The following is a 56355-nucleotide window of genomic DNA, read 5'->3' as shown; positions in this document are numbered from 1 at the left end:
AGGAGGCCCGATCGATCACGACCGCGACCGGGAGCCCGTACATCTCCTATGCCGAGGTCTACCTCGCCGCCCTGCGCGGCGTCGAGCCGACCTATGACCGGATTGCCGAGGAGATGCTCGAGGACGCGGAGGCTCGTGGTGAGGGGTATGCGATCACCACCATCGAGTACTCGACCGCGATCCTCCACAACGGCCTCGGGAAGTACGGCACCGCGCTGGCCGCCGCACAGCGCGCGTGTGCGCCCGGCACCATCAGCCGGGCGCTTCCCGAGCTGATCGAGGCGGCGGCGCGATGTGGCCGGCCCGAGCTCGCGGGTCCCTTCCTGGAGCAGCTGTCCGAGCTCGCTCACTGCACCGGGGCCGAGCTGGCACTGGGAGCGCTCGCCTGCTCGCGCGCGCTCGTGGCGGAGGGCCGGGACGCCGAGGACCTCTTCCACGAGGCGCTCGACCGGCTGAGCCGCACCCGCGTCAGGCTCCACCTCGCCCGCGCCCATCTCCTCTACGGCGAGTGGCTGCGAGGCGAACAGCGGCGGCTCGACGCCCGCGAGCAGCTGCGGACCGCGCACCGGATGCTCGTGCCGATGGGTGCGAAGGCTTTCTCGGACCGCGCCGCCCGCGAGCTGCTCGCCACCGGCGAGCGCGCGCCCAAGCCGAGGGCCGGGTCCGGCGGCCGCCTCACCGCTCAGGAGATGCAGATCGCGCGCCTCGCGAACGAGGGCCTCAGCAACCAGGAGATCGGCGCCCGACTCTTCCTGAGCCCGCGCACCGTCGAGTACCACCTGCACAAGGTCTTCACCAAGCTCGGCATCGGCTCGCGCACCGAGCTCGGGAACGTCCCTCCCGGCGTCGTGGGGAGCGTGGGGCAACCGCGCCGCGGAGACCGTGGCCGACGGGATTGAACCCCGTCCGTCGGGCCGATGGACACGGTACCGACGGACAGTCCGACCCCGACCGTCCCGCCGATAGTCTCGATCACAGTTCGGCGGTCGCGCCGGGCTCACGTGCCAGTTCGAGCGGACTGCTGCGACATCCCGTCTGATCGCGGCGCGCGCCGGAGGCCCCCGCCTCCGGTCCAGCAGTCGAGTAGGGAGGTCGAGCGATGCGCCGTCGATGGCTGGTTTCCGTGCTCGCGTTGTGCGTCGCCCCGGTGGCGATGTCGCTCTCTTCGGTGGCGGGAGACTCCGCCCCCGGGACCTCGCGGTACGTCGTCGTCCTCAAGAGCTCCGCCGTGGCCTCGGACGTGGCCAGCACCGCGACCGGGCTGGGCGCCACCGTCGACAGCCTCTTCGGGACGGTCGACACCCTCGTCGTGTCGCTCCCGCGGCTCGCCCTCGGCACCCTCCAGCATGACCCACGGGTCGCCTATGTCACGCCTGATCGGCCCGTCCAGCTCCTCGCCGGCACGACGCCGGCGACGCTCCCAGCGGTGCCCACCGGCGTTGCCCGGATCGGCGCCGCACCCGCGCTCAACCCCGACGGCACGGTCGCGGTCACGACCTCCCCGGCCAGGAAGGCGGCGGTCGCCCTCCTCGACACCGGGATCATGAACCGGCCCGACCTCAATGTTGTCGGCGGTCACGACTGCTCCTCCTCGTCCGGCGACCTCTCCGGCAGCACGGCCGACGACAACGGCCACGGCACCCACGTCGCCGGCATCGTGGCCGGCAGGGGGATCCCCGGCGTGATCGGCGTCTCGCCTGGCACCCCGCTCTACGCCGTCCGGGTCTTCGACGCCGACGGGTCGGGAAGCACCTCGGCCGTGATCTGCGGGCTCAACTGGGTGGCCAAGAACGCCGCCGCCGACAACATCAAGGTGGTCAACATGAGCCTCGGCGGCCAGGGGTCGGACGACGGCAACTGCGGCGCAACGGACCAGGACCCGTTGCACACCGCGGTCTGCCGGGTGACCGGTGCCGGCGTGACCGTCGTGGCCGCCGCCGGCAACGAGAGTGGGGACCTGGCCGGCTCGGCGCCGGCCGCCTATGGCGAGGTGCTTGCGGTCACCGCCATGGCCGACTTCGACGGCAAGCCGGGCGGCCTCGTGTCCACGAGCCCGTGCAGCGGCCGGCAGAAGGACGACACCGCCGCCACCTTCTCCGACTACGCCGTCCCCGGCTCGGCCGACGCCAACCACACCATCGCCGCTCCCGGCGTCTGCATCACCTCGACATGGAACGACGGCGGGACCAAGACGATCTCCGGCACCTCCATGGCCTCGCCCCACGTCGCAGGCCTTGTCGCCCGCTGCATCGACGCCGGCCCCTGCACCGGCATGACGCCGGCCCGGATCATCGCCAGGCTCCGGGCCGACGCCGCCGCCCGACCGGCGGACCAGGGCTTCCTGGGCGACACGAGCCACCCGATCGCCGGGAAGTACTACGGCAACCTGGCACACGACACCGGGTACTGACGTCGCCCTCTTCAGGATGTGCAGCGCCTGCCCGACCTGGGTTGCGGTTCAGGACGACTGGGGAAGGAACTCCTCGGAGGCCCTCCTGCTTTTGCACGTATCTCGGCTCAACCCGCGAATGCGACCATCGGGGTCCCCGCCCAGGTCGTGGGCGCCGCTGAGGAGAACCCCATGGTGCGCAGGGCCGTCATGTTCGCAGCCACGGTGACCCTCGGCCTTGGCGCCGTCGGCGCCGTCGGGGTCACCCACTCCCGAGCGGATTCGGGGACCCACTGCACGTTCCAGCACGTCCCCAACCTGAGCCCCGGCCTCTCCTTCCAGTCCAGCACCGGCACCTTCACCGACCCGGGCGGCGGCACCGCCATGTGCAGTGGCGGCATCAGCGGCTCCGGGGACTACACCGACAGCGGCACGGTGTCGGGGACCTGCCAGGGTGGCGGCGTCGCCGAGGGCGACCCCACCTTCACCATCGGCGGCAGGACCTTCACCGATCACATCAAGATCACCTTCGGCCAGCCGTCCACCAAGGGTGGGGTCGTCCATGCCGACTTCGAGGGCAGCCGGACGAAGGGCACCATCGAGCTCACCCCGACGAAGGGGGACTGCGTCCTCAACCCCGTCACCCAGGTCAAGGGTGTCGGTGAGTTCGCCCTGAAGTAGCGGTGCCGGCGCGACCGGGACGCCGTGTCGAAGCGGTCACCCGGCGAGTGGCCATCGTCCGAGTCGTGGAAGGCGCGACCGCACACCGCGGCCTCGAGCTCAGGGCTCCGGGACGCGCAGCGGTTCCGGGTGGTCGGCGAGGGCGATGACCGGGCGCGGCGTGATCCGGTGGCCGAGGAGGACGGGCCGGTTGGCCTGGCCGAGCAGCAGAGGGAGCAGCTCGTCGGCGCGGATGTGGCCGTACCAGCCTCGGTGGGCGGGCCTCTCCCCGAACTCGGTCACCTCGTCGGCCCGCACGGTGGGGCCGGCGACGACGAGCGGGGTCGGCTCACCGGCGTGCATCACCCCGTGGGTGGACGGGGTGGCGTGGTCGCCGGTGACCGCGACGATCGCGCCCGCCGCCAGCCCGGACAGGCCGGCGAGGCCCCGGTCGACCGCCGTCAGCACGTCCCGCTTGGCGTGGGGCTGCTTGCTGTGGCCGGCCTCGTCCGTCGCCTTGGTGTGCACGTGCACGAACCGTGCCCCGCCGGCGACCAGCTCGGTCGCGGCCTGCACCCGGGACGCGAGGTCCGACTCGAGGTCGTCGACGGCTGGGAGATGGATCGCGGACATGCCGAGCGCGGCGGCGAGGCCTCGGTAGAGGCGGGTGCCGGTGACCGCCGCGCCGGCGACTCCGACCTGCTCGACGAAGCTCGGGATCTCCCCGCGCGTCCCCGCCCACTTCGTGGTGAGCACATCCAGCGCGGGGAGCCCGCGCTGCCGCCGGGCCGCGTTGACCCCGCTGGCCACGAGGTGGGCGCGCGCGGCACCCAGGACCGCGGTCAGCGCCTCGGCGAAGGCCGCGCCGCGCGGGCTGGTGGGCAGGGGCCGCAGCCAGGGGTGGAGGGTCTCGAAGAACGGGTCGGAGTCGGTCACGTCCGCATTGGCGTGGGCGGGCGAGGTCAGCAGCGCCTCGCCACCGCCACCGAGCGGCTGCAGCCGCACCTCGAGGGGGGCGAGCACGGGCTCGAGCTCGGCCAGCAGCGCGGCCGCGTCGGACTCGTCCGCCCGGCCCGCCCGGCCGGTGATCCAGAGCAGGTCGCGCTCGCGGCAGGAGGTTCGCAGCGCGGCGTGGGCGACGGCGGTGTTGGGGACGACCGGCAGGCCGGCGCCGAGGGCCTCCAGCACCGCGCGGCCGGGGAACGGGACGCCGGCGAAGCCGAACATCGCCCAGTGCGCGAGCTCGGAGGTCGGGGCGCGGCCCCAGCCGAAGGGCAGGTGCCAGCCGCTGGCACCGGCCCGGGCGAGCGCGTCGAGGTTCGGGGTGTGCGCGGCCTCGGCCGGGGTGCGCCCGCCGAGCTCCGGGATCGGCCGGTCGCCCAGCCCGTCGAGCACGACCAGGACGATCGGCAGGCGGTCGTCTCGGTCGCTGGCCGGTCTCATCGCCGGTCGGCTGTCGTGACCGGGGTGAGCAGGGTCTTGAGCACCGGGACCACCGCGGCGGGCACCAGCTCCTCCCAGTCCGAGCCCTGCTCGATCCGGGCTCGGATGACGGTCCCGGACAGACGCCCGACCGGGTCACCCTCGATGACCTGGACGGCGTATCCGGCAGCGGCGAGCAGCCCCGCCTTCCGCCGTTCCCAGTCGCTGTAGGCGCGCACCAGGTGCCGGGCGTGCAGGGGCACGTAGCCGGGCCAGTGCTCGGGCCGGGTGAGGTCGAACGGCACCATCGTGGTCCGCTCGACGAGGCCGCGGTCGGCGAGCGCGGCCTCGAGCATCCGAACCCGCTCGTAGTAGCTGAAGGGGTTGGCCGAGGGCCGGTGCCGGTGCGCCGAGGTCGCCTCCTCGCGGAGCGCGCCGGGGTCGGGGTTGGTGATCGCCACCACCAGCCGGTCGGCGCCGCGCAGGGCGATCTCGAACAGCTCCAGGTGCTGGGCGTGCACCGGCTGGAAACGCCCGGTCACGCACGCCAGGGCAGCCGCCGGGGTGCTCACGACACCGGCTCCCGGTGGCGCAGCAGGCCGCGGGCGATGGCGTTGCGCTGGATCTCCACGGTCCCGGCCGGGATGCGCAGGTTCCGCGCCACCCGGAACAGCTTCTCCTCGGGGGAGCCGCGCAGCAGCCCCCGGGCGCCGCGGGCCTGCACCGCGTTGTCCGCGACCCGGAAGAAGGCCTCGTCGTTGATCAGCTTGACCAGGCTGATCAGCCGGGGGGCGTCGGGGTGCAGCGGGATGCGGAAGGGCCCCAGCTCGTCGAGCTCGGCCTGGGCGACCAGCGACGCGGCCCGGGCCTGGTAGATGTCGGCGTCCATGCTCGCCAGCAGGTGCTGCACCGCCTGCAGCGAGGCGATCGGCCGGCCTCCGGACCTCCGCTCCTGGGCGTAGGCGAGCGCGCGGTCGAGAAGCCACGCCCCCCAGCCCGCACACATCCCGCCCCGGCACAGCCGCCGCCAGTTGATCCACGACATCGCCAGCGCGAAGCCGTCGCCGATCTGCCCGACGACGTTCTCCGCCGGCACCCGGACGTCGGTGAGCTCGAGCTCGCCGGTCAGTCCGTCGTCGAGCATCGTGGGGATGTCGCGGCCGCGGCGGAACCCGGGGGCGTCGCCGTCGACCAGGAACATCGACAGCGACCTGGTGCCCGCACCGGGCTCCGTGACCGCCACCACCGCCACGACATCGGCGAAGTGCGCGTTGGTGATCCAGGACTTGCGCCCGCTGACGATCCAGTCGCCGCCGTCGGGTCGGGCCCGGGTCGACATCCGCAGCACGTCGGAGCCGACGTCCGGCTCGGTGTTGGCGAACGCCGCGGTGATCTCGCCGTCGATCAGCGGGGTCAGGTACCGCTCGCGCGCCGCCGCCGAGCAGTGCTCGAACGCCGGGCTGGGACCCTCGGTCCAGGCCAGCGCCGCCAGCCCGAGACCCAGACCGGAATGCCGGTAGACGAACTCCTCGACGTGGTGCATCTCCACCCGCGAGAAGCCGCCCCCACCCACCTCCGCGGCGGTGTGCGGCGCGTACAGACCGGCTCTGGCGGCACGGCGCTGCACCTCTCGGCGCGCCTCCCAGACCTCCGGGTGCATCCGCCCGGCCTCGTCCAGGTGCGGCTGCCCGGCGGTGCCGACGCCCCTGCCGGCGAGCTGCTGCTCCAGCGGTGCGACCTCATCGTCGAGGAGGCGGCGGAACCGCTCGGTGTGGTCGCGGACCCGGTCGCTGATGCCGACGCTGCCCTCACGCGTCATCGGGTGCACTCCTCACTGGTCCTGTGAACCCCTCTATGCTGCTGCGCCGGGATCCGCGGCTGATCGACCGCCCCGCATCGCCGGACTTCGGGACCGTGTCCGCCGCACCGACGGGCGGTCGCCCTGTTCCCCCGCCCGGCGTCGGGCAGCGGCGCGGTCAGGCGGGTCGCGCGTACATCAGCGACCCGGGGGTGGTGAGCAGCTCGCCGGTCTCGAGCAGCGTCTTCAGGCCGGAGAGGATCATCGGCCAGCCACCGTAGAGCTGGTCGTTGGCCCCCTCGCGCAGCTGATCGTGGGTGACCGTCAGCCGGCAGGAGTCGCCGACGGGTTCGATCTCCCAGGTCACCCTCGAGGTGCCCTCGCTGCGCACGTCCTCGCTCCAGAGGGCCACCATGCTCTGGATCAGCCGCCGCGGCGGGTCGGCCTCGAGGATCTCGCCCTCGCCGAGCAGCTCGGGGTGGGACGGGTGGCTCTGCTCGTAGCGAGAGCCCGGGGCCCAGTCCGAGGTGATGCGGCAGCCGAAGGTGTACTTGCTCCGCATCTCGCTGTCGGTGATCGCCTCCCAGAGGCGCTCCGGGCTGGTCTTGATGTAGATCTCGAAGACCTTCTGCATGGCGCTGTCCCCCAGGTGTTGTCGAGCTCGGAGCCCGCCGTGGGCCAACTATACGTGACCATATGGTCACATGTCAAGCCATTCGGCCTCGCTGCGGCGACGGTATTCGATGAGCGTATGGGCGCCGGGTCCTGGGGAGCCGCGCTCATGTGCCCGGCTCGAGCCCGGCGCGCCGGCCGCCTTGGTCGGCGCGCACCAGCGTCCCCCGGGGCTGGTGGTTCTGTCGACCGTCCGGTCATCGGGTTCCCACCGGCGTCCGGTGACGCCGCGCGGGCCGTCGCATACCTTCGGCGCATGCACGACACCGCATCACTTTCGGCCTCGCCCGAGCGAGGGCGAGGCCCCCGCTTCCTCGACGACCTCTTCGCGTCGGTCGTCGTCGTCCTCGTGGCCCTGCCGCTCTGCCTGGGGATCGCCCTGGCGTCGGGCGTCCCGCCCGCCCTCGGGCTCGTCACCGGTGTGGTCGGCGGCCTGGTCGTCGGGTTCCTGCAGGGCTCGCCGGTCTCGGTCAGCGGTCCCGCCGCCGGCCTGACCGTGCTCGTCGCCGAGATCGTCCGCGAGGGTGGCCTGGTGCTCCTCTCGGCGGTCGTTCTCGCCGCGGGCGTGCTCCAGTTCGCCGCGGGGCTGGCCCGCCGGGGCCGCTGGTCGCGAGCGGTGCCCCCGTCCCTGGTCCACGGGATGCTGGCCGGCATCGGCGTGCTGATCATCGCGGGGCAGGTGCACGTCATGGTCGGCGCCCATCCGCGGGAGAGCGGCCTCGGCAACCTCCTGGCCGTCCCCCGATCCCTGGCCATGGTGCTCCCCGTCGACGCGCCGCACACCGAGGCCGCCCTGGTGGGGCTGCTGACCATCGCCGTGCTCCTCGCCTGGAGGCGGTGGGCGTCGGGGCGGCTGGGGCTGGTCCCGGCCACGCTGGTGGGCGTCGTCGCCGCCACCGCGGTCGCCAACCTCGCCGGCCTCCCGGTCGCCCGCGTGGGCATCCCCGACCGGCTGCTCAGCGCCGCGCACCCACTGGGCCACGCGGCCCTGTCGCTCCTCGCCCGCGCCGACACCTGGGTCAGGGCCGCGGTCCTCGCCCTCGTCGCCAGCGCCGAGACGCTGCTCTGCGCGGGGGCGGTCGACCGCCTCCACGGGGGGGCACGGACCGACCACGACCGGGAGCTGCGCGCCCAGGGCATCGGCAACCTGATCTGCGGCGCCCTCGGCGCCCTCCCGATGACCGCAGTCATCGTCCGGTCCAGCGCGAACGTGCGAGCCGGCGGCCACACCCGGGCCTCGACCGTGCTCCATGCGCTGTGGCTCCTCGCCCTGGTCACCCTCGCCCCGGGCGTCCTCCGGCTGGTGCCGATCTCGAGCCTGGCCGCGGTGCTGGTCGTCACCGGGTGGACGCTCATCGACCGCGCGGCGGTCCGCCAGCTCGCCGGCCACGGGCGGGGCGAGCTCGCCGTCTACGCCGTCACCGTCGCCGGCATCGTCGCCATCGACCTGCTCACCGGGGTGCTGCTCGGCCTGCTCGCCGCCGCCGGGATGCTCCTGCTCCGTCTTTCCCACATCGACGTCGACCTCGCCCACGACCCGGCCTCGGCGAGGACCACCCTGCGCCTCCGCGGCTCGGCCACCTTCGTCCGCCTCCCGGCGCTCGCCGCCGCCCTCGAGCAGGTCGCGCCGGAGCGGGAGCTGCACCTCCATCTCGACGAGGTCGGCCACATCGACCACGCCGCCCTCGACCTGCTCACCGGCTGGGTCCGGGCGCATCGCGCCCGCGGCGGCCTCGTCACCCTGGTCCCGGCGCTGCCCGCCGCCACCGGCTCGCCCGGCGCCGCCGAGCCTCGGTGAGGCAGGCGCTCAGCTGCTGCGGTGGCGGAGCCCGGCTCGTCCTCGAACTATGTCGTCAAGAATCTCCAGATCAAGCTATTATGTGAGGGATGTCCAATGACGCGATCGACCGGATCGTCGAGCAGTGGAACCGTGAGCGCCCCGACCTCGACGTCTCTCCCACCCACGTCCTCCAGCGGATCACCCGGCTCTACCTCCTCCAGTCGGCGAGCTTCGCGGAGGTCTTCGCGCGGTTCGACCTCAGCTTCGGCGAGTACGAGGTCCTGGCCGCCCTGAAGCGGTTCGGCCCGCCCCACCGGCTGAAGCCCACCGAGCTGGTCGGCGCCCTGGTGCTCTCGTCGGGGGCGATGACCAACCGCATCGACCGGGTCGAGGCGGCGGGCCTGGTGGAACGGCTCCCCGATCCCGACGACCGCCGCGGCACCCTGGTCGCCCTCACCGAGAGGGGACACGCGGTCGTCGACGAGGCGGTGGTGGCGCACGTGGAGAACGAGGAGCGGCTCCTGGGCGCGCTCTCGTCCGGAGAGCGCCGCCAGCTCACCGACCTGCTCCGCACCCTGCTCGTCTCCGAGCCCTTCACGGCGCTGGATCCCCGCCGTCCCGCGGGGAGGAACGGCGTCGACGCCGAGCCTGCGGCGAGGACCCGGAGGCCGCGCCGCCGCTGAGCCCGGCCCGATGCCCCTGGGGGGGATGATGGCCGCATGACCGCGCTCCTCGACCACCTCGGCGGCGCCCTGCGGCTGTCCTTCGCGATGTTCTGGGAGGTGCTCTGGCCGCTGGCGCTCGGCTTCCTCCTCTCCGCGGTGGTGGAGACGCTGGTGTCGAGGCGGGCGATCTCGCGGGCGCTCGGCCGCGACTCGGTGCGGTCCGCGGCGCTGGCGACCGGCTTCGGCGCCGCCTCCTCCTCGTGCTCCTACGCCGCGGTGGCGGTGGCGCGCACCCTCTTCCGGAAGGGGGCGACCTTCACCAACGCGATCATCTTCGAGTTCGCCTCGACCAACCTCGTCTTCGAGCTCGGCCTGGTGCTGCTGATCCTGCTCGGCTGGCAGTTCCTCTCCGCCGAGCTGGTGGGCGGCCTGGTCATGGTGGTGCTGCTCGCGGTCATCCTCCGGCTGACCCTGCGACCCGCGATGGTCGAGCGCGCCCGCGCCCAGGCCGAGCGCGGCCTCCCCGGGAGGATGGAGGGGCACGGCGCCATGGACATGTCGGTCACCGACGGCCCCTTCCTGCGGCGCCTCCTCTCACCCCGGGCGCTGACCTCGATCAGCCACTACTTCTTCATGAACATCTACAGCCTGTGGTCCGACCTGCTGATCGGCTTCCTCGCCGCCGGGGCGCTCGGCGCCTGGGTGCCCGACGCGTTCTGGAGCAGGCTGTTCCTCGGCGGGAGCGGCCCCGGCGCCGAGGTGTGGGGGGCGCTGGTGGGGCCGCTGGTGGCGGTGATCAGCTTCGTCTGCTCGGTGGGCAACGTGCCCCTCGCGGCGATCCTCTGGTCGGGGGGGATGAGCTTCGGCGGGGTGATCTCGTTCATCTTCGCGGACCTGGTCATCATCCCGATCATCAGCATCCACCGCCGCTACTACACCGGCAGGGTGAGCGCCTACCTCCTCGCCGTCTCCTACGCGACGATGGCGCTCGCCGGGCTCTCCGTCGGCCTGCTCTTCCGCGCCCTCGGCCGCACCCCGACCGACCGCCACGTCACCGTGTTCGAGTCCACGGTCTCGTGGAGCTACAACACCGTGCTCGACATCGTCTTCCTCGCGCTGGCGGGGCTGCTCCTGGTCAGGTTCCTGCGCACCGGCGGGGTGGCGATGCTGCGGGCGATGGACCATCCCGCGGACGACCACGACCACGCCGCCATCGCCCACCAGCACTGATCAGGGCGGGCGACCGTCAGCCCGAGCGGTCCTCGATCTCCCAGGCGTGGTCGAGGACGTGCCAGGCGCCGCGCCGGATCAGGTAGCGGGGCGGCCAGCCGCGCTCGTCCGGCGGGCTGCCATCGGAGGGGCGGGCGAGCGCCTCGCGGAGCCGGGCGCGGAGCAGGGCGACGTGGCCCTCGCGCCACTCCGCGGCGGTGAGGCGGACGCCGGCCTTCCGCGCGTAGCTGCGCTCCGCCTCGACCACGTGCTCGACCACCGCGTCGCGGTCGCGGCCACCGCCGCGCGGTCCCTTCCGGAGCTGCGCCGGCGCCGCGGCGGCGACCGCGTCCAGCTCCTCCCAGCCGGCGGCGAGCAGGGCGACGAGGCGTCCGGCTCCGGCGGCGTCCAGGCCGAGACGGTCGGCGCCGGTGACCGCCTCGGGGGCGCCGAAGTCGGTGGTCATGCCGCCGGCGACGGTCTCGACCACGGTCAGGGCCCCGGCGGCGCCCGGCGGCAGGGTGATGCCGGCCCGCTCGGTGACCCGCGCGTAGCGCGGCGCGTGGGCGGCGAGCGCCTCGAGGGCGGCCTCCGGACCGCCACGGGCGACCCGGCACCAGCCCGGCCAGTCGACCGCGGACGCGAAGGTGCGGCGGGATCCGATCTCGATGGTGACCGCGGTCTCGGGGGTCGGCGTCACGGACGCAGAGCATCCCACCTCGGCGGTGGGGGTGGGGTGACCGGCCGGGCGGCGGGACGGCGGAGGGGTAGCCGCCGTCCCGCGCCCTGGGACCGAGCCTCTCGAGACAGGATGCTACACAGGCCGTGTTCTCCCCGCGTAAACAGATCGAGGGAAGCCGCGGGAGGGCTCGCCGGAGGCTCGGCCGGCGGGTGCGCCTGCTAGCCTGGGGCCATCCCCACCGCCAGCACCGCCGGCCGCGCCGAGGATCTGCTGTCCCAGGCGATCCCGGGCGCCACCCTGCACACCGACCAGGCACGGGCGATCGCCGCGCTCGTGGACGACGCCGCCCGGGTGCTGGTGGTGCAGCGCACCGGTTGGGGGAAGTCGGCGGTCTACATGATCGCCACCCGGCTGCTGCGCGAGCGCGGCTCCGGGCCGGTGCTGCTGGTCAGCCCGCTGCTGGCGCTGATGCGCGACCAGGTCGAGGCGGCCACCCGCCTCGGGGTGCGCGCCGCCACCCTGAACTCGAGCAACCAGGCCGACTGGCCGGAGATTCTCGCCGACCTCCGCGCCGGCGGCATCGACCTGCTGCTGGTGAGCCCCGAGCGGCTCAACAACCGCTCCTTCCGCGAGGAGGTGCTGCCCGGGCTCGCCGCCGGCACCGGGATGCTGGTGATCGACGAGGCCCACTGCATCTCCCAGTGGGGCCACGACTTCCGGCCCGACTACTTCCGGGTGCGCACCCTGCTGCCGCTGCTGGCCGAGGGCACCCCGGTGCTGGCCACCACCGCGACCGCCACCGCGAGCGTGGTCGAGGACGTCGCCACCCAGCTCGGGGTGGAGCCACTGGTGCTCCGGGGCGACCTCGACCGCGAGAGCCTCCACCTCGGCGTCGTCCACCTCGACACCGCGGCGGAGCGCTACGCGTGGATCGCCCACAACCTGCCCGGGTTCGCTGGCGCCGGCATCGTCTACACCCTGACCGTCGCCGAGGCGGAGCGGCTGGCCGGCTTCCTCCGCCTCCGCGGCATCGACGCCCGGGGATACACCAGCCAGACCGAGCCCGAGGAGCGGATCGCGATCGAGGAGGCGCTCCGCGCCAACCGGCTGCGGGTGGTGGTCGCGACCAGCGCGCTGGGGATGGGCTACGACAAGCCCGACCTCGCGTTCGTCGTCCACCTCGGCGCCCCCAGCTCGGCGGTCTCGTACTACCAGATGGTCGGACGCGCCGGTCGCGCCATCCCCCGCGCCGACGTGGTGCTGCTGCCGTCGCCGGACGACGTCGCGGTGTGGCGCTACTTCGAGAGCACCGCCTTCCCGCCCCGCGAGCAGGCCGAGGCCGTGGTCGCCGCGCTCGAGCACGCCGCCCGTCCCCTCGGCGAGGCGGCGATCGAGGCCAGGGTCGACATCCGGCGGTCGCGCCTCTCCACGATGCTGCGGGTGCTCGACGTCGAGGGGGCGGTGGAGCATGTCAAGGGCGGCTGGGTGCGCACCGGCAGCCCCTGGGAGTACGCCCAGGACCGCTATGCCCGGGTGCGGGCGGTGCGCGAGGCCGACGCCCGGGAGATGCTCGCCTACGCCCGCACCGACCGCTGCCGCATGGCCTTCCTCCGCGCCGCCCTCGACGACCCCCGGGTCGACGCCGAGACCCGCTGCGGCCGCTGCGACAACTGCACCGGCCGGCCGCTCTCCACCGACGTCCCGGTGGCCCTGGTGGCCGAGGCGGAGCGCAGCGCCCGCGATGGCGACCTCGTCATCGAGCCGCGGAAGATGTGGCCGTCGGGGCTGGAGGATCGCCGCGGAGCGATCGCGGCCGGCCTCCGCGCCGAGGCCGGGCGGGCGCTCTGCGACGCCCTCCAGCCCGGGTACGCCCGGCTGCTCCGCCCCCTCCTCGACGACCCGTCGTCACCACTGCCCGGCGAGGTCGTCGACGGCCTGGTCGGGGTGCTCGCGCGCTGGGGGTGGCCCCAGGGCCGTCCCGTCGGCATCGTGCCGGTGCCCTCCCGCCGGCACCGGGCGCTGATCGACGCGGTGGCCGCCGCCCTCGGCCGGATCGGCCGGTTACCCGTGTTCCCGCTGCTCGAGCGGTCCGGTGCGGAGGCTCCGTTCCAGGCCGACCTGGAGAACAGCGCCCACCTGTGCCGCAACGTGCTCGCCGGCTTCACCCTCGCCGGGCCGCCTCCCGAGGGCCCGCTGCTGCTCCTCGACGACCTCACCGGGTCGGGCTGGACGCTGACCGGGCTGAGCGCGCTGCTCCGGGAGGCGGGGGCGGGGCCCGTCTACCCGCTGGTGCTGCAGCGCGGTGGTGCCTGAGGCATGGTTTCCCACCCCCGTGGTAGTCTGTGAAGCAGTCGGCCCACAGAGGGCCGCCGGTCGCTCGTCGTCGTACCACCTTCTCGAATCGGACGCGCGCTCGTGAGTGGAAAGTTCTTCGGGAAGGTGTTGGAGACAGCCAGAAATGTTGACTGGTAGTGTCAAGAAGGTCGTGTCCGATCGTGGCTTCGGCTTCATTGCCGCAGACGACGGGCAGGAGTACTTCTTCCACCGCAGCGGGCTCGACAGCTCGCTCGAGTTCGACTCGCTCGGCGCCGGTGAGCGCGTGAGCTTCGAGATCGAGCGGAGCGACAAGGGCCCCCGCGCGCGTCAGGTCAAGTCGGCCTGATTCGTTGATCCGCGACGTCCGGTCACCGTCTCGACGGTGACCGGACTCGCGGGTCGTCGATCCCGCCGGCCGGTCGCGTGAGCGTGGGGCCCGCCCACTTCACTCCCGCGCTCTTCGAGTTTCTGCACGAACTGCGCGAGAACAATGAGCGCGACTGGTTTCAGCGCAACCGTGCGCGCTACGACTCCGACGTCCGCGATCCTGCATTGCGGTTCGTCGCCGCCGCCGGTCCCGCCCTCCACCGCATCAGCGAGCACATCGTCGCCGACCCGCGGCCGGTGGGCGGCTCGCTGTTCCGCATCAACCGCGACGTGAGGTTCTCCGCGGACAAGAGCCCGTACAAGACCGCGGTCGGCATGTCCTTCGGTCACGACCGCGGCCGGCAGGGCCCCGCGCCGGGGTTCTACCTGCACCTCGAGCCCGGCGAGTCGTTCGCGGGCGGCGGCGTGCACATGGCCGACGGGCCCACCCTGCGCCTGGTCCGCGACGCCATCGTCGGCCGCACCGACGAGTGGGCGGCGATCGTCGACGACCCCGCCTTCGCGCTCGGGTTCGTCAACATGGGTGACGCGCTGCGGCGTGCGCCGCAGGGGTACGACCCGGCGCACCCGCGCGTCGACGACCTCAGGCGGAAGAGCTACGGGTGGCACGCGCGCTTCAGCGAGGCCGAGGTGTGCGACCCCGCGTTCATGGATCACTTCGTGGGCGCCTGTCGCACCGCGTCGCCCTTCAGCCGCTTCCTCGCGGAGGCGCTGGGGGCACCCTGGTAGGATCCGCGGTCAGCGGCTCCCGCCGTTCCCGGGGGTGTAGTGGTTCTGGGCGTGCCTGTCAGCAACCACGGCGAGCACCGCGCCGGTGGCGCCGGCGAGGGCGAGAAGCAGCCTGCTCCTGGTCATGACATTCCTCCGCTGCGGTCGATGGGGGCATCTTCCCCCGGCGGCGTCAGCTCGCGGTGGCGGGGCGGCGCCGGGAGGGTGACGATTGCATCGCAAACATCCGCGCCTCCGCGATTGCCATGACGGCGCTGTGCCCCATATGGCGGGATTGCATCGGCAGTCGAGGCGCCGTCACCCGCGGGCGACGATGGGGTGCCTCGGGACGGGGCCGCGTCACCGGGTTCGTACAGTGACCCGGAATGCTGGAACTGATCGCCGACCTCAGCGTCGGGCTGGGTGGGCCGGACAACCCCTTCGAGCGAGAGGGCCTGCTGCGCCGCGTCGCACCCTTCATGGTGGCGGCGATGCTCGGCCTGCTCTGCGCCCTCGGCTCGGGGGTGTCGCTGCGCCAGCCGTGGCTGCTCCTCCTCGCCGTGTGCCTGATCGGCGTCATCCTCGCGGTGGCGCTCTGCACCCCCTGGAACCGCCTGCCCCGGCTCGCCCAGGCGGCGCCGCCGATGGCGTACTTCTGGGTGGTGCTCCTCGTCTACCAGTCAACCGGCGGCACCGTGAAGATCTACGAGCCGCTGGTGCTGCTCCCGCTCTTCTGGATGGCCATCCACCACACCCGGCCCGAGCTCTGGGCGGGGATCGTCTGCGCCGCCACCGTGCTGGTGGTGCCGACCGCGCTCCACGGGACCTGGGCGGAGCTCGCCGAGCTGGTCTTCTGGGCGGTGGTGGCGGGCATCGCCGGGCTCACCGTCCAGCGGCTGGTCGAGCAGATCCGCGAGCGGGCCCGGGCGCTGAGCGTCGCCGCCGGCGAGCAGCTCCGCCTCGAGCGCATCCGCACCCTGCAGTTCACCGTCACCCGCACCCTGGCCGAGGCGGCGAGCCCGGCCGAGGCGGCGCCGCTGATCCTCGCCGGCATCGGCGCCACCGTCGGCAGCATCGGCGGGGCGCTGCTCCTCGTCGACCCCGATGAGGGCGTGCTCCGCCGTGAGGCCGCCTGGCGCGAGCCCTCGTCGGAGTGGGCCGGCGTGGGCGACACCGTCGGCTACGGAGAGGGCGTTGCCGGGCGGGCCTGGGCCTCCGGCCGGATCGAGACCGGGGGATGGCTGGCCGCCTTCCCGCTGCTCAACGAGGGCCAGATCAACGGGGTGATGCTCCTCGGCTGCACCGCCGAACCCGCGCTCGACGCCGACGTCGCCGTGGTGCTCGCCGACATCGGCAGCCAGATCGGGCAGTTCATCGAGCGCCGGACCATCGAGGCGGCGCTGCGCGACACCGCCCAGCGGCTCGCCACCCTCGCCGGCACCGACCCGCTGACCGGCCTGGCCAACCGCCGCGAGTTCGAGCGGGTGCTGGCGCTTCCCCCGGCCGGTCGCTTCGCCATCCTCGCCATCGACGTCGACGGCCTCAAGGCGATCAACGACTCCTACGGGCACGACGCCGGCGACGCCGCGCTGCGCGCCGTGGGCATGGCCCTGCGCCTGGGGCTGCGCGACCGCGACACCGTGGCCCGCACCGGGGGCGACGAGTTCGCCGCGCTGCTGGTGGGCGCCGACGTCGAGGAGGCCGCCACCGTCGCCGAGCGGCTCCGCACCTCGATGTACGGCATCGCCCTGGCCCGCGGCCAGGCCCGTCTCAGCATCGGCTGCGCCAACGGCGCCGGCGACGCCGACCCGGGCACGGTCTGGATCCTCGCCGACGAGGCGCTCTACCGGGCCAAGGTCGGCGGCCGCGACCGCTCGGTGGTGTCGACGGCGGCGCAGAGCGGCCACACCGGCAGCCGGGCGCGCTGGGAGAGCTACCTTCCCGAGCTCATCGCCTCCCAGGGGATGCGGGCGGTCTACCAGCCGATCATCGAGCTCGAACACCGGCGCGCGGTCGGCTACGAGGGGCTCTCACGCCCCGTGGACGGGCCCCTGGACGCGGGGGTGGAGGGGCTGTTCGCCGCCGCCCACCAGCTCGGCCTGGGACGTGACCTCGACTGGGTCTGCCGCCGCGCCATCCTCCGCAACTGCCACGAGCTGCCCGCCGGCCACCCGGTCTTCATCAACGTCGGCGCCACCCCGCTGCTCGATCCCGTCCACGACGTCGACCAGATGCTGCTGCTGCTGCGCTCCGCGGGCCGGGTGCCCCAGGAGGTGGTGCTCGAGATCACCGAGCGGGAGGCGGTGCGCGACCTCGACCGGCTCCGCGAGGTGGTCGCCATCTACCGCGCCGAGGGCTTCCGCTTCGCCCTCGACGACGTCGGCGAGGGCTTCTCGACCTTCGACGCGCTGGCGACGGTGATCCCCGAGTTCATCAAGGTGGCGGGGAAGCTGACCCGTCAGAGCCACGCCCGCGGCCCCCGCGCCGCGGTCGAGGCGCTGGTCACCTTCGCGCGGTCGACCGGCGCCGAGGTGATCGCCGAGGGGCTGGAGTCCGAGGAGCAGGTCGCCACCGTGCTGCGGCTGGGGGTCACCCTCGGCCAGGGCTTCGTCCTCGCCCGGCCCGCGGAGCCCGCCCGCTGGCGCGAGCTCCACCCCGACGCGGTGGTCGCCGTGCCGCGCGGCTGACCCCAGCCCTCAGTAGCTCTTCAGCTCGTTGTCGACGGTTGCCATGTCCCGGCTCACCGTGGGGATCTGCGCGGTGATCTGCCGCTTGAACTGAGCGTACTGGCTGACCTCGGCGGCGAGCATGGCGCTGATCACCGACGACAGGCTCGCCAGGTCGGCGCTCAGCTGTCCCACGTCCTTCTGGGTCTGCGGCACCGGGAAGGCGGGCAGCTGGTCCAGGGTCGAATGCAGGCTGCTGAAGGTGGTGGCGTGGTCGCCCATGGTCTGGGCCGCCACGTCGAGGCTCCCGGCGCGCGCCAGGTCGTTGCCGGTGGCGGTCAGCTCGGCGCCGCCCTGGGTCGTGACCTTGCGCAGTGCCACGGCGAGATCGTGGGGAGGCACGGTCGCCGGGGTGGGCATGGCGGTGGCGACCGGCGGGCTCGTGGGCGCCGGGGTGGTGCCGGCCTGGCCGCCGCCTCCGCAGGACGCCATGCCGGCCGCGGCGATCACCCCCACCGCCGCACCGATTGCACTCCTCGCCATTTGCGCCTCTTCACACGTCGACAGCCGGATGATTGCTCGAGCCCATCGTACAGGAGGGTGCTCCGGCGCGGTGAATGGAGCCATCCGGCGCAGACGTCTGCAGTCGCGACAGCCGCGGCCCGCGGCCGCGGGCGCGCCCTACGCCGCGGTGGTGAGCCGGTACGCCGCCGATCCGGAGACCGGCTTGACCTTCACCTTGTAGACCGTCCCCGGGGTGGTGGCGATGCGCAGCGACTCCGGCGACGTGCCGGTGGTCACCTGCCCGAGCACGGTGCTGCCGCCGTGGTCGTAGACGATCAGGTCGAGCACCGCGGCCCCGCTCCAGGTGAGGGTGGCGCAGAGGCTGGCGCCGGTCGCGGTGACGAACACCGACTGGCTGCTGCCGCTGACCGTGCCCGTCGTGGTCTGGGTCGTCGCCGGGCAGGCGGCGCCGGTGCTGGACGAGGTGGTCGTCGCCGTGGTGGTCGTGGTGCTGGTGGTCGTGGTGGTCGTCCCCGTCGTTGTGCTGCTGGACGTGGTGGTGGTACCGCCCCCGGAGCCGTCGGCGAGCACCGACTGCACCGCCCCGACCACGATGCCGTCCGACTCGGTGGTGATCCAGTTCTCGGTCCGGTACTGGCTGAGGTCGCGGGCGCGCTCGTACAGGAAGCCGGCGTGGGGGCTGGTGACCAGGCGGGGCACCAGGTCGAGCAGCTCGCTCTCCTGCGCCGCGAAGTGGCCCGGCGCGAAGCGGTCGACCTCGTGGAACACGCGCAGCAGCAGGAATTGCCGTGCCGTCTTCACGTGACAGTCGAGCACGCCGGTGCCCATGTCGACGAGCGGGCACCAGCCGCCGTCGACGTCGTCGTGGAGGCCGGCTCGATTGCTGACGAGGGTGTCCAGAAGGGCGAGGCCGCCGGCGGCCAGCGCGCTGTCGCCGGCATAGCGGCCGGCGAGGATCGCGGTGCGCGCCTCGTCGGCGATCTCCTCGACCTTGGCCTGGCGGTCCCAGCGGGCGCCGCCGCAGATGATCCGGTCGTAGAGGCCGTAGCCGGGCTCGAGCGCGGCGGCGCGCACCGCGGCGCCGGCGCGCTGCCCCTGCTGCGTCCAGGTGGGGTTGGCGAAGCGGGTGCCCGCGTCGACGAGCATCGCGGCGAGCTCGAGCTGGCTGTCGACGCGATACCCGTCGGCGCAGGTCCTCGCCTTGGAGCCGGTCGACGACACCACCTTGCCGTGCTCCACGCCGGTCTTCGGGTCGATCGAGGCGGCGTAGTGGGTGGCCATCGAGGCGGCGTCCGCCGTCCATGCGGGGTCACCGGTCAGCCCGGCGATGTCGAGCAGCTCCCAGTAGACCCACCCCGAGGTGCTCGACGAGCGCGAGAACTCCTGGGCGGCGACCGGCGACATCCGCGCGATCCCGGCGTCCTGCGAGGTGTCGCCGGGGTGCTGCTGGCGGTAGCGCAGCATGTCCTCGAGGTCGCGCAGGTCGGTCTGGGCGTCGTGGCGGGCGGGGTTGTGGTCGGTGAAGTTCACCTGGGTGGGGTCGACGCTGCTCCAGTTGATGTAGAGCCCGTTGGTGGACGGGTTCCAGCCGTTCAGCGTCTCCTCGTCGAGGGTCGCCCGCACGATGCCGTCGAGCGACGTGGCGGAGACGCTCGCCCGCGCCGGGTGTGAGAGGAGGGCGGTGCTGCCGGCCCACCCCAGGCCGCCCGCGAGGACGAGGCCGAGCGCGACCGCGCTGCGGAGTGCACGCATGGCGACGCTCCCTTCCTGACCGTTCCCGCCCGTCTACGGTCACAACGCGGGATCGCGGGACGTCTTGCGCCCCGGGCCGGCTACCCCGGGGGAGCGGGAGCGGCCTTCGCCGCGGCCGCGGCGGAGCGCGCGCCGAGCCCGCAGCGGGCCCGCGCGGCGGTCACGATCAGCTTCACGCAGGCGTCGAGGGAGAGCACGGTGCTGTCCAGCACCAGGTGATAGTTGGCGGGATCCTCCCACCGCCCCTGGTCGCGGTAGAAGTGCCGGACGTAGGCGGCACGGGCCCGGTCGGTCGCCACCTGCTGCCGCGCCGCGGTCTCGGCGTCGAGGCCCTCGTGCGCCATCGCCTGGCGCCGGCGCGCCTCGGGCGGCCCGTCGAGGCGGACGTGCAGGGTGTCCGGCCAGCCGCGGAGCACGAACATCCCCGCCCGTCCCAGCACCACCGCCCCGCAGCGCCGGGCGGCGCAGCGGATCACCTCCTCGGTGCGGGAGACGAGGTCGCTGTCGCCGAGGGGGATGGTGAGCGGCGCGCCCTGGTAGTAACCGCTGACGGTGACCGCGCGGCTGAACAGCCGCCCCACCAGGCCGCCCTCGTGACGCTCGTCGTCGGCGAGCGCCGCCAGCAGCGGCCCGGCGAGCTCGGTGGCGACCGAGGCGGGGATGGCCCGGTCGAGCAGGGGCAGTCCGAGACGCTCGGCGACCGCGGGGGCGACCACGCTGCCCCCGGATCCGTAGCTCGCGGCGATGGTGACCGTGCCCAACGATCCGATCCCTCCACGCCGAATCGTAGTACGCGCGCGGGCAACGTGGAAGTCCGAATCAGGACTTGGCGGTGCCGCGACCGCCAGGGCTCAGCGAGCCAGGCGTTCCTCGATGCCGGCACGGGCCACCACCGCGCGCTGGTGCTCGATCCGGGCGACGAGCAGGTCGCCATCGTGCACCGCGACCGCGAAGTGGCGGCGGCGACCCTCGGCCCGGAGCAGGCTCGCGCTGAACACCAGGGTGGCTCCGACCGGGCTGGGGGCGAGATGGTCGATGACGGCGCGGACGCCGACGCTGATCTCCTCGGGCCCGAGGTCGTCGAGCAGCATCCGGTGGCAGGCCATCTCGGCCCACCCGAGGATGAACGGGGTGGCCGCGGCCGGGGGAAGGCCGGGGCCGTACACCGCGGCGGTGTCGGCCTCGGTGACCAGCCGCTCGAGCCGCTCGCTGCGCAGGGGCGCGCCGTTCTCCGCCATGGGCAGGTTCTAGCACAGCGGGCACCGCCTCCCGGGCGGCCGAGGGGACCGCGGCGACCGCGTAGGATGCCGGGGATGACCGCCCTGCGCGTCCTCGCGCTGATCCTGACCGCCGGGCTCACCGCCTGCGGAGCCGGCGCGGCGCCGGCCGCTCCCGGCGCGGTCGCGACCGCTGGTGACACGGCCTCCGCGGCCGCCACCACCGCCGCCCCGGCGGTGACACCGGGGCAGGTCAATCCCTGCGCCCTCGGGCCCCAGGCGCCGCCGGCGGGCACGATCACCGCCGCGTACCCGACGGCGCTCGCCTTCGCCCCCGACGGCCGGCTGTTCTGGGCGGAGCGCTCGGGGACGGTGCGGGTATGGCAGAACGGCGCCGCGAAGGTGTTCGCCACGGTGGCGACGGTCACCACCGAGGCGGCCGGCGGCTACAGCGAGCGCGGGCTGCTCGGGCTCGCCATCTCCCCGGGCTTCGCCCACGACCACCTCGTCTACGCGTTCTTCTCGAACGCCGACCGCGCCCACCAGACGGTGATCCGCTGGGCCGACTGTGCGGGCACGGGCACCAACCCCACCACCATCATCACCCTCCCCGCCGGCGGCGACTGCTGCCACAAGGGGGGCCGCCTCGCCCTCGCCCCCGACGGCCACCTCTTCGTCACCCTCGGCGAGGAGCACACCTCCGCCGCCGCCCAGAACACCGCCGACGTGCGCGGCAAGCTGCTCCGCTACAACGCCGACGGCAGCGTCCCCGGCGACAACCCCTTCGGCAACCCGGTGTGGGCCTACGGGCTCCGCAACCCCTTCGGCATCGCCGTCTCGGCGAGCGGGCAGGTGGCGATCACCAACAACGGCCCGTCGGGGGACGCGGGCAGCCCGCCCACCGGCTACGACACCGTGATCGCATCGATCGCCCGGGGCAGCGGTCACCAGTGGGCGCTCTGCTACGGCTACAGCCATCCGATCGCCCCGGCGACGAGCTGCGGCGGCCAGCCCGGCCCGGACTGGAGCAGCGAGGGGTCGACGGTGGTGCCCACCGGGGCGACCTTCGTCGACGCCGCCGGACCGGCCGGCTACGCCGGGCACCTGGTGTTCTGCACCTTCAACTCCGGGGCGCGCATCCTCACCCCGGGGAGCCCCGCGACCGTCGCGGCCGGGGCTCCCCAGTGCAGGCTGGACATCAGGCAGGGTCCGAACCATGCCCTCTACTACTCGGACACCGGGGCGATCTACCGGCTCGGCTGATCGGGCTCCGGGGCGTCCTCGGCGAGCAGCTGGTAGAGGCGGCGCCGGCTCTCGCGGAGGATCTCGGCGGCGGCGGCCTGCTGCCGGGCCGACCCCGCCTGGGCGACCTGCCAGGTCGCCGCGGCCACCTGGAAGAGGAGGTCGCGCATCCCCCCGGCCTCGCCGGCGCGGTTCTCGGCGGCATCCTCCCACGGAGCGCTCTCCCGGTTGGAGGCGGCCGCCTCGGCGCGTCCCGCCTCGGTGAGCTCGTGGACCCGCCTCCCCGCCTCGGTCTGGACCGCCCGGACCAGGCCCTCGTCCTCGAGCTGCTGGAGAGTGGGGTAGACCGAGCCCGGGCTCGGCCGCCAGGCGCCGCCGCTGCGCTCGCTCAGCTCCTGGATGATCTGGTAGCCGTGCATCGGCTGCTCGGCGAGCAGGGCGAGGATGGCGGCGCGGATGTCGCCCCTGCCGGCGCGCCGGCCGCCGCCGGGGAAGTGCGGTCCGAAGGGGAAGCCGCGGCCGAAGCCGCCGGGTCCGAACGGCGGCCGGCCGGGGCCGCGGTGGTGGCGGGCGTGGTGGATGCGGTCACGAAGGTGCTCGGCACCCTGACGCCACTGCGTCCACGGGTCGAACGGGGGAACCTGGGTCGACATCTCCACCTCCAACGATCACTTACGTTGGATCACGATATATCGTAATGAGGTGCCCGTCAAGGCTTCAGCGCATTCCCGCCCGCGCCCTCGCACTCGTCATCTCCTCGCGCGGCTGCCAGTCGGCCCGCGGCTGCCAGTCGCGGCCGTCGCGGGAGTCGGCGCCCCACAGCAGGCTGGCCACCACCAGCGCCAGGACCATCACCATCAGCACGATCTCCATGTCCCGAAGGCTACGGCGTGCCTGGTCGCAGGGACAGTGGCCGAAAGGACCCTGACCGTCAGCTTTCTGCCAACCTCGACGGGAGCCTCTACGAGGCGCGCCGGCCCCACCACGCCGGCGCCACCGGCACTGCCAGGGTGGTCACCGAGGCGTTGTCCACCGGCAGCCGCCGCACCGCCGCCAGGCTCGCGGCGGTGGCCACCCGGACCGGCCCGCCGTGGGTGACGACGATCAGCCCCCGGGGCATGCCGCCGGCGAGCCGGGCGAGGGCGGTGTGGACGCGGAGGTGGAGGTCGGCGATGCTCTCGCCCCCCCGGGGCCGCCGCCAGGGCTCGCGCCAGAGCGCCTCGACGGCGGCGGCGACGGTGCCGTCCCCGTCGGGCTCGTCGAGCCCGCGGCCCTCCAGCTCGCCGAGCCGCTGCTCGCGCAGGGCGGGGTCGCAGCGCAGCGGCAGCCCCAGCGCGGCGGCGACGAGGAGGGCGGTCTCACGGGCGCGAGGGAGGTCGCTCGACACCACCAGCGCGGCGTGGGGCGCCAGCTCGGCGAGCAGGGTGGCGGCGGTGCGGGCCTGGGCGCGTCCCAGCGGGGTGAGCGACGGCGCCGCGGCGGACTGCCCCTGCACCCGGCGCTCGGCGTTCCAGCCGCTCTCGCCGTGGCGCACCAGGTGGAGCGCGGCGGTGGTGCTCACCACGCCTGCCCGCTCACGAACTGCCAGATCACCGGCCCCGCCCCCGGGGTGGTGGCGTCGCCGGCGGGCCAGCTGTGGGTGCCGCCGTGGTACGTGGCGAAGGCGAGGCGGGCGCCGCTGCCGCAGCCGCTCCAGCGGTCGAGGGTGAGGTTCCCGGTGGTCGCCGTCGCCGGCGTCGCCGGGCAGCCGTCGAGCACCCGCAGCCGCTCGACCTGGGTGGTCGCGTCGGGCTGCTCGCCCCCGGGGTCGCCGGGGCGGTAGGGAATGGCGGGGTCGGCGGTGCCGTCGACCTGGAGGATGGTGACCGGCCGGCTGACGGTGCAGCCGAGCGGCATCGCGTCGACGATCGCGAAGCCGTCCACCAGCGTGGGGTCGCCGCAGGCGGCCGCGTAGGCGAGCCGGCCGCCGTTGCTGAACCCGACCAGGAAGATGGGTCGGGCCCGCCCGGGGTCGACCTGGGCGGTCAGGGCGCGCAGGAAGCCGAGGTCGTCGATCCCCTGGCTCGAGGCGGGCCCGCAGCAGCCGCCGGCGTTCCATGAGCTGCCGATCCCCTGGGGGTAGACCAGCTCGGCTCTGCCCGCGGTCACCAGGGGGGTGAGACCGTCGCGCGCCACCTCCAGGGTGAGCGTGGCCTTCTGGCCGTGGAGCACCACCAGGATCGGGGTGGCTGGTCCGGCTCCGCCGCCGGGGGTCAGCTGCTCCCACTGCCGCGCCACCCCGCCGACCAGCAGGGTGTGGACGCTGACCGCCGGCGCCGCCGGCACCGCCGGCGGCGCCGGGGTGGGCCGGGGCGTCGCGGTCGGTTGGGGGGCGCGGGCCACGGCTCGGGTGACCGGGACGCCGTGCGACGGTCGCGGCGGGCCGGCCGGGCGGGTGGCCAGCAGACCGGCGGCGGCGAGTGCCGCCAGCGGCAGGGCGAGCAGGAGCGGGCGTCGCACCGGTCAGGCCGCCACCGCGTCCGCGGTGGTGTGGCCCCGGGCGGCCGTCCGCCCTCGCCGCCGGGGCCGGCCGCCGGCGGCGAGGCTGAGCGGCGTGCTCCGCAGCAGCAGCGCGGGCAGGGCGGCGACGGCGTACACCAGCGGCACCACCACCCCGACGGCGACGAACAGGACCAGGGCGGCCGGCAGGCGTTGCGACCCCACCCAGAGCCCGGTCGCGGCGGTCGCCCAGTAGATGCCCATCAGCACCAGCGGATGGGCGAGGTAGACGCCGAAGGTGGCGTCGGACACGGCGTGGACCGTCCGCCGTGCCGGCGACCCGCGCTCCGCCCAGACGCTCCCCGCCAGGAAGAACGTCCATGCCACCGCGAGGCTCTCGAGCACCACCACGGGCTGGAAGACGCCGCTGGCCGCCACCGTGGTCTGGCCGAGCGCGAGCCGCTCCAGCAGGAAGACGACCACCCCCGCCGCCGCCGTCAGCGCGGCGCCGCCGAGGACGTGGCGGCGGTGGGCCAGCGTCCACGCGGTGAATGCCTCGAGGTGCCAGGCGGCGACGCCGCCGGCGATGACGTAGAGCAGGTAGCTGGGGAGCACCGCGTCGGGTCCGTGCACCCAGGCGGTGATCACGCCGCCGGGCGACCACTGCAGGCGTACGGCGAGCGCGAAGCCGAGCTGGAAGATGGCGCAGGCGCCGACCAGCAGGCGGTGGTGGCCGGCGGTGGCCCGGATCACCCAGCGGATCACCGGGAAGCAGAGGTAGATCTGCATCGACACCAGCAGGAAGTACATCTGGTACTTGGCGCCGCCGAAGAGCAGGTCCGTTCCCAGCCGGGCCAGCAGGGAGCCGAGCGGGTCGGCGGCGTGGCCGTCGGCGACGATGTAGATCACCGTCCACGCCAGGTAGGGCACGGCGACGCAGAGGTAGCGGCGGCGCCAGAAGCCCAGCCAGCGCACCCGGCGGCGGCCGTAGCCGTGCATCAGCACCAGGGCGGTGAGGACGAAGAAGACCTCGCGGCTGGTGTGGAGCACGATCGTCAAGGCCCCCGCGGCCAGGCTGTCGGAGACCGCCGAGTGGGTGACGGTGTGCACCCCCACCACCAGCGCGACGGTCAGCACCCGCATCAGGTCGACGGCGTGCAGGTGGGTGCGGGCCCGCGGGGTCACGGCCATGCTCAGGCGGCCAGGCCGGCGCGGAGCTGGCGGCGGCGCACCTTGCCGGTGGGCCCCACCGGCAGCGCGGCGGCGACGCGGATCTCGACCGGGCACTTGTAGCGGGCCAGCCGCGCCGCGCAGGTCCGGGCGAGCTGGTCGGTGAGCCCCGCCGGGGCGCCGGGCCGGAGGGTGACGAAGGCGACCGCGACCTGGCCCAGCCGCGGGTGCGGAGCGCCCACCACCACCGCCGAGGCCACCCCGTCGTGGTCGAGCAGCACGCTCTCCACCTCGAGGGGGTGGAACTTCTCGCCGCCGCGGTTGATGACGTCGTCCTCGCGGCCGAGGAGGCGGACGAACCCGGCCTCGTCGCAGACCCCGAGGTCGCCGGTGGGCAGCCAGCCGGCGGGGTCGCGCGCCGGGCGCACCCGCTCGGGGCCCTCCTCGGTGAGCTCGAGGTAATCGGTGACCACCGCCCGGCCGCGCAGCCGCACCGTGCCGGGCTCGCCCGGGGCGGCGCGGCTGCCGTCGGGGGTGACCACCCACAGCCCCACCCCGGTGGGCCGGCCCACCGAGCCGGGGCGCCGCGACCCCGGCTCGACCGGGTTCGCGGTGATCTGCCCGGCGGTCTCGGTCATCCCGTAGGTCTCGAGCACGGTCACGCCGGTGTGCGCCTCGAAGCGCTCCAGCACCGCCAGCGGCAGCGGCGCCGAGGCGGAGCGGGCGAAGCGCAGCCCCGCCGCCAGCGCCTCGGGCGGGGCGGGGAGCTCGGCGAGCGCGGCGAGCACCGCGGGCACGGTGTTCAGCCAGGTGGGAGCCGCCGCCGCCACCCGCTCCCAGTACCCGTCGCGGTCGAAGCGGGCCTCGACCGCGAGCGAGCCACCGCTCAGCAGGGTGGCGAGCAGCCCCACCACCTGGGCGTTGACGTGGAAGAGGGGGAGCGGGGTGTGCCCCCGGTCCCCGGGGCCGAGGCGGTGGTGACGGACCACCCGGGCGGCGCCGAGGAGCAGCTGGCGCTCGGAGAGGGGCACGCCCTTGGGGGCGCCGGTGGTGCCGGAGCTGGCCAGCAGGGCGGCGGGCCGCAGCGCCGCGGCGTCGCTGGGACGGGGCCCGGCCGGCGCCGGGCGCACCCGGCGGGGGCCGTCGAGGTCGGCGTTCCAGGCCTCCACGGCCGCGGCCGCGGGCGCGTCGGCGGGGCCGGTGACGAGCACGTCGACGCGCAGCCGGGCGACCGCGGCGTCCAGCTCCGCGGGGGTGCCGCGGGGGTCGAGGGGCACCACCGTCAGCCCGGCGGCGAGGCAGCCGAGGTAGGCGGCGCCGAAGCTCAGCGGGTCGGCGAGGGAGAGGCCGACGCGGCGTCGCGGTGCCAGGCCGCTCTCACCGGCGCGCTCCTCCCACCGCGCCGCGTGGGCGGCGAGGTCGCGCCAGCGCAGCCGGCGCCCGTCGACGCCGTCGAGGAGGGCGACGGCGTCGGGGCGCTCGCCCGCGCGGGCGCCGAGCAGGCGGCCCACCCTGGTCATGACGCGGCACCGGACAGCATGGGCGCATCGTGGGGCCCGGCACCTTTCGGATCGGTGACGCCGGCGCCGCGGTCAGCCGGTGGCGGCCTCGCGAGGGACGTCGTGGATCAGCTCCTCGAGGGAGCGCACGTGCGCCGTGTACCGGGTGCGGAGCTCGTCCCCCGGCCACCCCGGCGGCAGCAGCCCGGCGGGGAGCAGGGGATCGGTGCGCAGGTGCCGGAGCAGCGCGGCGGCGGCGGTGAAGACGGTCATCGGCCCGTCGGGGTCGCCGGCGAGCAGGTCGCCGGGCTCGGCCCCGCTGGCGGCGAGCAGCTCGCGCCCGCGGGTGACCCAGCCGCCGAGGTCCCAGAGCCGGCCGGCGAGCTCGGCGGGGTCGTCGTCCGGCCGGGCGAGGAGCCAGCGGCAGACCTCGGCGCCGCCGAGCCCGGGATCGGGCCGGGGCAGATTCGCCGGGCGCAGCCAGACTCCCTCCCGCCACTCGGCGAAGCGGGCGCCGGAGAGGCCCCGCCGCAGCTCCGCACGCTCGGTGGCGATCCGGCCGCCACCGACGACGACCGCCACCCGCCAGTCGCCGTCCCAGGGCCGGTCCGGCGGGGTGCGGGCCTCGTCCTGGGCCCGCTGACGGGCGAGCAGCGCCGGCCCGGCGAGCCGGTAGCCGCCCTCGACGGGAGAGAGCTCGCCCGCGGCCACCATCCGCGAGAGGGCGACGCGGGTGGTTCCGGGGGCGATCCGGAAGCGATCGCAGAGCCGCACCAGCAGCGCCGCGGGCAGCTCCGGCGGATGGTTCGCCATCAGCACCGACGCCACCACCGAGCGCGCCGAGAGGGGGCGCAGGCCCAGCCCCGAGAGGACCGTATTACGTTCTTGACTCATCTGTTTGGTAAGTGTAATATGCGGACCATGGCGCTGACCATGCTGCCCGCCCCGGAGATCCTGCCCGATGTCCTGCCCACCGAGCGGCTCAACGCCCGGGGGATGGCCCGCCCTCCGGTTCGTGACGAGTACCGCCGCATCCCCGACGCGCGCAATGCGCTCACCGTCGCCGGGGCGCTTCTCCAGACCGTGGGGGTGGTGGCGGCGGCGGGGTGGATCGGCACCTGGTGGTCCTACCTCCTGGCGTTCCTGGTCATGGGCCGCGGGCACTGCCAGCTGAACATCCTCGGTCACGAGGCCGCCCACAAGCTGCTCTTCTCGCACCGGCGGATGAACGACCTCTGCGGCCGCTGGCTGCTCGCCTACCCCGGGGTCCAGGGGATGCTGAGCTACCGGCGGGCGCACATGGCCCACCACCGCGACGAGATGGGCCCCGACGAGCCCGACGCCGGGCTCTACGCCGGCTACCCGGTCGCCCCCGACTCGCTGCGCCGCAAGCTCACCCGCGACCTCCTCCTCGTCTCCGCGGTCAAGAACCTGCGGGCGCTGCTCCACGCCGCCCGCCGCTCCATCGGGGGTGGCCGCGAGGCCCGGCAGCTGCTGGCGGTGCAGCTCGCGATGTTCGCCGCCGCCTGCGCCTGGGGGCGGCCGCTGCTCTACCCGGTGTGCTGGCTGCTCCCCTGGATGAGCCTCTGGAAGGTCTCGAACCGGCTGCGGGCGATCGCCGAGCACGGTGGCATGGGCCGCTCCTCCGACCGCCGCCTGACCACCCACGTGGTCCGGCAGACCCGGCTCGCCCGGCTCCTGTTCGTGCCCTACAACACCGGCTGGCACCTCGCCCACCACGTCGACATCGGGGTGCCCTTCCGCCACCTGCCCGCCTTCCACGCCGAGCTGGTGGGTTCCGGCTGGGTGGTCCCCGAGCTCGAGTACCCGAGCTACCGGGCGCTGTGGCGGCGGCTCGCCTCCGGTGTCCCCCGCCAGCGCACCCCCCGCGGCGACCGTCTGGAGGCGGGGAGCAGCTTCCTCCCCGGCTGAGCGCCCCCGGTCAGCCGCTCAGCAGCCCGGCGTACAGCCGCTCGTGGGCGGCGGCGGTGGCGGCGATGTCGAGGTGGCGCTCGGCGTGGCGGCGGCAGTCCGCCCGGTCGATCGTGGATCCCACCCGGCGCAGCGCCGCGCTGGCGCCCTCGACGTCGCCGGGGTCGAGGAGGTGGCCCGACCGGCCCTCGGCGACCACCTCGCCGAGGCCCCCGCTGCGGTAGGCGACCACCGGCGTCCCGGCGGCCTGGGCCTCGGCCGCGGCCAGCCCGAAGGGTTCGTCCCAGCGCGAGGGGGCGATCAGCGCCCGCGCCTGGGCCAGCCGCTCCCACAGCAGCCGGCGCGGCACCGCGCCGTGGAAGCGCACCTCGGGGTGACCGCTCCAGCGGGCCCGGCAGCGGGCCGCGAAGGCGGGGTCGTAGGCGGCGCCGTAGACCTCGAGGGGCAGCCCCGCGCCGAGCGCGATCCGCGCCGCGTCGTCGACCCCCTTCTCCGGGCTCAGCCTCCCGGCGAAGACGGCGGTGTCGCCTGCCTCCGCCGCCCAGCCGATCGCCTCCACCGGCACGCCGTTGGCGAGGAGCACCGCCTCGATCCCGCCGAGCGCGCGCCACGCCCGCGCCTGGGCGGCGGAGACACAGGCGACGGTGGGCGGTCGCGGCCAGCCGAGGGCCTCGCCCAGCGCGGCGGCCATGCCGGGGTCGGGGGGGAGGTGGAGGGTGTGGACCACCACCGCCCCGGCCCCGTCCGCGCCGCGGACGGCGGCGATGTCGAAGGCGTGGTTGTGGAGCACGGCGTAGCCCCGGGCGCGGGCGACCCCGAGCGCCCGCCGGTAGGCGAGGTCGCTGCCGGCGCTGTCGCGGCTGCCCTCGTCCCAGCGGTACGCGGATCCGGCCAGCTCGGCGGCGTCGACGCCGCTGTCGACCACCGTGATCCCGGGCACGCTCGAGCCGGAGGCGGCGATCACCTCGACCTCGTGGCCGCGGGCGGCGAGGGCCGCGGCGAGGTCGCAGACCAGCGCCTGGGCGCCGCCGATCTGGGGCTCGCGCAGCGCCGCGACGAGCGGGGCGAGCAGCCCGACCCTCACCCCGGCAGCCGGCGCCAGGCAAGGTCGCGGGGGGCGTTCCTGCCCACCACCGCGTAGGGCACCCGGTGCGACCCGCGGCGGCGGATCTCGTCGACCGCCTCGGGGTGGAAGATCGCGCTCAGCTCGAGCGCCTCCTCCAGGCTGGTGAACTCCAGGGCCATCTCTCCGGGGAAGCTGAGGTGGCGGTAGCCGCGCTCGCGCAGCCAGTCCAGGTGGTTGGGCCAGACGATCACGACCAGCCCGCCGGGGGCGGCGACCCGCTCGAGCTCGGCGAGGCCGGCGTCCCCGCCGTGGGCTCGCTCCGGGGTGAAGGCCGAGGCGGTCACCACCAGGTCGGCCGACGCCGAGGGCGCGGGGATGGCGTCGACGAACCCCGAGCGTACGCCGACGTGGTCGAGGCCGCGACCGGCGAGGCGGCGGCGCAGCAGCCGGCGCAGCCCCGCCGCGGGCTCGACGGCGAGCAGGGAGGCGCAGCGCCGCGCCAGCGCGACGGTCAGACGCCCGCTGCCCGCACCCACCTCGATCGCACGGGCGACCCGGCCGGGCAGCCAGCCGACCACCCCCGGGTGCAGCCGCTCGGCGCGGGCGAGGCGGTCGTAGAGCTCGGGCTCGAGCCGGTAGAGGAGCTGCCACTGCAGGCCGGGAGGGAGGCGGTCCCCGCCGCCCTCCTCCCAGGCGCCCGGCGCGAGGAAGCGGGCCCGCTCGGCGGCGGTGAGCACCCCGCAGTCGGCGGCGTCGTAGCGGTCCGCGAGGGGCACCGCCCGGCGCCCGGTCCCGACTACCGACATGACACCGAGATTATGCGCTTCGATGAGTGCGCGACTGTGGGTGCAGGGCGGGAACGCCCGGGCTGTCGCCCGGCCGGCTACGCGCCGCCGCCGGCGGGCAGCCGCAGCAGCCAGCGGGCGCCGGTGTGGGTGTCGTCGAGCTCCAGGCTGCCGCCGTGGAGCTCGGCGATGGCGGCGCAGAGCGAGAGCCCCAGCCCGGCCCCGCCGGTGTCGCGCCCCCGCGCGGAGTCGGCCCGGGTGAAGCGCTCGAAGACCCGGGGACGGAGCGCCGGGTCGATGCCCGGCCCGCTGTCGGCCACGGAGATCACCCATCCGCCGGCGACCGCCTCGCCGCTGAGCCGGATGAGCCCGCCCGCGGGGGTGTAGCGGGCGGCGTTGTCGAGGAGGTTGTCGAGCAGCCGCCGCAGCATGCCGCCGTCGGCGACCACGGTGCCCCCGGCCTGGGGGATGGAGGTGCGCAGCTCGATGCCGCCGACCCCCAGGGTGGGCTGCCAGCGGGCCGCCGTCTCCTCGATCAGGTCGGTGACGTCCACCTCCTCGTGGAGCGGCTCGAGCACGCCGGCGTCGGCGCGGGCGAGCAGCAGCAGCTGGTCGGCGGTGCGGCTGAGGCGGCGCACCTCGGCGCCCACCGTCTCCAGCACCCGGCGGGCGTCGTCCGACTCGACCCCGGCGCGCAGCGCCACCTCGACCTCGGTGCGCATCAGCGCCAGCGGCGCCCGGAGCTCGTGGGCGGCGTCGGCGGTGAAGCGCTGGAGGCTGCTGAAGGCGGCCTCGAGGCGGCCGAGCATGCCGTTCAGGGTGGAGGCGAGGTCGCCGAGCTCGTCGGCGGGGAGGTCGAGCTCGATGCGGCGGTGGAGGTCGTGCTCGCTGAGGTCCTGGGCGGTCTCCGCCATGAACCGGACCGGGCGCAGCACCCGCCCCGCCAGCCAGTACCCGGAGATCGAGGCGCCGCCGACCAGGGTCACCACCGTGATCACCAGGAAGAGGACGGTGCGCGCCATGGTGTCCTGGTACTCGACCAGCGAGCGCACCAGGATGAGGGTGGCGGTGCGGCCGCGGTCGATCGGGGTCCGGGTGGCGAGGATCCGCTGCCGCTCGCCGTCCACGGTGCGGCTGTCCAGCAGCTGCCCGGAGCGGCGCACCTCGGCGACGATGGGCGCGAGCGGGCCCGCCGGCGGCGCCTGGCCGGAGTCGTCGAGAAGCCGCCCGCTGTCGTCGAGGAGCACCGCGCTGATGCCGATGCCGACCGGGTTCTGGTTGGGCAGGAGGTCGCGGTCGGCGAACGTCTCGGAGGGGTTCCGGGGGATCGCCGCGGCGATGTACCGCTGCTGGGCCTGGAGGCTGGCGTCGATCGTGCCCAGCTCGGCGCGCGAGAAGGCCACCCAGAAGACGACCGCGCCGGCGCAGGCGACGAGCGCGAAGACCCCCGCGTAGACCGCGGTCAGCCGGACCCGGGTCCGGCGGAGGAAACGGCGGACAGCCGCTGCGGCTCGAAGCGGTACCCCCCGCCCCCGCCGCGGACGGTCGCGAAGGGGTTGGGCACGCCGGCCACCCCCAGCTTGCGGCGGATCCTCCCGATGTACACCTCCACCAGGTTCGACCCGCTCACGTAGTCGTAGTTCCACACGTGCTCCTCGATCTGCTCGGTGGTGATGAGCTGATCAGGGTGGTGCATCAGGTATTCGAGGATGCCCAGCTCCTTCATTGTGAGCGCGACCGGGACTCCTCGAACCGTCGCGCGCCGCGCCGACATGTCGACCTCGAGGTCGCCGGCGCGCAGGATGGCGCTGCGGTCGTCGAGGTGGCGGCGGGTGAGCGCCCGGAGGCGGGCGAGCAGCTCGCTGAAGGCGAAGGGCTTGACCAGGTAGTCGTCGGCGCCGGCGTTCAGCCCCTGCACCCGGTCGCTGACCGCGTCGAGGGCGGTGAGCATCAGCACCGGGGTGCGGATCCGGCGGTTGCGGAGCTCGGTGCAGACGGTGAACCCGTCGCCCTCGCCGGGGAGCATGACGTCGAGCACGATGACGTCGAAGGGGGTGGCGGCGGCCGCGCCGATCGCCTCCTGGCCCTCCTCGACGAGGTCGACGACGAAGCCCTCGCGGAGCAGGCCACGCCGCAGCGCGGCGGCGAGGCGGCGGTCGTCTTCGACGAGGAGCACGCGCATGCGAGCAGTCTCGCCGGTCTCGATGAACTTGTGCTGAACGGCCGCCGGTGTCAGCGAGAGTTCATCGTGCTGTCGCAGCATCGACGGCGGCAGCCATGCCCGGCGTCGCAGCTCGCAGTCGGACTGCAATCGTGTGCGCACGCCCACTGGGATTCTCCCAGGATTCATCCCGATTTCATCTGCACGCCGCGATTGCCACCGCGCGCAAGATCGGCGGCGGCGCGGAGATGTACAGAGCAAAGGGCCAAGCCCTCCCTCACTGCCTGCCGCGGGCAGGCTCTGAACAGGAAGGACCGGTATGACGCGAACCCCATCTCGAATGATCGTGACCGTGGTCACCCTGCTGGTCGGCATCGCCATGGTGCTGCTCGCCCTGGGCGGCGACGGTGCGCCCGCGAGCGCGGCGGTGTCGCCGACGTCGATCGGCGACGCGCCCTTCCAGGTGGTGGTCCAGACCATGGACTCCTGCAAGAGCGGTCTCTCCGGCGCGGTCTACACCCTCAGCAACGGCCAGGGGTTCTCCGCCACGGTGGGCACCCAGGGCGCCTCGTCGCCCGGCGGCATCGGCCCGTCGGCGACCTGCCCGCTGCAGCAGGGGAACTGCGCCAGCACCACCAAGGGCTGCCTGGTCTTCACCAACGTGCCCCCCGGCGACTACCGGCTGAAGCAGATCGCGACCCCCGCCGGGAACACCGCCAACCCCGCCGGCTACGCCCCCTGCGAGGGCGGCAGCGCCTGCCGCTGGCAGCAGGCGGACGTCACCGTCACCTGGGACGGCAGCGTCGGCGCGATGGTGTCCAACATGTACCCGAACGGGAAGCTGCAGACCTGGCCGAGCATCCCCGGCCATCCGCACTACTACGCGGCCACCGCGGCCGACCCGATCGTCTTCCACGACTTCGGCCTGGCGCCGCCGGTCGCGGTGCCGGCGCCGCCCGCCACCCCCGCTCCCGGCACCCGCCAGTGTGACGGCGACTCCGACGCCGACGACTGGTCGACCGGCACCCCGAGCAGCTCCTGCGGGTACACCCCCGAGGGGAGCGAGGCGAGCGTCTGCCCGGGCTCGCCGGCGCCCCACTTCCCCTGGCGCTGCGAGACCGGCCCGGCCGCGATCCAGCACCTGACCGTGCTCTCCCGCAATGACGCCTTCGTCGCCGACCTCTACCACGACGTGCTCGGCCGCACCCGGGTGCCCGCCGACTCGGAGATCGCCTACTGGGTGGGACGGCTGCTGGGGGGCATGAGCCGGGCCGACATCGCCGCGGCGTTCGTCGCCTCGACCGAGGCCCACGGCCACATCGTGGACGCCGACTACGAGCTGATGCTGCTCCGCGCCCCCGATCCCGGCGGCCGCGCCTACTGGGTCGCCCAGCTCGACCACGGCGTCTTCAACGAGGCGATCCTCGGTCTCTTCGGCGGCTCGCCCGAGTACTACGCGACCTCGCGGAAGGGCGCCGGCAACGACACCACCTTCGTTCGCTCGCTCTACCGCGACCTGCTCGGCCGCACCCCGGCGCAGTCCGAGGTCGACTACTGGACCGGGCGGCTGGCCGCGGGCGCCCCGCGCTCGAGCATGGGGAACAACTTCTCCTTCTCGCACGAGTACCACCTGCGCCTGGTGAACAGCTGGTACCCGAAGTACCTCGGACGCGGCTCCGACGCCGGCGGCGCCGAGTACTGGGCCAACTACCTCGATGCCGGCAACCGCGACGACATCGGGATCATCAGCATCCTCGCCCTCGACGAGTACTTCCAGAAGAATCCCGCGTTCTGACCCAGGTGGCGGCGGGGGCCGGGCCCCCGCCGCCACGCGCGGCTACCCCCGGACCACCCCCACGAAGCCGCCGGGGAACCCCATGTCCACCGCCCGGCCGGGGGCGGTCAGGTCGACGTAGGCGAGCTCGTCGCCCCGGGTGTTGCCGATCAGCAGGTCGGGGGCGAGCCACCCCGACGGGGTGAACCCGGGGGCGAGGTCGACGGTGGACCCGTCCCACGACTGCACCGCGCTGCGGCCGCCGCCGAGGCGGTAGGCGAGCCGGCGGCCGTCGGGGGAGAGGCGGGGGCCGCCGCCGGTGTGGGTGAAGCGGTGAACCAGTGAGCCGTCGGGGCGGCGGAGCGTGGTGGTCGCGCCGATCGCGTCGTGGCAGAGGAGGGTTCCGTCCGGCGCCTCGGAGGAGGCTCCGCAGGCCGGTCCTCCCAGCGGCGGCCCGGCGAGCCCGTGGCCGTCGAGGTGGGCGGGATGGCCCTGCCAGAGCCCGCCGCCGTCGTCCTGGGCCTGGGCGGCGAGGCCGTCGGCGAGCGCCACCGGGCCGATCGCGTCCCAGCCGGCGACCTGGAGCAGGCGCGGCGCCGTGCCCGGCTCGCTGGCGGGCACGTCGATGCTCCGCACCGTGACCGTGGGCCCGCCCGCGGAGGCGGCCTCGACGTCCACGTGCCAGGGCTCGACGGTGAGCACCGTGGCCATCAGCCGCGCGCCGTCGGGGCTGACCACGACCGCGACCGCCTGCTGGTCGGAGCTGATCGGGAAGGTCGCCACCGTGGCCGGGTCGCCGCCCCCGGGCGTGAGCCGGCGCACCACCCCGAGCCCGTCGGTGTAGTAGACGGCGCCGCCGGCCACCCGGGCCTCGGGCTGGAGCACCGTGGTGAGGCCTCCGGGGGTGGGCACCGCCCGCTCGGTGAAGCCGGCCCTGGCCCGGGCCCGGCCGTCGAGCCCGACGATCGCGACCAGGTTGGGCGTGCTCGCCCCGCCGCGCCGCTCGAGCACGGCGACCAGCATCTCGGAGCGGGGCCCGGGGGAGGCGGCGGGCTGCGGCGGCGCCGGGCTGCGGGTGGCCACCACCAGCGTGGCCGGGGGGCCGGCGCCGCAGCCGGCGAGGGTCAGCAGTGCGCCGAGCACGGCGCCGGCCCTCACCGCCGGCCGCCGGGGATCCGCGCCGTGGGCTCGGTGATCCACCCCGCGACGATATCGCGGCCACCCGGCGGCCCGTCTCGGCGCCCGGCCGTGGTCATTGACGGTTTCCAACGGAGGGGTGAGAACCGCCTGCACGCCTCGATCGGGGCTATCGGGACGATCGTGGGGTGTTGACTGTCGGCCCGCCGCGTCGTACGTTCGCCCCTGTCTCGAGGAGGGCCCGCGGCGTTGACGTGCCCGGCGGGCGGCGGTGAGCCGCCGCGCGTGCCCGACGCCTCCTCGAGCCGGCATGCCAGCAGACGGCGAGACCGTCGACCCGAGGATGGGACTGAGACCCCGAGGTGACCCTCTACAGCTCCGACGACCGGCCCCTCCGGGCACCCGCGACCAGGCAGCAGCAGGACGTGGTCGGCCGCGCCGCCAACGGCCGTCGCCCGGTGGTGGTGCCGGTGGCTCCCGAGGTCGACGTCGACGCCGCCGCCGTCGAGGACGAGGCGCTGCCGCTCCGAGCCGCGGCGCCCAGCGCTCCTCGGCGCGCGCCGGCGCCGGCACCCACCCCGCCCCCGCCCCCGGTCGCGATCGAGGAGCCGCCCCCGCCCGTGCTCGAGCCCGCCCCGGCGCCGGTCGGGCCGCCTCCGCCGGTGCGGCCGCGGGAGCCGGAGACGGTCCGGGTCGATCCCGGGGGCATCGTCGACGCCTTCGCGGCGCGCTCGACGCCCCCGTCCGCACCCGCCGCGGCGCCCGCCCGCGAGCTCCCGCAGGCTCCTCGCGCCGCCGTCGACTTCGCCGCCGAGAGCTTCCTCAAGCCGGCGGCGATGCCTCCCGCCGCGGGCTGGCGGAGGGCGGTCTGGCAGGCCAGCGGCCACCGCTACATCCCGCCGCTCTCGCGCAACGAGCAGCGGCGCCAGGCGGTGACGCTGCGGGCGCGGGCGTCGGTGAGCACCCCGACGGTGATCGCCAGCGCCGCCGGCAAGGGCGGGGTGGGCAAGACCACCGTCGCCCTCGGCGCCTCGGTGGCGGCCGCGCTGGTGCGCGCCGACCGGCTCGCGGTCATCGACGCCAACCCCGACGCCGGCTCGCTGGCGGGGCGCGTCTCCCCCCAACCGCCGCCGGCGACGATCACCGACCTGCTCGCCAACGCCGGCTCGATCACCCGGGCGGCGGAGGCATGGCGCTACCTGATCCAGCACCCGTCCCGCCTCGACGTGCTCGCCGCCCCCCTCGACCCGGCGGTGACCCGCCAGCTCGGCGAGGCCGAGTACAGCCGCGCCCTCGAGGTGCTCACCCGCTTCTACAGCATCATCTACGCCGACCTCGGCACCGCCCTGCTCGGCCCGGCGACCTCGTACTTCCTGCGCCGCCGCGCCGACCAGGTGATCCTGGTCAGCGCCCCCAGCCTCGACGCCGGCCGCATCGCCGGCTTCACCCTCGACCACCTGGTGGTGGCCCGCGGCGCCGACTGGTGCCGCCGCCACGTGATCGTGGTGGTCAACGCGGTCCGCAACGACACCCTGGTCGACGTGCGCCGGCTCGAGGAGTTCTTCGCCCCCCACGTGCGCGCCACCCACCGGGTGGCCTGGGACCGCCACCTCGCCGCCGGCGGCACCCTCCAGTGGGACCTGCTCGAGCACCGCACCCGCGACTGCTACCTGGAACTCGCAGCCCTCATCGCGGACGGCTTCACCGAGGGCCGTGCCGCATCGACTCCAGAGGAACACCCATGATCCTCGGCGACGTGACCAAGGTCGACGTCAACCCCAGCTGGGACGGCTTCCCCGAACCGGTGCGCAACGCCATCAACCACGTCGGGGGGAACCTTGCGGCGCTGGTCATCCTCGCCGCCGGGGTGGCCCTCGCCGCCGGGGTGCTGATGACCCTGGTGGGCTCGGCCAGCCACAACGTGATGGTCGCGCAGCGGGGCAAGGCGACCACCTTCATGGCGGTGGTGTCGGGAGCCCTGCTCTACGCCGCGGCGGCGATCGCGAACTCGCTCACCGGGTTGTTCGGCCACTGATGAGGCCGGTCCCGGCCACGCGCCGTCACCTCGCGGCCGTGGTCCTCGCCGCCCTGCTCGCCACCGTGGCGGCGCTGTGCACCGGCCCTGCGCAGGCGGTGCGTGCGGACGACATCAGCTGCACCTGGGGCTGGCCGACGACGCACTGCACCGTCACCCAGACCGACGGCTCGTCCGCGCCGCCCCCCGCGAGCCCCGGAGCCGCCGCGCCGAAGCGTCCCGGGGTGCTCCACCGGATGCTCCATCCCGCCCCGGTCGGGGGACCCGCGCTCGCCCCCGGGCCGGTCCAGCCGCCCCCGGTGGCGGCGCCCGACATGGCCCCGGCGGCCGCGCCCCAGCCGCTGCCGGCGATGGCGCCGCCGCCGCCCGCGTCCTCGCCCAGCCTGGCCCGCCGCACCGCCGGCTACGTCGCCCACGGCGCCCTCGACCACGTCCAGAGCTTCCTCGTCGACGGGGTGGTCACCACCCTCGGCTGGCTCAAGCAGTCGCTGCTCTCGCCCAGCCTCGAGCCCAACTGGCACGTGGTCAACCCCGCCTACAGCGAGATGACCGCGCTCGCCCTCGGCCTGGTGGTGGCGTTCGTCGCGCTCGCCCTGCTCGAGCACATGGCGGGAGGCATCCGTGGCGCCGGACCGGCGGTGCTGAGCCGGCTGATCGCCGCGGTGATGGTCGCGCTCGCCGGCCTGCCCCTGGTCGCCTGGTTCGTCCAGGGCGTCGACGCCATCGCCGGCCTCTGGGCGACGAGCATGGGCTCGGCGAGCACCCAGGTGATCGACCGGCTCACCCAGATGCTCGAGAGCCACTCCAGCGGCGGCGTGCCCGAGGCGGCGGCGATCGCCGTGCTCGCGCTCTTCGCGCTGATCACCACCCTGCTGGTGGTGGCCTGGCTGGTGCTCCGGCTGGTGCTCGTCCAGGCGCTCGTGGTCTTCCTGCCGCTGGTCGCGGTGATGGCGATCTACCCGCGCACCGCGGGGGCGGCGAAGCGCATGGGCGAGTACCTCGCCTCGCTGATCCTCACCAAGCTGGCGATGGTGATCTTCCTCTCGGTGGGCTTCCAGATCCTCGCCTTCGGCCTCCAGGGAGTGCCCGACTGGCTGGCGATCACCTCGGCGACCGTGCTTCTCGGCATGGTCGCCTTCACCCCGTGGGCGCTGCTCCGCGGCATCCACCTCGCCGAGATGGAGACGATGGGCCTGGTGCGCCGCCGGGCGGCCACCCACGGGCCGGCGAGCGCCATGGGCGGGGCCGGGGACGCCGCCGCCGGCAGTGTCGCCTGGGGCATCGGCCAGATGCACCGCCGCGATGCCGAGGAGGGCAGCCGCCCCCGGGCCCCGCGGCTGACCGCGCCCGCGGTCTACCGTCCCCAGCCGGAGCGCAGCCGTCCCCCCGAGCCCGCCGGGGTGACCCCGCAGGAGTCGGGGGCGGCGGCGGCGGGACACCGGCCGCCGGTTCCGGTCGGCGGCGCCGTGCCCACCCCCACCCGGGTGGCCGCGCCGGCGATGGCGCCGCTCGAGCACCCCCCGGCGACCGACGGGCCGCGCAACCCGGCGCCGCCGCCGCTGCGCCCGCGCGTCCAGCCGGGCTCGTGAAGGGAGTGCGGAGATGAGCGTCGAGACCGCCGAGGGGAGCGGGACCGAGACCTCCGCCCCGCGCTTCGTCTTCCCCGCCCACCACTCCCCGGGGGTCTTCCTCGGCATCCGGTTCCCCCAGCTCGCGGTGATGATCGGCGGGCTGGTGCTCGGGCTGCTCAGCCTGCACTTCGTGCCCCGCGCGCTGGGGGCGGTGGTGGTCTGCGGCTGGTGCGTCGGCGCGGCGGTGCTCGCCCTGGTGCCGATCAACGGTCACCACGTCGACGACTGGGCGCTGATCCTCGCCGGCTACGCCACCCGCACCCGGACGACCCGGCGGCGTGGCGACCCCCGGACCATCGGCCACGTCCTCCCCGAGGTGGCGCTGCTCACCCTCGAACGCGGCGGCCGCCGCTACGGCATCCTCCGCGAGCAGCAGGCCGCGGGCGAGGTCACCTACTGCGCGCTGATGCAGCTCGGGGCGATGCCCTTCGTGCTGCGCTCGGTCGAGGAGCGGGTGAACCAGCTCAACCGCTGGGGCCTGGTGCTCGGCAGCCTGGTCCGCGAGCACTCGGCGCTCTCGCGCATCCAGCTCCTCCACCGCACCGCGCCGGGCGCCGCCCGCGACAACCGCAGCTGGTTCGCCCGCCACGCCGACCCCGGGTCGCCCTTCTTCGACGAGGCGCTGGCCGAGCAGATCGACCGCCGGCCGCCGACCGAGCACGAGAACTTCGTGGTCGTGCAGGTCTCGCTCACCCGCATCGGCCGCCGGCAGGCGGCCCGCCGCGGCGGGGGTGACGTCGACATGGGCGCGATGAGCATCCTCGCCGCCGAGGTGGAGCGGTTGAAGGCCGAGCTCCACGAGATCCTCCCCGGGGCGGCGGTGCTCAGCCCGGGCGGCGTGGCCGCGGTGGTGCGCAACGCCTACGACCCCGAGGCGCGGCGCTTCCACGACGGCCACGAGGTCAGCTGGGACTCGGTGAGCCCCTCCTACGAGCGCGAGACCGCGACCCACTACGAGGCGCAGCAGTACTGCCACGTCAGCTTCGCGGTGCGCCACTTCCCCCGGCTGCCGGTCGACTGCGGCTTCCAGATCCCCCTCATCCTCGAGGCCCGGGCGGCGCACTGCTACAGCATCGTGCTCCAGCCCGTGCCCCCCAGCAAGGCGCTCCGCGCCGCCGAGTCGGCGCGCACCGCCGACCTCGGCGACGCCCAGATGCGGGCGTCCCGCGGCTTCATCGAGACCGCCACCCGGCGCAACCAGCGGATGGGCATCGAGCGCCGCGAGCAGGAGCTCGCCGAGGGGCACCGCGAGTTCGTCTACGCCGGGTACATCACCGTCTCCGCCGAGGGCCCGGAGGCGCTCGAGGCGGCGATCGCCGACGTCGAGGACTGCGCGCTGCGCTCCCACCTCGACCTCCAGCGGCTGGTGGGCGAGCAGGGTCCCGCCTTCACCTTCACCCTGCCGCTCTGCCGGGGCCTCTGATGGACGCGCTCTCCACCCGCGTACCACCGCCGCGGCGGGTGGCGCACCGCGCCACCACCGCCAGCCTGCAGGCGCTGCTGCCGTTCATCGCCGAGTCGAGCCTGGGCTCGGCCGGGGTGTACATCGGCACCGACGCCTTCAGCCGCTCCCCCTTCTACTACGACCCCATCCGCATGTACCTCGACGGGGTGATCGGCGACCCGAACATCCTGGTCATCGGCCGGCTCGGCTACGGCAAGTCGGCGCTGATGAAGGCGCTCTCGCGGCGGCTCAACGTGGTCGGCTACTCGACCATCTACCTCGACCCCAAGGGCGAGACCACCCCGCTGGCCCGCGCCTTCGGGGTCGAGCCGCTGCGGCTCGCCACCGGCGGGGCGCTGCGCCTCAACCCGCTCGACGAGAAGCTGACCTCGGCCACCGGCCTCGACCCCACCCGCGAGCGCGAGCTGCTGATGCGCGCGGTGCTCCCGGTGATGCTGGAGCGGCCGCTCAAGCCCGCCGAGCTGCGCATCGTCAGCGAGGTGGTGCGCGAGGTGGTCGAGAGCTGCCCGAACCCGACCCTGCGTGACGTGCACACCGGGCTCGCCGCTCGCGGCGCGGTGACCTGCGACCCCGCCGACGCGCTCTGGGACTACATCCACGGCCCGGCCGGCGCCCTCTTCGACGCGCCCACCTCGGCGGGTGTCGACCTCAACGCCCCGCTCCTCGCCCTCAACCTGCGCCGGCTGACCCAGACCCTCACCGCCGAGAAGCAGCGGCTGGTCACCCTCGCGCTCGCGGCGGCCTGGCTCTTCGCGATCGTCTCCCGGCGCCCCGGCTACAAGCTCTTCGTCGCCGACGAGGCGTGGTTCATGCTCCGCCACCGAGCTGCGGCGGAGTGGTTCCAGGCGCAGTGGAAGCTGTGCCGGGCCACCTCGACCGCCAACGTCGCCGTGCTCCACCGCCTCAGCGACCTCGAGGCCGCCGACGGCACCATGGCGAGCGTCCGGGGCCTGCTCTCCGACTGCGCCACCAAGGTGATCTTCAACCAGGAGCCGGGTGAGATCCCGCTCCTCCAGAAGCACCTCGGCCTCAGCTCGACCGAGGTCGAGTATGTCCGCAGCCTGGGCCGCGCCTGGGCGCTGTGGCGGGTCGGCGAGCGCTCCTTCGTGGTCAAGCTCGACGTGCAGCCGGCGGAGTGGGCGATCGTCGACACCGACGGGGCGATGCGCGGCGAGGTGCTCGACGGCCCGGAGGACTGATGCGCCGGAAGAAGAAGAACGGCGTCCGCCGGGCGGTGATGCTGCTGATGCTCGTCTCCGGCCTGGGGGTGACGGGCATCGCCCTGATGGCCGCCTACGACGATGCCCACAGCACCGCCGCGAGCGCCCCCCTCAGCGGCGGTCCGCCCCACAACCCGCTGCCGCCGCCGCTGATGCTCGCCCACTTCCAGCGCGCCGCCGACGCCCATCACGTCCCCCTCAGCCTGCTCCTCGCCGTCGGCGCCACCGAGAGCGGCTACAACGCCGACGCCCGCAGCTCGGCGGGGGCGCTGGGGGTGATGCAGATGATGCCCGCCACCTTCGCCGCCTACGCCCCCGCGGGCGCCCAGGCGGCGGACATCTGGAAGCCCGAGGTCGAGATCGACGCCGCCGCCGCGATGCTCGCCGCCGACGGGGTGAGCGCCGGCGACCCCGGCCGGGCGCTGCTCGCCTACAACCACGACCCCGCCTACGTCGCCCAGGTGGAGGCCCGGCAGGCCGCCTACCAGGAGTGGATCGACGACGGCCGCCCCGGACCCGACGCGGCCCTGCCCTGGCCGGTGATCGCCGGCATGACCCAGCCCTTCGGCTGCACCGGCGTCGGCCTCGAGCCCTCCCGCGGCGGCTGCCCCCACTTCCACACCGGCATCGACCTGGGCGCCCCCGGCGGCACCGCCGTCGGCGCCGCCTGCCCCGGCACGGTCACCCAGGCGGTCGACGACTCCACCGGCTTCGGCATCCACGTCGTGATCTCCTGCGACCTCCCCGGCGTCGACTACAGCACCCTCTACGGGCACCTCTCCAGCCGCGTCGTCGAGGCCGGCGACCGGGTGACGCTCGGGCAGGTCATCGGCTACTCCGGCTCGACCGGCAACTCCTCCGGCCCCCACCTCCACTTCGAGGTCGACACCCCCACCGGTCCCGCGGATCCGATGAACTATCTGGAGCCTCTCAGCTTCCCCGGTTGAGCGACTACAGGCTCTCGACCTTCTCCACCAGCCAGTTGCCGCCGGTGTGGGTCAGGGTGAGGCGGAGGCGGGTGCGGTCGATGTGGGGGGTGGTGCTGTTGCTGCTGCGGCCGGTCTGGTCGGCGAAGACGACGACGGTGGCCCTGTCGGCGGTGGCGTCGGCGACGCCGGTCGCGTCGACCTTGCCCGTGGAGACCACCTGGTACTTCGTGATCAGCGCCTTGAGGTCCTTGCTCGTCTTGGTGAAGTTGGCCCTGAAGGTGCCGGTGGCATGGTCGACGACCACGCCGAAGTCCCTGTCGACGTGGTGGTAGTCGTAGGTGAGCAGCTCGCTCGCGAAGCTGCTGGCGGCGGCGGAGGCTCCGGCGCGCGCCTCGCTCACCGCGTCCGCGTTGTGGAGGCGGATCATGGTGGCGAGCAGGGCGGCGAGGAGCAGCACCACCCCGACGCCGCTGACGATCAGGCCGTACTTCAGCCCCCCGCTGAGAAGCTTCGGGGAGGGGGCGGGGGCGGCGCTGGAGGACGGGGCGGCCCCGGGGGCCGGCGGCGTCCAGCCGGGTGGGGTGACCGGCTCCGCGGTCTCCGCGTCGGTGTCGAAGCTCATGGGGCGGTGACCTCCTCGGGAGGGGATGGCGGTGTCGTGGCCGACCAGCCTACACATCGCGCAGAAGTCCCGGCGGGGGAGGTCGCGTGCGGGCGGATCGGGCCGCGAGCGCGATCGCGCCTACATGAGCTCCGCCATGAGGCGGTCGAAGTCGTCCCGGCCGATGCGCAGCTCGGCCTCGCCGAGGTCGCGCAGGGGGCGCTCGGCGAGCCGCTCCCGGGTGGCGAAGTCCCGGGCGTGCTCGTCGACGTAGAGCAGGCCGGTGACCAGCTGCCCGCGGGCGCGGCTCTCCTCGAGCAGCCGGATGGCGCCGACCCGGTCGGTGGCGTCGTGGTCCTCGGAGAGCTTGCTGAGCACCAGGGTGGACCCGTCGTACAGCTCGACCTCCTGCACCTGGTCGGGCTCGTAGTCGACCCGGATCTCCTCGTAGTAGGGGATGAAGGAGAGGTCGTGGAGGCCGGCGTCGTTGTCCTTGATCCAGCTGTAGCTCCGGGTCGAGCCCACGTGGTCGTTGAAGGTCACGCAGGGCGAGATGATGTCGATGAGGGCGGTGCCGCGGTGGGCCACCGCCGCCTTGATCAGCGGCACCAGCTGGCGGCCGTCGCCGGAGAACGAGCGGGCCACGAAGGTGGTGCCCACGGCGAGTGCGACGGCGCAGGGGTCGATCGGCTGGTAGTGGTTGACGGTGCCCCGCTTGTGCACCGACTCGATGTCGGCGGTGGCCGAGAACTGTCCCTTGGTCAGGCCGTAGGTGCCGTTGTCCTCGATGAGGTAGGTGCAGTCGAGGTTGCGGCGCATCAGGTGCATGAACTGCCCCAGCCCGATGCTGGCGCTGTCGCCGTCGCCTGACACCCCGAGCAGCACCAGCTCGCGGTCGGCGAGCCCGGCGCCGGTGGCGATCGCGGGCATGCGCCCGTGGAGGCCGTTGAAGCCGTGGGCCTGGTCGACGAAGTAGGCCGGGGTCTTCGAGGAGCAGCCGATGCCGCTGAGCTTGGCGAGGCGGTGGGGCTCGACTCCCAGGTCGTGGAGCGCCTTGACGATGTGGTTGGTGATCGAGTTGTGGCCGCAGCCCGCGCACAGCGTCGAGGCGGCGCCCTTGTAGGCCTCGCGGGCGAGGCCGATCCGGTTGAGGGCGAGAGCTGACATCTAGACGGCGACTGCCTCCAGCTCGAGCAGGGGTTCGGTGATCGCGCCGGCGGCCAGGGGCTGGCCGTCGTAGTGGCGGATGGAGCGGAGCCGGCCGGCCAGCTCGGCGGGCAGGCCGTCGCGGAGGATGCCGAGCAGCTGGCCGTCGCGGTTCTGCTCGACGACGTAGACCCGCTCGTGGGCGGCGACGAACTCGGCGACCTGCGGTGCCAGGGGGAGCGCCCGCAGCCGCAGGTAGTCGAGCCGCAGGCCGCGGGCGGCGAGCAGGTCACGCGCCTCGACCACGGCGTGGTGGCTGCTGCCGTAGGCGATCACTCCCAGCGGCGCGCCGCCGGACACGACCACCGGGGCGGGCACCAGGGCGTGGGCGCCGTCGTGCTTGCGCGCGAGCCGGTCGATGGTCTGCAGGTACGCCTCCGGGCTCTCGGTGTACCGGGCCTCGTCGTCATGGCCCGAGCCGCGGGTGAGGTAGCCGGCGCTGGCGTGCCGGGTGCCCGGCAGGGTGCGGTAGGGGATGCCGTCGCCGTCGACGTCGCGGTAGCGCGCCCACCTCCCCTCCAGCTCCTCGAGGTCGTCGGCGGTCAGCACCTTGCCGCGGTCGAAGGGCCTCTCGGGGTAGGCGAACGGCCGCGACATCCACAGATTCATGCCGAGGTCGAGGTCGCTGAGCACGAACACCGGGGTCTGGAGACGGTCGGCGAGGTCGAAGGCCTGCTGGGCCATCTCGTAGCACTCCTCCACGGTGCCGGGGAGCAGCACCGGGTGGCGGGTGTCGCCGTGCCCGAGCCGGTGGACGAAGGCGAGGTCGCCCTGCGAGGTGCGGGTGGGCAGCCCGGTCGAGGGCCCCAGCCGCTGGATGTCGAAGATCACCACCGGCACCTCGGCATAGAACGCCAGCCCGGTGAACTCGGCCATCAGCGAGATCCCCGGCCCGCTGGTGGCGGTCATCGCCCGCGCCCCCGCCCAGCCCGCCCCGATCGCCATGCCCACCGCGGCGAGCTCGTCCTCGGCCTGCACCACGGCGATGCGGCGCTCGCCCGTCACCGGGTCGGTGCGGAAGCGCTCGGCGTAGGTGATCAGGCTCTCGCACAGGCTGGAGGAGGGGGTGATCGGGTACCAGGCGGTGACCGTGCAGCCGCCCATCACGCAGCCCAGCGCGGCCGCCTGGTTGCCGTCGACGAGCACCATCCCGTCGGTGCCACCCTCGACCGTCCGCAGCGCATGGCCGATCCGGCGGCCGGCGAAGTGCTCCTCCCAGTACTCGTGACCCACCCGGGCGGCGGCGATGTTCGGCGCCCAGGCCCGCGGCTTCGACTGCAGGGTGCGCTCGATCCCCGCGACCACGTTGTCGAGGGGAATGCCGAGCAGGCCCGCCACCACCCCGACGTAGATCATGTTGGTGAGCTGCTTGCGCAGCGCGTCGCTGACGATCCGCGCCCTCGCCAGCCGCGCGAAGGGCACCGGGAAGTACTCGACGTCGTCGCGCTGGCCGGCGCTGGGGAGGACCTCGTCGTGGACCACCGCGCCCCCGGGCCGGACCGCGGCGAGGTCGCGCAGCCAGGTCTGCGGGTTGCGCGCCACCAGCAGGTCGGGACCGCCGCCCCGTGCCTGGTAGCCGCGGGCGCTGACCCGGAGGTCGTACCAGGTGGGCAGTCCCTCGATGTTCGAGGGGAAGACGTTCTTCGGCGCCACCGGCACGCCCATCGAGAAGATCGCCCGGGTGAGCACCAGGTTGGCCGACTGGCTGCCCGATCCGTTGACGGTGGCGGCGAGGATGGTGAGGTCGTTGACGGTCTGGTCCACGGGCATCCGGAGTCGGGGTGGTGGGGGACGGTGCCTCCCCCGTGTGGGGGATCAGTCTACCCCCACACCGCGCAATCGCGTAGTCCCGGGATCGGGCCACGGGCCGTCAGTGGTGGCTGGCCAGGTACTGCCCGAACCCGGTCAGGGTGGTGCCGTAGCGGCCGGTGTCGGCGGCGCGGATGGCGAGCCCGTTGGTGTCGTTCATCGGCGCCGGGGAGGTCCAGCAGAGGCCGCTCGCCTCGTCGCGGCTGCGCGCCTCCTCGAAGGCGGCGTCGAGCGCGGCGGGCGGGTGCTTGACCCCGAGGAACTCCTGCAGCTCGGTGCCGGTGTACTGCCAGAGCATGTCGACGGTGCCGTCGCGCAGCGCCCGGTCGATGGCGGGGTCGGCGGCGTGCACGCTGTCGTCGACGGTGTAGCCGTGGCGGGCCAGCACCAGCCGGGTCATGGCGGCGAGCAGCTCCTCCTCGGCGAAGGGCTTGCTGCCGATCTTCAGCTGGGCGCCGCCGCCGTCGACCGCCAGCGCGCTCACCGGGCAGGCCGCGCTGCCCGCCCCCGCGGCCGCCGGCGCGGCGTCGAGGAGGCCGTTCTGCTGCAGCCACTGCTGGGCAACCTCGTTCACCGCCCGCTTGTCGAGCTCCACCGCGCGGTTCAGCCTGGTGATCTCGTCGGTGGTGATCCGGGCGGCGACCGGCGCCATGATCGCGGCGATGCCGGGGTGCTTCTGCAGGACCGCGGAGCGGACGATCAGCCCCACGTTGTCGGGGGGGAAGAGGCCCCTGTCGTCCCTGAGCACCACCAGGTTGTCGGCGGCGATCGCCGAGTCGGTGGTGAACACCTCGCCGGCGGCGCACTGGCCGCTGGCGATGCCCGCCTCGGCGGTGCTGCCGATGTCCTTGTAGGTGGCGGTGGCGAAGGCGGGGTTGTAGGTGCGGGCCAGGCCGGGCACGCCGTCGGCCCGGGTGCGGAACTCGGACATGATGCAGATCACCGGCGCTCCGGCGGCGGCGCCGCTGCTGCTGCTCGCGCCGCTCCCCCCGCAGCCGGGGACGAGCACCGAGGCCGTGGTCAGCGCGGCGAGCGCGAGGGGGCGTCTCATCTCATCCGTCCTCCCAGGTGGGGACCACGGCGCGCTCGACCAGGCTCAGCAGCCAGTCGGCGAGCAGCGCCAGCGCCGCCACCAGGACGGCGCCGACCACGACGATACGCGAGGCGGGCTCCAGGCCGGCGGCGGTCAGCCCCGACTCGATCACGTCGCCGAGCCCGCCGCCGCCGACGAAGTTGCCGAGGGTGGCGGTGCCGACCACCAGGACGAGGGCGGTCCGCAGCCCGGCGAAGACCACCGGTGAGGCCAGCGGCAGCTCGACCCGGAGCAGCACCTGGGCGGGGCTCATCCCCATGCCTCGGGCCGCCTCGACGGCGTCGGGGTCGACCCCCTGGAGGCCGGCCATGGTGTTGCGCAGGATCGGCAGCACCGCATAGACCACGAGGGCGATCACCGTGGTGCGGAAGGTGAACCCGGTCACCGTGAACACCAGGGCGAGCAGGGCGATGCTGGGGATCGCCTGGCCGAGGTTGGCGGCGAGCAGCACCGGCAGCCGCACTCCCCGTCCGGCGCGCGCCGCCACCACGCCGAGGGGCAGGGCGATGGCGACGGCGATCAGGAAGGAGACGACGGTGAGCTCGACGTGCTGGGTCAGCCGGGTGCCGATGAAGTCGGGGGAGAGCACCGCCGACTCCTCCGGGGGCACGTCGGCGGTGTGCACCCAGAGGTAGAGCAGCAGCAGCGCCGCCCCGACCAGCACCGGGGGGAGCGCGAGCCGCAGCCCGCCCGGCCGCCGGGCCCTCATCGCGCCGCCGCCGCGCGGCGGATCACCTCGGCGTCGACCATGCCGACCACCCGGTCGCCGCTGTCGACCACCGCGGCCCGGCCGTCGGCGGAGCGCAGCACCACCTCGAGGGCGTCGCGGAGGCTGCCCCCGGCTTCCACCCGCTCCGCCGGCACGGTGCCGCCGGCGGAGCGCAGCTCGGCGGCGGCGAGCGGGATCAGCGCCAGCCGGCGCAGGGTGCGGTCGCCGCCGAGGAACCCGGCGACGAACTCCGAGGCGGGGTGGGCGAGGAGCTCGGCGGGGGTCGCCACCTGGGCGAGGCGGCCGCCGGTCTGGAGCAGGATCACCCGGTCGCCGAGCCGCAGCGCCTCGTCGATGTCGTGGGTGACCACGACGATGGTCTTGCGGACCAGCGACTGCACCCGCAGCAGCTCGCCCTGGAGACGCAGCCGGGTGACCGGGTCGAGGGCGCTGAAGGGCTCGTCCATCAGCAGCACCGGGGGGTCGGCACCGAGGGCGCGGGCCACCCCCACCCGCTGCCGCTCGCCGCCGGAGAGCGCTCGCGGCAGCCGCCCGGCGTAGCCGGCGGGGGGCAGCCCCACGAGCTCGAGCAGCTCCTCGACCCGGGCCCGGATGCGCCGCCGGTCCCAGCCGAGCAGGCGGGGCACGGTGGCGATGTTCTCGGCGACGGTGAGGTGGGGGAAGAGCCCCGCCTGCTGGATCACGTAGCCGATCGACCGGCGCAGCTCCTCGACGCCGCGCTCGCGGGTGTCGCGCCCGTCCACCCGGATGGTCCCCGAGGTGGGCTCGACGAGGCGGTTGATCATCCGCAGCGTGGTGGTCTTGCCGCATCCGGAGGGGCCGACCAGCACCGCCATCTCGCCGGCGCCGATCTCCACCGAGAGGTCGTCGACGGCGACCCGGTCGCCGTAGCGCTTGACCACGTGCTCGAGGCTGATCACGCGGTGCGCCCCCGGGAGAGGCCGCGCTCGAGGGCGGCGAGGAGGGCGTCGGCGCTCACCCCGAGGGCGCCCACCAGCAGCGCGCCGGCGAAGATGGCGTCGCGGTCGTTGCCGCGGATGCCCTCGAGCAGCGGCTGGCCGAGGTCGTTGGCGCCCACGGTGGCCCCGACGGTGGCGATCGCCACGACCATCACCGTCGCCTGGCGCAGCCCGGCGACGATCACCGGCAGGGCCAGGGGCAGCTCGACCCGGAGCAGCACCTGTGCCGGGCTCATCCCCATCCCCCGCGCCGCCTCGACCACCGCGGGGTCGACCGCCCCCAGGCCGGTCCGGGTGTTGCGGATGATCGGCAGCAGCGCGTAGAGGGCGAGCCCGAGCTCGACCGCCGGGTTGCCGATCCCCAGCAGGATGGTGAGCATCCCGAAGAGGGCGAAGCTGGGAATGGTGAGGATCACCCCGGCGACGCCGAGGGCCGCCGCCTCGAGCCGGGGCCGGCGCGCCGCCAGCACCCCGGTCGCCAGTCCGGCGACCGATGCCGCCGCCATCGCCACGGCGACGATCTGGAGGTGGGTGAGCAGCTGGGGACGGAGCGTGTCCCAGTGGCTGCCGAGGTAGCGCAGGGTGCTCAGCGCGGGCTCAGCGGGAGAACCACAGGCCGAAGCCCGAGGTGTAGTAGAGGAGCACCACCAGGACCACGGCGCCCCCGGAGAGGCCGATGAACAGCCAGATCAGCACCTGCGAGCGGCGGGAGGGCTCGCTGAGCCGGATCGAGCTGGTGAATCGGCGGGGCGGCGGCGGCTGCTCCCGCTGCGCTCGCTCGTCCTGCTCGCTGTCCATGGCACGCTCGAATGTAGCGCGCCCGTCCGCAGGAGAGTGAGGGTCAGGCGCCGCTGGCGCGCTGCAGCTTGCGGTCCTGAGAGGTGCGGATCGAGGCCACCGGCACGTCGGCGTCCTCGAGCCCCTCGTCGCTGCCGGTGGCGAGGCTGCGGATCAGCCGGCGGACGTCGGTCCAGGCCCGCACCGCGAGCCGGTGCTGCGCCGTGCCCGGCTCCAGCTGGTCGAGGATGTCCACGGCGACGTCGAGGTCCCGGCGGGCGGCGCGCAGGGAGCGCAGCGCCGGGTGCGCCGTGTCGAGCCGGGTCGGCTCCGGGCTGCTCATCGCGGGTCCTCCGGGGGGCCCCGCCGGGCCCTCGGCTGCTGCGCCTCCCCCACCCCCGGGGGAGGGACGCGGTTGCGTCTCCACTTCGACGCGCGACCCCACCGATTTCCTACGCACACCCCCGGCGCCACCCTCGCCCGGGCAGTGGTGCATCATCGGCGCCGCGGACCGGGGGCGCCGCCGTCAGCGTGTGGAGGTCGAACGATGGATCGACGGCGAGGGGGCTCGGGCTGGGTCGCCACCGTGGCGGCGACCGCAGTGCTCGCCGGGTGCGGTGGCGGGGGAGGGGGCGGCGGCGTCACCAACGCACCGACCAGCGTCCCGTCGGGTCCGGCGACGCTCAGCGTCAACGTCGGCGGGGCCGACGCCAGCCATCCCGAGCGCGACTTCCTCGCCTTCTATCCGGCCACCCTGAGCGCCCACGCCGGCGACACCCTCCGGATGGTCAACCCCACCCAGGGGACGCCCCACACGGTGACCTTCGGGGTGGTGCCCGACCACTCCAACCAGCCGCCGCTGATCAACCCGGGCATCGGCTTCACCGCCATCTCCGGCGGCCCCTGCCTCAGCAGCGAGCCGGTGACCTCCACCACCACCGCCTGCCCGGGTGCGCCCGCCGGGGCGCCGCCGCCCGCGCCCGCGGGCACGCCGGCCCCGGTGGTGACCCTTCCCGGCCCCTTCTCCGGACAGCCCTACTACAACAGCGGGATCTTCGTCGGCGGCCAGACCGCGGTCCTGCCGCTGGCCTCCGACCTCAGGCCCGGCGCCTACCGGTTCATCTGCCTGCTCCATCCCACGATGGCGGCGACGCTGACGGTGGTGCCCCAGGGCAGCCCCATCCAGACCGCGACCGCGCTGCGGAGCGCCGCCGACCGCCAGCTCAGCGGCGACAAGGCCGACGCCGCCACCGTCGCCTCGGGGGTGCCCACCACCGCGCCGGGGATCGTCCAGGCCGGTGCCGTGGGCAAGGAGCTGACCCTCAACCAGTTCTTCCCGACCACGGTCAGCATCGCCGCGGGCGACACCGTGACCTGGAGGAACGACGGCTACGAGCCCCACGTCATCGCCCTCGGCCGCCAGCTCACCCCCGAGGACCCGCTGGTCTTCGCGGCCCCGAACCCGCCGCCGGGCAGCGAGTACGCGAGCGGCCTGGCGGTCTCCGGGCTCTTCGGGGGCAGGCCGCTGCCGGCGAGCGGCTACTCGCTGAAGTTCACCACGGCGGGGAGGTACCCCTACACCTGCCCCATCCATCCGGGCATGGCCGGGGTCGTGGAGGTGAGGTGAGCCTGCGGCGGACCCGGCGGTTGCGGTACACCTGAGGGGTGACCGCAGCCGCCGAGTGCGCCACCGCCCTCAAGCGCATCGCCTTCCTGCTGGAGCGCGCCCTCGAGCCCTCCTACCGGGTGCGCGCCTTCCGCCGGGCGGCGGCCACCGTCGAGGGGCTCCCGGAGGGCGAGCTCGACCGCCGGCTCGGGGAGGGCACGCTGCAGCAGCTGCCGGGCGTCGGCGAGGTGATCGCCCGGGTGATCACCGAGGCGGCCGCCGGCGAGGTGCCGGTGTACCTGCGCCGGCTCGAGGCCACCGAGGGCACGCCCGTCGCCACGGCCGGGGCCGAGCTCCGCGCCGTCCTCCGCGGCGACTGCCACGTGCACTCGGACTGGTCGGACGGGGGCAGCCCCATCGACGAGATGGCGGCCGCCGCCCGCGCCCTCGGCCACGAGTACATGGTGCTCACCGACCACTCCCCGCGGCTCAGGGTGGCCCGCGGCCTCACCGCCGAGCGGCTCCGCAAGCAGCTCGAGGTGGTGGCCGAGCTCAACGCCGAGCTCGCCCCCTTCCGGATCCTCACCGGCATCGAGGTCGACATCCTCGACGACGGCTCGCTCGACCAGGAGCCCGACCTGCTCGCCGAGCTCGACCTGGTCGTCGCCAGCGTCCACTCCGAGCTGCGCATGCCCGCCGAGGAGATGACCCGGCGGATGGTGGCGGCGGTGGCCAACCCCCACACCGACGTGCTCGGCCACTGCACCGGACGGCTGGTCAGGGGGAGGGGACGCCCGGAGTCGACCTTCGACCCCGAGGCGGTCTTCGACGCCTGCCGCCGTCACGACGTCGCCGTCGAGATCAACTGCCGCCCCGAGCGGCTCGACCCGCCGAAGCGGCTGCTGCGCCTCGCCGTCGAGGCCGGCTGCCGGTTCTCGATCGACACCGACGCCCATGCGCCCGGCCAGCTCGACTGGCAGATCATCGGCTGCGAACGCGCCGCCGCCTGCGGAGTTGATGCCACGTCGGTCATCAACACGAAGGACGCCGGCGCGCTCGTCGCCTGGGTGGAGGCTCGCTCGGGGCCCCCATCCCCCTAGTCGCCCGTGGATCAGGCGGGCACCACGTCGAGGATGCGGTCGATGGAGCCGTCGGGGACGACGCAGGTCTGGAACTGGGCGACCACGTCGCCCTCGGTGGCCGGGGGCACGCCGTTGGCCGAGCGCCAGTCGCCGCGCACCGACACGACCCGCCACACGTGGGCGGTGGCACCGCCGTCGTAGTAGGTGATGATCGAGCCCACGCCCATGTGCATCAGCGGGGTGAACACGCCGGCGTTGTGGCCGACGAAGTACTGCGGGCCGGGGATGCAGGTGTCGATGGCGGCCATCGCGTGGGTCAGCTCGCTGCGGCCGGAGCAGTCGCTGTAGACGCCGACCGCGGTGTGCAGGGTGCCGTCGCCGCTGGTCAGCTGGTTGCGGAGCACCACCGGCGCGGGGGGCGGGGCGGGCGCTCGCTGGACCACCACCGGCGCGGGCACCCGCACCGGGGCGGAGGCCGCCCGCTGCACCACCGGGACCGGGGTCGGCAGCGGGGTCGGCGCCGGGGTCGGCACCGCGGTCGGGGCGGGGGTGGCCGTGACCGCCTTGACGCTGGCGCGGTCGGTGGCATGGCTCACCGTGGTGACCGCGGACGCGATCAGGCCGGAGGCGGGCGACACCACACCGGCGTGGACGTAGGCAAAGGCACCGGCAAACGAGCCGGCGGCCGCGAGCGCTGTGAACAGCGTGCGCAGGGGCATGGCAGCACTCCGTGCTGTCGGCCCCGATTGGCGACCCTTGGTAACCCGGCGGTCTGCGAGAGATCCGTGGCTTTGCGTCCCCCCCTCGCGGAGGGTTTGCCTTTGTCAGTGGCGCCGACGTCCCGAAGTGTGCCCCGGCGGCGCCGTCACCGGGACCTCCGAGACCCGCTGGTCACCTCGAACCGCCGGTCTGTCACGGGGACCGCGCCGATCACCACAGCGGCTAGGCCGCCGTCACACCGGGTGAGGTCCGGGCCTCCTCAGTGGGCGGCGAGGCGGCGGATCGCCCCGGTGACCCGGCCCACATCGGGAAGGATCGCGGCCTCCTCGGAGGCGTTGTAGGGGAGGTGGCAGTCGTCGGCGCCGATCCGGAGCACCGGGGCGTCGAGCTCGGTGAAGAGCTCCTCGGCGATGAAGGCGGCGATCTCGGCGGCCGGGCCCATGGTGCGGTTGGCCTCGTGCAGGAGCAGCACCTTGCCGGTGCGGGCGACGGTGCGGGCCACCGCCTCGCGGTCGAAGGGCGAGACCGTGCGCAGGTCGACGATCTCCGTCTCCACCCCCTCGGCGGCGCATCGCTCCGCCGCCTCGCGGGCGAGGTGCACACCCATGCCGTAGGTGATCACCGAGACGTCGCCGCCCGCGCGGTCCACCCGGGCGACCCCGATGGGGATGACCTCGGTGTCGCCGGTCACCACCTCGCGGCCGCGGCGGTAGAGCGCCTTGTGCTCGAGGAACACCACCGGGTCGTCGTCGCGGATGGCGGCGCGCAGCAGCCCACCGGCGTCGCCGGGGGTGGCGGGGACCACCACCTTCAGGCCGGGGATGTGCCCGTAGAGCGCCTCGATGCTCTGCGAGTGATAGACGCCGCCGCGCACCCCGCCGCCGCAGGGGGCGCGGAACACCACCGGCACCGACCACGCGCCCACGCTCCGCCAGCGCATCGTCGCCGCCTGGTTGACGATCTGGTCGTAGGCGGGGTGCATGTAGTCGGCGAACTGGAACTCGGCCACCGGTCGCAGCCCCATCATCGCGGCCCCGATCGCCGCCCCGGCGATGGCGATCTCGGAGATCGGCGTGTCCAGCACCCGCACCGGCCCGAACTCCGCCTGGAGCCCGTCGGTGACCTTGAACACCCCGCCCTTGACGCCGACGTCCTGCCCCAGCACCACCACGCTCGGGTCGCGCGCCATCTCCGCGCGCAGGGTGTCGTGGAGCACCTGCACCATCGTCCGGCCCGCCGCCGGCTCAGTCACCGAAGACCCCCGCCCACCCCGCGTAGCGGGCGGGGAGGACGGCGCCACCGTGGGGCGGGTCGCCGGCGTGCAGCCAGCGCCGGGCCCGCTCGGGCGCGGGGTCGGGCATGGCGAGGGCGAGGTCCTCGTCGGCGATCACCTGCTCGCGGGCGGCGCGGACCATCCCCTCGTCCTCGTCGAGGCCGAGCAGCCCGCGCTCGACCAGGGTCTCGCGGAGCCGGGGCAGCGGGTCGGCGGCGGCGGCGGCGGCGCGCTGCGCGTCACTGCGATAGGCGTCGTCGTCCTGCGAGGAGTGCGGGGTGATCCGGGGCACCCGCAGCTCGAGCAGGCTCGGGCCCTCGCCGCCCCGCGCCCGCTCCACCGCGGCGCGGGTGACCGTGTACACGGTCTCGGCGTCGGTGCCGTCGACGCTCACCCCCGGCATGGCGTAGGCGGCGGCGCGGTCGCTGACCCGCTCCACCGGCATCTGCAGGGCGAGCGGCACGCTGATCGCGATGCCGTTGTTCTCGCAGATGAACACCACCGGCAGCCGGTGGACGCCGGCGAGGTTCATCGCCTCGTGGGTCGCGCCCTCGCTGGCGGCGCCGTCGCCGAACCAGCACACCGCGACGCTGTCGTCGCCCCGCACCCGGGCGGCGTAGGCGGCCCCGACCGCGTGGGGGAGGTGGGCGGCGATCGCGCTGGAGACGCTGCCGATCCGCAGGCTCGGGCTGGAGAGGTGCATGGTCAGCTGGCGGCCGCCGGAGTGGGGGTCGGCGGCGCGGGCCAGGGCCCCGAGCAGGATCTCGTACGGGGTCACGCCGAGGGCGAGGCCGACGCCCATGTCGCGGTAGTAGGGCCACGCGGAGTCGTGGCCGCGGCGCAGGGTCGCGGCGCTGGCGATCTGCGCGATCTCGTGCCCGCGGCCGGTGAGCACGAAGCCGGCGCGGCCCTGGCGGGTGAGCAGCCAGAGCTGGTGGTCGAGCGCCCGGGTGAGCACCGCGACCCGGTAGATGCGCAGCAGCAGGTCCTCGCTGATCGGGGAGCCGGCCGGCGCGCTCATGAGCGGCGGATGATAGGCCGCCGTCCCGGTCCGGGGCTCAGCCCGCCGCGGCCCGCGGGCTGTGGCGCTGCGGCGCCGGCGGCAGGGTGTCCTCGGGCCGGTACGC

The 56355-nt window shown here is 74.6% G+C and carries 53 protein-coding genes, 1 pseudogene and 1 riboswitch (1 of these 55 only partly in view); of the genes and pseudogenes, 21 read left to right on the top strand and 33 right to left on the bottom strand.

Annotation, left to right across the window (positions count from 1 at the left end; translation table 11 throughout):
* The 3 genes from VGL20_01235 to VGL20_01225 all read left to right on the top strand — a co-directional run.
* Positions 1 to 899, top strand: the end of a protein-coding gene (locus tag VGL20_01235; GenBank protein HEY2702290.1) for a LuxR C-terminal-related transcriptional regulator. The gene continues 1885 nt to the left of window position 1, outside the view; only the last 899 of its 2784 coding nucleotides appear in the window; its start codon lies off the left edge, out of view; its stop codon occupies positions 897 to 899.
* Positions 900 to 1099: 200 nt separating this feature from the next.
* Entirely contained in the window at positions 1100 to 2410 is a 1311-nt protein-coding gene (locus tag VGL20_01230) for a S8 family serine peptidase (protein HEY2702289.1), read from the top strand.
* Between the two features lie 171 nt (positions 2411 to 2581).
* Positions 2582 to 3070 carry a hypothetical protein gene (locus tag VGL20_01225; GenBank protein HEY2702288.1) on the top strand — a complete coding sequence of 163 codons (489 nt, stop codon included), beginning with the start codon at positions 2582 to 2584 and terminating at the stop codon, positions 3068 to 3070.
* Between the two features lie 99 nt (positions 3071 to 3169).
* Here the strand turns inward: VGL20_01225 and VGL20_01220 are convergent, their stop codons facing one another.
* The 4 genes and pseudogenes from VGL20_01220 to VGL20_01205 form a co-directional block, all read right to left on the bottom strand.
* The gene (locus VGL20_01220; protein ID HEY2702287.1) at positions 3170 to 4492 is read right to left on the bottom strand and encodes an alkaline phosphatase family protein; all 1323 of its coding nucleotides are present in this window, start codon (positions 4490 to 4492) and stop codon (positions 3170 to 3172) included.
* Positions 4489 to 5043 (bottom strand): adenylyltransferase/cytidyltransferase family protein, encoded by a 555-nt coding sequence (locus VGL20_01215; GenBank protein ID HEY2702286.1) that lies wholly within the window; start codon positions 5041 to 5043, stop codon positions 4489 to 4491. Before VGL20_01215 ends, VGL20_01220 begins: the two co-directional genes overlap by 4 nt.
* Positions 5040 to 6290, bottom strand: a complete 1251-nt coding sequence (locus tag VGL20_01210) for an acyl-CoA dehydrogenase family protein (protein ID HEY2702285.1) — start codon at positions 6288 to 6290, stop codon at positions 5040 to 5042. The genes VGL20_01215 and VGL20_01210 overlap by 4 nt, the downstream gene beginning before the upstream one ends.
* Positions 6291 to 6447: 157 nt before the next feature.
* Positions 6448 to 6912 (bottom strand): annotated as a pseudogene (locus VGL20_01205) (SRPBCC family protein).
* Between the two features lie 285 nt (positions 6913 to 7197).
* On the opposite strand from VGL20_01205, the gene VGL20_01200 reads away from it, so the two are divergent.
* From VGL20_01200 to VGL20_01190, 3 genes are all read left to right on the top strand, one after another.
* Positions 7198 to 8739 (top strand): SulP family inorganic anion transporter, encoded by a 1542-nt coding sequence (locus VGL20_01200; protein HEY2702284.1) that lies wholly within the window; start codon positions 7198 to 7200, stop codon positions 8737 to 8739.
* Between the two features lie 89 nt (positions 8740 to 8828).
* Complete coding sequence (locus tag VGL20_01195) at positions 8829 to 9404, top strand: MarR family transcriptional regulator (GenBank protein ID HEY2702283.1); 576 nt, start codon at positions 8829 to 8831, stop codon at positions 9402 to 9404.
* Between the two features lie 36 nt (positions 9405 to 9440).
* A complete protein-coding gene (locus VGL20_01190; GenBank protein HEY2702282.1) occupies positions 9441 to 10616 on the top strand; it encodes a permease in 1176 nt (391 codons plus the stop codon).
* Between the two features lie 16 nt (positions 10617 to 10632).
* Here VGL20_01190 and VGL20_01185 read toward each other — a convergent pair whose 3' ends face one another.
* Positions 10633 to 11295, bottom strand: a complete 663-nt coding sequence (locus VGL20_01185) for a hypothetical protein (GenBank protein ID HEY2702281.1) — start codon at positions 11293 to 11295, stop codon at positions 10633 to 10635.
* Between the two features lie 213 nt (positions 11296 to 11508).
* Between VGL20_01185 and VGL20_01180 the strand changes: the two genes are divergently transcribed.
* The 4 genes from VGL20_01180 (at position 11509) to VGL20_01165 (ending at position 17375) form a co-directional block, all read left to right on the top strand.
* Positions 11509 to 13590: a RecQ family ATP-dependent DNA helicase gene (locus tag VGL20_01180; GenBank protein ID HEY2702280.1), complete on the top strand. Its 2082-nt coding sequence runs from the start codon at positions 11509 to 11511 to the stop codon at positions 13588 to 13590.
* A gap of 145 nt (positions 13591 to 13735) precedes the next feature.
* Complete coding sequence (locus tag VGL20_01175; protein HEY2702279.1) at positions 13736 to 13939, top strand: cold shock domain-containing protein; 204 nt, start codon at positions 13736 to 13738, stop codon at positions 13937 to 13939.
* Positions 13940 to 14016: 77 nt separating this feature from the next.
* Positions 14017 to 14709, top strand: a complete 693-nt coding sequence (locus VGL20_01170) for a DUF2461 domain-containing protein (GenBank protein HEY2702278.1) — start codon at positions 14017 to 14019, stop codon at positions 14707 to 14709.
* Between the two features lie 365 nt (positions 14710 to 15074).
* Positions 15075 to 17375, top strand: coding sequence for a GGDEF domain-containing protein (locus VGL20_01165; protein ID HEY2702277.1), 2301 nt, complete (start codon positions 15075 to 15077; stop codon positions 17373 to 17375).
* Positions 17376 to 17384: 9 nt separating this feature from the next.
* On the opposite strand, the gene VGL20_01160 is transcribed toward VGL20_01165, so the two are convergent.
* From VGL20_01160 to VGL20_01145, 4 genes are all read right to left on the bottom strand, one after another.
* Positions 17385 to 17897, bottom strand: a complete 513-nt coding sequence (locus VGL20_01160; protein ID HEY2702276.1) for a hypothetical protein — start codon at positions 17895 to 17897, stop codon at positions 17385 to 17387.
* 138 nt (positions 17898 to 18035) lie between these two features.
* Positions 18036 to 19631, bottom strand: a complete 1596-nt coding sequence (locus VGL20_01155) for a hypothetical protein (GenBank protein ID HEY2702275.1) — start codon at positions 19629 to 19631, stop codon at positions 18036 to 18038.
* Between the two features lie 80 nt (positions 19632 to 19711).
* Positions 19712 to 20392, bottom strand: coding sequence for a cytidylate kinase-like family protein (locus tag VGL20_01150; protein ID HEY2702274.1), 681 nt, complete (start codon positions 20390 to 20392; stop codon positions 19712 to 19714).
* A 90-nt stretch (positions 20393 to 20482) separates the two neighbouring features.
* Positions 20483 to 20869: a hotdog domain-containing protein gene (locus VGL20_01145; GenBank protein ID HEY2702273.1), complete on the bottom strand. Its 387-nt coding sequence runs from the start codon at positions 20867 to 20869 to the stop codon at positions 20483 to 20485.
* A 75-nt stretch (positions 20870 to 20944) separates the two neighbouring features.
* Here VGL20_01145 and VGL20_01140 point away from each other — a divergent pair, with 75 nt between their 5' ends.
* A complete protein-coding gene (locus VGL20_01140; protein HEY2702272.1) occupies positions 20945 to 22111 on the top strand; it encodes a PQQ-dependent sugar dehydrogenase in 1167 nt (388 codons plus the stop codon).
* Here VGL20_01140 and VGL20_01135 read toward each other — a convergent pair.
* The 7 genes from VGL20_01135 to VGL20_01105 all read right to left on the bottom strand — a co-directional run bounded on the left by VGL20_01135 (position 22096) and on the right by VGL20_01105 (position 28131).
* Complete coding sequence (locus tag VGL20_01135) at positions 22096 to 22743, bottom strand: PadR family transcriptional regulator (protein ID HEY2702271.1); 648 nt, start codon at positions 22741 to 22743, stop codon at positions 22096 to 22098. The genes VGL20_01140 and VGL20_01135 overlap by 16 nt on opposite strands.
* Before the next feature lie 64 nt (positions 22744 to 22807).
* Complete coding sequence (locus VGL20_01130; protein HEY2702270.1) at positions 22808 to 22963, bottom strand: hypothetical protein; 156 nt, start codon at positions 22961 to 22963, stop codon at positions 22808 to 22810.
* 88 nt (positions 22964 to 23051) lie between these two features.
* On the bottom strand, positions 23052 to 23651 hold the full coding sequence (locus VGL20_01125) for a histidine phosphatase family protein (GenBank protein ID HEY2702269.1): 600 nt from the start codon (positions 23649 to 23651) through the stop codon (positions 23052 to 23054).
* Complete coding sequence (locus VGL20_01120) at positions 23648 to 24589, bottom strand: hypothetical protein (GenBank protein ID HEY2702268.1); 942 nt, start codon at positions 24587 to 24589, stop codon at positions 23648 to 23650. Before VGL20_01120 ends, VGL20_01125 begins: the two co-directional genes overlap by 4 nt.
* Before the next feature lie 3 nt (positions 24590 to 24592).
* Complete coding sequence (locus tag VGL20_01115) at positions 24593 to 25753, bottom strand: acyltransferase (GenBank protein ID HEY2702267.1); 1161 nt, start codon at positions 25751 to 25753, stop codon at positions 24593 to 24595.
* Between the two features lie 8 nt (positions 25754 to 25761).
* Positions 25762 to 27258, bottom strand: coding sequence for an AMP-binding protein (locus VGL20_01110; GenBank protein HEY2702266.1), 1497 nt, complete (start codon positions 27256 to 27258; stop codon positions 25762 to 25764).
* A gap of 72 nt (positions 27259 to 27330) precedes the next feature.
* Entirely contained in the window at positions 27331 to 28131 is an 801-nt protein-coding gene (locus VGL20_01105; GenBank protein HEY2702265.1) for a PaaX domain-containing protein, C- domain protein, read from the bottom strand.
* Positions 28132 to 28158: 27 nt separating this feature from the next.
* Between VGL20_01105 and VGL20_01100 the strand changes: the two genes are divergently transcribed.
* On the top strand, positions 28159 to 29169 hold the full coding sequence (locus VGL20_01100; GenBank protein ID HEY2702264.1) for a fatty acid desaturase: 1011 nt from the start codon (positions 28159 to 28161) through the stop codon (positions 29167 to 29169).
* 10 nt (positions 29170 to 29179) lie between these two features.
* Here the strand turns inward: VGL20_01100 and VGL20_01095 are convergent, their stop codons facing one another.
* From VGL20_01095 to VGL20_01080, 4 genes are all read right to left on the bottom strand, one after another.
* Positions 29180 to 30253 (bottom strand): glycosyltransferase, encoded by a 1074-nt coding sequence (locus VGL20_01095; protein HEY2702263.1) that lies wholly within the window; start codon positions 30251 to 30253, stop codon positions 29180 to 29182.
* Positions 30250 to 31041, bottom strand: coding sequence for a methyltransferase domain-containing protein (locus VGL20_01090; GenBank protein ID HEY2702262.1), 792 nt, complete (start codon positions 31039 to 31041; stop codon positions 30250 to 30252). Before VGL20_01090 ends, VGL20_01095 begins: the two co-directional genes overlap by 4 nt.
* A gap of 77 nt (positions 31042 to 31118) precedes the next feature.
* The gene (locus VGL20_01085; protein HEY2702261.1) at positions 31119 to 32423 is read right to left on the bottom strand and encodes an ATP-binding protein; all 1305 of its coding nucleotides are present in this window, start codon (positions 32421 to 32423) and stop codon (positions 31119 to 31121) included.
* Between the two features lie 59 nt (positions 32424 to 32482).
* Positions 32483 to 33202 (bottom strand): response regulator transcription factor, encoded by a 720-nt coding sequence (locus VGL20_01080; GenBank protein HEY2702260.1) that lies wholly within the window; start codon positions 33200 to 33202, stop codon positions 32483 to 32485.
* Between the two features lie 325 nt (positions 33203 to 33527).
* Here VGL20_01080 and VGL20_01075 point away from each other — a divergent pair, with 325 nt between their 5' ends.
* Positions 33528 to 34976, top strand: coding sequence for a DUF4214 domain-containing protein (locus tag VGL20_01075; GenBank protein HEY2702259.1), 1449 nt, complete (start codon positions 33528 to 33530; stop codon positions 34974 to 34976).
* 42 nt (positions 34977 to 35018) lie between these two features.
* Here the strand turns inward: VGL20_01075 and VGL20_01070 are convergent, their stop codons facing one another.
* Positions 35019 to 36155 carry a hypothetical protein gene (locus VGL20_01070; protein HEY2702258.1) on the bottom strand — a complete coding sequence of 379 codons (1137 nt, stop codon included), beginning with the start codon at positions 36153 to 36155 and terminating at the stop codon, positions 35019 to 35021.
* A 299-nt stretch (positions 36156 to 36454) separates the two neighbouring features.
* Here VGL20_01070 and VGL20_01065 point away from each other — a divergent pair, with 299 nt between their 5' ends.
* Genes VGL20_01065 through VGL20_01040 form a run of 6 tightly spaced genes read left to right on the top strand, consistent with a single transcriptional unit; the run spans position 36455 to position 43390 of the window.
* Positions 36455 to 37837, top strand: coding sequence for a MinD/ParA family protein (locus VGL20_01065; GenBank protein ID HEY2702257.1), 1383 nt, complete (start codon positions 36455 to 36457; stop codon positions 37835 to 37837).
* On the top strand, positions 37834 to 38127 hold the full coding sequence (locus VGL20_01060) for a hypothetical protein (protein ID HEY2702256.1): 294 nt from the start codon (positions 37834 to 37836) through the stop codon (positions 38125 to 38127). The genes VGL20_01065 and VGL20_01060 overlap by 4 nt, the downstream gene beginning before the upstream one ends.
* Complete coding sequence (locus VGL20_01055; GenBank protein HEY2702255.1) at positions 38127 to 39716, top strand: hypothetical protein; 1590 nt, start codon at positions 38127 to 38129, stop codon at positions 39714 to 39716. Before VGL20_01060 ends, VGL20_01055 begins: the two co-directional genes overlap by 1 nt.
* A gap of 13 nt (positions 39717 to 39729) precedes the next feature.
* Positions 39730 to 41181, top strand: a complete 1452-nt coding sequence (locus tag VGL20_01050) for an SCO6880 family protein (protein ID HEY2702254.1) — start codon at positions 39730 to 39732, stop codon at positions 41179 to 41181.
* On the top strand, positions 41181 to 42422 hold the full coding sequence (locus VGL20_01045; GenBank protein ID HEY2702253.1) for an ATP-binding protein: 1242 nt from the start codon (positions 41181 to 41183) through the stop codon (positions 42420 to 42422). The genes VGL20_01050 and VGL20_01045 overlap by 1 nt, the downstream gene beginning before the upstream one ends.
* The gene (locus VGL20_01040) at positions 42422 to 43390 is read left to right on the top strand and encodes a M23 family metallopeptidase (protein HEY2702252.1); all 969 of its coding nucleotides are present in this window, start codon (positions 42422 to 42424) and stop codon (positions 43388 to 43390) included. The genes VGL20_01045 and VGL20_01040 overlap by 1 nt, the downstream gene beginning before the upstream one ends.
* A gap of 4 nt (positions 43391 to 43394) precedes the next feature.
* On the opposite strand, the gene VGL20_01035 is transcribed toward VGL20_01040, so the two are convergent.
* From VGL20_01035 to VGL20_00995, 9 genes are all read right to left on the bottom strand, one after another.
* Entirely contained in the window at positions 43395 to 43994 is a 600-nt protein-coding gene (locus tag VGL20_01035) for a hypothetical protein (GenBank protein ID HEY2702251.1), read from the bottom strand.
* Between the two features lie 120 nt (positions 43995 to 44114).
* On the bottom strand, positions 44115 to 45140 hold the full coding sequence (locus tag VGL20_01030; GenBank protein HEY2702250.1) for a 2-oxoacid:ferredoxin oxidoreductase subunit beta: 1026 nt from the start codon (positions 45138 to 45140) through the stop codon (positions 44115 to 44117).
* Positions 45141 to 46949 (bottom strand): 2-oxoacid:acceptor oxidoreductase subunit alpha, encoded by a 1809-nt coding sequence (locus VGL20_01025; protein ID HEY2702249.1) that lies wholly within the window; start codon positions 46947 to 46949, stop codon positions 45141 to 45143. It abuts the gene before it with no gap.
* A gap of 100 nt (positions 46950 to 47049) precedes the next feature.
* On the bottom strand, positions 47050 to 48039 hold the full coding sequence (locus VGL20_01020; protein ID HEY2702248.1) for a glycine betaine ABC transporter substrate-binding protein: 990 nt from the start codon (positions 48037 to 48039) through the stop codon (positions 47050 to 47052).
* Between the two features lies 1 nt (position 48040).
* Complete coding sequence (locus tag VGL20_01015; protein ID HEY2702247.1) at positions 48041 to 48790, bottom strand: ABC transporter permease; 750 nt, start codon at positions 48788 to 48790, stop codon at positions 48041 to 48043.
* Positions 48787 to 49731, bottom strand: a complete 945-nt coding sequence (locus tag VGL20_01010) for an ABC transporter ATP-binding protein (GenBank protein HEY2702246.1) — start codon at positions 49729 to 49731, stop codon at positions 48787 to 48789. The genes VGL20_01015 and VGL20_01010 overlap by 4 nt, the downstream gene beginning before the upstream one ends.
* Positions 49728 to 50276 carry an ABC transporter permease gene (locus VGL20_01005; protein HEY2702245.1) on the bottom strand — a complete coding sequence of 183 codons (549 nt, stop codon included), beginning with the start codon at positions 50274 to 50276 and terminating at the stop codon, positions 49728 to 49730. Before VGL20_01005 ends, VGL20_01010 begins: the two co-directional genes overlap by 4 nt.
* Positions 50277 to 50367: 91 nt before the next feature.
* A complete protein-coding gene (locus VGL20_01000; protein ID HEY2702244.1) occupies positions 50368 to 50568 on the bottom strand; it encodes a hypothetical protein in 201 nt (66 codons plus the stop codon).
* A 43-nt stretch (positions 50569 to 50611) separates the two neighbouring features.
* Complete coding sequence (locus VGL20_00995) at positions 50612 to 50890, bottom strand: hypothetical protein (protein ID HEY2702243.1); 279 nt, start codon at positions 50888 to 50890, stop codon at positions 50612 to 50614.
* 204 nt (positions 50891 to 51094) lie between these two features.
* On the opposite strand from VGL20_00995, the gene VGL20_00990 reads away from it, so the two are divergent.
* Both VGL20_00990 and VGL20_00985 read left to right on the top strand, forming a co-directional pair.
* Complete coding sequence (locus VGL20_00990) at positions 51095 to 52174, top strand: plastocyanin/azurin family copper-binding protein (GenBank protein ID HEY2702242.1); 1080 nt, start codon at positions 51095 to 51097, stop codon at positions 52172 to 52174.
* 38 nt (positions 52175 to 52212) lie between these two features.
* Entirely contained in the window at positions 52213 to 53253 is a 1041-nt protein-coding gene (locus tag VGL20_00985) for a PHP domain-containing protein (protein HEY2702241.1), read from the top strand.
* Between the two features lie 11 nt (positions 53254 to 53264).
* Here VGL20_00985 and VGL20_00980 read toward each other — a convergent pair whose 3' ends face one another.
* From VGL20_00980 to VGL20_00970, 3 genes are all read right to left on the bottom strand, one after another.
* Entirely contained in the window at positions 53265 to 53954 is a 690-nt protein-coding gene (locus VGL20_00980) for a hypothetical protein (protein HEY2702240.1), read from the bottom strand.
* A gap of 36 nt (positions 53955 to 53990) precedes the next feature.
* Positions 53991 to 54065, bottom strand: a riboswitch (cyclic di-GMP riboswitch).
* 149 nt (positions 54066 to 54214) lie between these two features.
* A complete protein-coding gene (locus VGL20_00975; GenBank protein HEY2702239.1) occupies positions 54215 to 55207 on the bottom strand; it encodes a transketolase C-terminal domain-containing protein in 993 nt (330 codons plus the stop codon).
* Entirely contained in the window at positions 55200 to 56249 is a 1050-nt protein-coding gene (locus VGL20_00970; GenBank protein HEY2702238.1) for a thiamine pyrophosphate-dependent dehydrogenase E1 component subunit alpha, read from the bottom strand. The genes VGL20_00975 and VGL20_00970 overlap by 8 nt, the downstream gene beginning before the upstream one ends.
* Between the last annotated feature and the right edge of the window lie 106 nt (positions 56250 to 56355).

Source organism: Candidatus Dormiibacterota bacterium (assembly GCA_036495095.1).
In the GTDB taxonomy this organism is placed as follows: Bacteria; Chloroflexota; Dormibacteria; order Aeolococcales; family Aeolococcaceae; genus CF-96.
Note: the sequence above shows the minus strand (reverse complement) of the source record. Positions and strands in the feature narration are given on the sequence as shown.

Bases quoted from the DNA above. Each gene is read 5' to 3' on its own strand.
- VGL20_01045 (HEY2702253.1), top strand. From the start codon at position 41,181: ATGGACGCGCTCTCCACCCGCGTACCACCGCCGCGGCGGGTGGCGCAC.
- VGL20_01035 (HEY2702251.1), bottom strand. From the start codon at position 43,994: ATGAGCTTCGACACCGACGCGGAGACCGCGGAGCCGGTCACCCCACCC.
- VGL20_01025 (HEY2702249.1), bottom strand. From the start codon at position 46,949: ATGCCCGTGGACCAGACCGTCAACGACCTCACCATCCTCGCCGCCACC.
- VGL20_00990 (HEY2702242.1), top strand. From the start codon at position 51,095: ATGGATCGACGGCGAGGGGGCTCGGGCTGGGTCGCCACCGTGGCGGCG.
- VGL20_01210 (HEY2702285.1), bottom strand. From the start codon at position 6,290: ATGACGCGTGAGGGCAGCGTCGGCATCAGCGACCGGGTCCGCGACCAC.
- VGL20_01080 (HEY2702260.1), bottom strand. From the start codon at position 33,202: ATGCGCGTGCTCCTCGTCGAAGACGACCGCCGCCTCGCCGCCGCGCTG.
- VGL20_01005 (HEY2702245.1), bottom strand. From the start codon at position 50,276: ATGGCGGCGGCATCGGTCGCCGGACTGGCGACCGGGGTGCTGGCGGCG.
- VGL20_01160 (HEY2702276.1), bottom strand. From the start codon at position 17,897: ATGGCGAGGAGTGCAATCGGTGCGGCGGTGGGGGTGATCGCCGCGGCC.
- VGL20_01090 (HEY2702262.1), bottom strand. From the start codon at position 31,041: ATGTCGGTAGTCGGGACCGGGCGCCGGGCGGTGCCCCTCGCGGACCGC.
- VGL20_00980 (HEY2702240.1), bottom strand. From the start codon at position 53,954: ATGCCCCTGCGCACGCTGTTCACAGCGCTCGCGGCCGCCGGCTCGTTT.
- VGL20_01030 (HEY2702250.1), bottom strand. From the start codon at position 45,140: ATGTCAGCTCTCGCCCTCAACCGGATCGGCCTCGCCCGCGAGGCCTAC.
- VGL20_01110 (HEY2702266.1), bottom strand. From the start codon at position 27,258: ATGACCAGGGTGGGCCGCCTGCTCGGCGCCCGCGCGGGCGAGCGCCCC.
- VGL20_00970 (HEY2702238.1), bottom strand. From the start codon at position 56,249: ATGAGCGCGCCGGCCGGCTCCCCGATCAGCGAGGACCTGCTGCTGCGC.
- VGL20_01225 (HEY2702288.1), top strand. From the start codon at position 2,582: ATGGTGCGCAGGGCCGTCATGTTCGCAGCCACGGTGACCCTCGGCCTT.
- VGL20_00995 (HEY2702243.1), bottom strand. From the start codon at position 50,890: ATGAGCAGCCCGGAGCCGACCCGGCTCGACACGGCGCACCCGGCGCTG.
- VGL20_01015 (HEY2702247.1), bottom strand. From the start codon at position 48,790: ATGAGGGCCCGGCGGCCGGGCGGGCTGCGGCTCGCGCTCCCCCCGGTG.
- VGL20_01165 (HEY2702277.1), top strand. From the start codon at position 15,075: ATGCTGGAACTGATCGCCGACCTCAGCGTCGGGCTGGGTGGGCCGGAC.
- VGL20_01175 (HEY2702279.1), top strand. From the start codon at position 13,736: ATGTTGACTGGTAGTGTCAAGAAGGTCGTGTCCGATCGTGGCTTCGGC.
- VGL20_01100 (HEY2702264.1), top strand. From the start codon at position 28,159: ATGGCGCTGACCATGCTGCCCGCCCCGGAGATCCTGCCCGATGTCCTG.
- VGL20_01105 (HEY2702265.1), bottom strand. From the start codon at position 28,131: ATGAGTCAAGAACGTAATACGGTCCTCTCGGGGCTGGGCCTGCGCCCC.
- VGL20_01230 (HEY2702289.1), top strand. From the start codon at position 1,100: ATGCGCCGTCGATGGCTGGTTTCCGTGCTCGCGTTGTGCGTCGCCCCG.
- VGL20_01220 (HEY2702287.1), bottom strand. From the start codon at position 4,492: ATGAGACCGGCCAGCGACCGAGACGACCGCCTGCCGATCGTCCTGGTC.
- VGL20_01060 (HEY2702256.1), top strand. From the start codon at position 37,834: ATGATCCTCGGCGACGTGACCAAGGTCGACGTCAACCCCAGCTGGGAC.
- VGL20_01135 (HEY2702271.1), bottom strand. From the start codon at position 22,743: ATGTCGACCCAGGTTCCCCCGTTCGACCCGTGGACGCAGTGGCGTCAG.
- VGL20_01200 (HEY2702284.1), top strand. From the start codon at position 7,198: ATGCACGACACCGCATCACTTTCGGCCTCGCCCGAGCGAGGGCGAGGC.
- VGL20_01055 (HEY2702255.1), top strand. From the start codon at position 38,127: ATGAGGCCGGTCCCGGCCACGCGCCGTCACCTCGCGGCCGTGGTCCTC.
- VGL20_01155 (HEY2702275.1), bottom strand. From the start codon at position 19,631: ATGCGTGCACTCCGCAGCGCGGTCGCGCTCGGCCTCGTCCTCGCGGGC.
- VGL20_01130 (HEY2702270.1), bottom strand. From the start codon at position 22,963: ATGGAGATCGTGCTGATGGTGATGGTCCTGGCGCTGGTGGTGGCCAGC.
- VGL20_01195 (HEY2702283.1), top strand. From the start codon at position 8,829: ATGTCCAATGACGCGATCGACCGGATCGTCGAGCAGTGGAACCGTGAG.
- VGL20_01000 (HEY2702244.1), bottom strand. From the start codon at position 50,568: ATGGACAGCGAGCAGGACGAGCGAGCGCAGCGGGAGCAGCCGCCGCCG.
- VGL20_01040 (HEY2702252.1), top strand. From the start codon at position 42,422: ATGCGCCGGAAGAAGAAGAACGGCGTCCGCCGGGCGGTGATGCTGCTG.
- VGL20_01145 (HEY2702273.1), bottom strand. From the start codon at position 20,869: ATGGCGGAGAACGGCGCGCCCCTGCGCAGCGAGCGGCTCGAGCGGCTG.
- VGL20_01190 (HEY2702282.1), top strand. From the start codon at position 9,441: ATGACCGCGCTCCTCGACCACCTCGGCGGCGCCCTGCGGCTGTCCTTC.
- VGL20_01050 (HEY2702254.1), top strand. From the start codon at position 39,730: ATGAGCGTCGAGACCGCCGAGGGGAGCGGGACCGAGACCTCCGCCCCG.
- VGL20_01140 (HEY2702272.1), top strand. From the start codon at position 20,945: ATGACCGCCCTGCGCGTCCTCGCGCTGATCCTGACCGCCGGGCTCACC.
- VGL20_01020 (HEY2702248.1), bottom strand. From the start codon at position 48,039: ATGAGACGCCCCCTCGCGCTCGCCGCGCTGACCACGGCCTCGGTGCTC.